At 37.3% G+C, this 57,671-nt stretch carries 50 protein-coding genes and 1 pseudogene (1 of these 51 running past the window's edge); 21 read left to right on the top strand and 30 right to left on the bottom strand.

All coding sequences use genetic code 11. From position 1 onward, the window contains the following. Positions 1-2,285, bottom strand: the 5' portion of a protein-coding gene (locus tag ON073_RS07830) for a tetratricopeptide repeat-containing hybrid sensor histidine kinase/response regulator (RefSeq protein WP_274761328.1). Its footprint begins 535 nt before the window's first position; the window shows 2,285 of its 2,820 coding nt (coding positions 1-2,285); it begins with the start codon at positions 2,283-2,285; its stop codon lies beyond the left edge, outside the window. Positions 2,286-2,493: 208 nt separating this feature from the next. Here ON073_RS07830 and ON073_RS07825 point away from each other — a divergent pair, with 208 nt between their 5' ends. Next, positions 2,494-4,707 carry a carbohydrate binding family 9 domain-containing protein gene (locus tag ON073_RS07825; protein WP_274761327.1) on the top strand — a complete coding sequence of 738 codons (2,214 nt, stop codon included), beginning with the start codon at positions 2,494-2,496 and terminating at the stop codon, positions 4,705-4,707. 50 nt (positions 4,708-4,757) lie between these two features. Here ON073_RS07825 and ON073_RS07820 read toward each other — a convergent pair whose 3' ends face one another. Beyond that, complete coding sequence (locus ON073_RS07820; protein WP_274761326.1) at positions 4,758-6,251, bottom strand: leucyl aminopeptidase; 1,494 nt, start codon at positions 6,249-6,251, stop codon at positions 4,758-4,760. Between the two features lie 330 nt (positions 6,252-6,581). On the opposite strand from ON073_RS07820, the gene ON073_RS07815 reads away from it, so the two are divergent. After that, a complete protein-coding gene (locus ON073_RS07815; protein ID WP_274761324.1) occupies positions 6,582-7,181 on the top strand; it encodes a hypothetical protein in 600 nt (199 codons plus the stop codon). A 30-nt stretch (positions 7,182-7,211) separates the two neighbouring features. On the opposite strand, the gene ON073_RS07810 is transcribed toward ON073_RS07815, so the two are convergent. Further along, entirely contained in the window at positions 7,212-8,429 is a 1,218-nt protein-coding gene (locus tag ON073_RS07810; protein ID WP_274761323.1) for a M24 family metallopeptidase, read from the bottom strand. 142 nt (positions 8,430-8,571) lie between these two features. Between ON073_RS07810 and ON073_RS07805 the strand changes: the two genes are divergently transcribed. Next, the gene (locus tag ON073_RS07805; protein ID WP_274761322.1) at positions 8,572-9,459 is read left to right on the top strand and encodes a cation diffusion facilitator family transporter; all 888 of its coding nucleotides are present in this window, start codon (positions 8,572-8,574) and stop codon (positions 9,457-9,459) included. Here ON073_RS07805 and ON073_RS07800 read toward each other — a convergent pair. Next, entirely contained in the window at positions 9,456-9,680 is a 225-nt protein-coding gene (locus ON073_RS07800; protein WP_274761321.1) for a hypothetical protein, read from the bottom strand. The genes ON073_RS07805 and ON073_RS07800 overlap by 4 nt on opposite strands. Before the next feature lie 645 nt (positions 9,681-10,325). Between ON073_RS07800 and ON073_RS07795 the strand changes: the two genes are divergently transcribed. Next, positions 10,326-12,056 (top strand): amidohydrolase, encoded by a 1,731-nt coding sequence (locus ON073_RS07795; protein WP_274761320.1) that lies wholly within the window; start codon positions 10,326-10,328, stop codon positions 12,054-12,056. A gap of 106 nt (positions 12,057-12,162) precedes the next feature. Here the strand turns inward: ON073_RS07795 and ON073_RS07790 are convergent, their stop codons facing one another. The 5 genes from ON073_RS07790 to ON073_RS07770 all read right to left on the bottom strand — a co-directional run bounded on the left by ON073_RS07790 (position 12,163) and on the right by ON073_RS07770 (position 17,611). Then, positions 12,163-12,864, bottom strand: a complete 702-nt coding sequence (locus ON073_RS07790) for a hypothetical protein (RefSeq protein ID WP_274761319.1) — start codon at positions 12,862-12,864, stop codon at positions 12,163-12,165. Between the two features lie 80 nt (positions 12,865-12,944). Beyond that, a complete protein-coding gene (locus ON073_RS07785; protein WP_274761318.1) occupies positions 12,945-14,756 on the bottom strand; it encodes a sensor histidine kinase in 1,812 nt (603 codons plus the stop codon). Between the two features lie 116 nt (positions 14,757-14,872). Beyond that, positions 14,873-15,751, bottom strand: a complete 879-nt coding sequence (locus ON073_RS07780) for an HDOD domain-containing protein (protein ID WP_274761317.1) — start codon at positions 15,749-15,751, stop codon at positions 14,873-14,875. Positions 15,752-15,831: 80 nt separating this feature from the next. Next, the gene (locus ON073_RS07775; RefSeq protein WP_274761316.1) at positions 15,832-16,455 is read right to left on the bottom strand and encodes a peroxiredoxin-like family protein; all 624 of its coding nucleotides are present in this window, start codon (positions 16,453-16,455) and stop codon (positions 15,832-15,834) included. 112 nt (positions 16,456-16,567) lie between these two features. Next, a complete protein-coding gene (locus ON073_RS07770) occupies positions 16,568-17,611 on the bottom strand; it encodes an alkene reductase (protein ID WP_274761315.1) in 1,044 nt (347 codons plus the stop codon). Positions 17,612-17,738: 127 nt separating this feature from the next. Between ON073_RS07770 and ON073_RS07765 the strand changes: the two genes are divergently transcribed. Further along, positions 17,739-18,320 carry a TetR/AcrR family transcriptional regulator gene (locus ON073_RS07765; RefSeq protein WP_274761314.1) on the top strand — a complete coding sequence of 194 codons (582 nt, stop codon included), beginning with the start codon at positions 17,739-17,741 and terminating at the stop codon, positions 18,318-18,320. A 2-nt stretch (positions 18,321-18,322) separates the two neighbouring features. Further along, the gene (locus ON073_RS07760) at positions 18,323-18,646 is read left to right on the top strand and encodes a cupin domain-containing protein (RefSeq protein WP_274761313.1); all 324 of its coding nucleotides are present in this window, start codon (positions 18,323-18,325) and stop codon (positions 18,644-18,646) included. 52 nt (positions 18,647-18,698) lie between these two features. Here ON073_RS07760 and cspE read toward each other — a convergent pair whose 3' ends face one another. Then, positions 18,699-18,911, bottom strand: a complete 213-nt coding sequence (gene cspE / locus ON073_RS07755) for a transcription antiterminator/RNA stability regulator CspE (RefSeq protein ID WP_274761311.1) — start codon at positions 18,909-18,911, stop codon at positions 18,699-18,701. 423 nt (positions 18,912-19,334) lie between these two features. Here cspE and kynA point away from each other — a divergent pair, with 423 nt between their 5' ends. From kynA to ON073_RS07740, 3 genes are all read left to right on the top strand, one after another. Continuing rightward, complete coding sequence (gene kynA / locus ON073_RS07750; RefSeq protein ID WP_274761310.1) at positions 19,335-20,180, top strand: tryptophan 2,3-dioxygenase; 846 nt, start codon at positions 19,335-19,337, stop codon at positions 20,178-20,180. Between the two features lie 11 nt (positions 20,181-20,191). Next, the gene (locus ON073_RS07745) at positions 20,192-21,367 is read left to right on the top strand and encodes a kynureninase (protein WP_274761308.1); all 1,176 of its coding nucleotides are present in this window, start codon (positions 20,192-20,194) and stop codon (positions 21,365-21,367) included. A 299-nt stretch (positions 21,368-21,666) separates the two neighbouring features. Continuing rightward, positions 21,667-23,151, top strand: coding sequence for a DUF3360 family protein (locus ON073_RS07740; protein WP_274761307.1), 1,485 nt, complete (start codon positions 21,667-21,669; stop codon positions 23,149-23,151). A gap of 15 nt (positions 23,152-23,166) precedes the next feature. Here ON073_RS07740 and ON073_RS07735 read toward each other — a convergent pair whose 3' ends face one another. Both ON073_RS07735 and ON073_RS07730 read right to left on the bottom strand, forming a co-directional pair. Then, positions 23,167-24,180, bottom strand: coding sequence for an AraC family transcriptional regulator (locus tag ON073_RS07735; RefSeq protein ID WP_274761306.1), 1,014 nt, complete (start codon positions 24,178-24,180; stop codon positions 23,167-23,169). Next, a complete protein-coding gene (locus ON073_RS07730) occupies positions 24,180-25,082 on the bottom strand; it encodes a GGDEF domain-containing protein (protein WP_274761305.1) in 903 nt (300 codons plus the stop codon). The genes ON073_RS07735 and ON073_RS07730 overlap by 1 nt, the downstream gene beginning before the upstream one ends. Before the next feature lie 324 nt (positions 25,083-25,406). Between ON073_RS07730 and ON073_RS07725 the strand changes: the two genes are divergently transcribed. Together ON073_RS07725 and ON073_RS07720 are read left to right on the top strand one after the other, a co-directional pair. Then, positions 25,407-28,190 carry a TonB-dependent receptor gene (locus ON073_RS07725; RefSeq protein WP_274761304.1) on the top strand — a complete coding sequence of 928 codons (2,784 nt, stop codon included), beginning with the start codon at positions 25,407-25,409 and terminating at the stop codon, positions 28,188-28,190. 38 nt (positions 28,191-28,228) lie between these two features. Continuing rightward, complete coding sequence (locus ON073_RS07720; RefSeq protein ID WP_274761303.1) at positions 28,229-29,500, top strand: metallophosphoesterase; 1,272 nt, start codon at positions 28,229-28,231, stop codon at positions 29,498-29,500. Positions 29,501-29,594: 94 nt separating this feature from the next. Here ON073_RS07720 and ON073_RS07715 read toward each other — a convergent pair whose 3' ends face one another. The 3 genes from ON073_RS07715 to ON073_RS07705 all read right to left on the bottom strand — a co-directional run bounded on the left by ON073_RS07715 (position 29,595) and on the right by ON073_RS07705 (position 32,683). After that, the gene (locus ON073_RS07715; protein WP_274761302.1) at positions 29,595-30,422 is read right to left on the bottom strand and encodes a hypothetical protein; all 828 of its coding nucleotides are present in this window, start codon (positions 30,420-30,422) and stop codon (positions 29,595-29,597) included. 251 nt (positions 30,423-30,673) lie between these two features. Then, positions 30,674-31,483 (bottom strand): posphoenolpyruvate synthetase regulatory kinase/phosphorylase PpsR, encoded by an 810-nt coding sequence (gene ppsR / locus ON073_RS07710; RefSeq protein WP_274761301.1) that lies wholly within the window; start codon positions 31,481-31,483, stop codon positions 30,674-30,676. A 132-nt stretch (positions 31,484-31,615) separates the two neighbouring features. After that, on the bottom strand, positions 31,616-32,683 hold the full coding sequence (locus ON073_RS07705) for a hypothetical protein (protein WP_274761300.1): 1,068 nt from the start codon (positions 32,681-32,683) through the stop codon (positions 31,616-31,618). A 513-nt stretch (positions 32,684-33,196) separates the two neighbouring features. Here ON073_RS07705 and ppsA point away from each other — a divergent pair. Then, positions 33,197-35,566, top strand: a complete 2,370-nt coding sequence (ppsA, locus tag ON073_RS07700; RefSeq protein WP_274761299.1) for a phosphoenolpyruvate synthase — start codon at positions 33,197-33,199, stop codon at positions 35,564-35,566. Between the two features lie 84 nt (positions 35,567-35,650). Here ppsA and ON073_RS07695 read toward each other — a convergent pair whose 3' ends face one another. Next, a complete protein-coding gene (locus ON073_RS07695; protein WP_274761298.1) occupies positions 35,651-36,064 on the bottom strand; it encodes a pilin in 414 nt (137 codons plus the stop codon). A 322-nt stretch (positions 36,065-36,386) separates the two neighbouring features. On the opposite strand from ON073_RS07695, the pseudogene tnpA reads away from it, so the two are divergent. After that, positions 36,387-36,779, top strand: a pseudogene (gene tnpA, locus ON073_RS07690) (IS200/IS605 family transposase). A 76-nt stretch (positions 36,780-36,855) separates the two neighbouring features. Here tnpA and ykgO read toward each other — a convergent pair. Both ykgO and ON073_RS07680 read right to left on the bottom strand, forming a co-directional pair. After that, the gene (gene ykgO, locus ON073_RS07685; protein ID WP_274761297.1) at positions 36,856-36,999 is read right to left on the bottom strand and encodes a type B 50S ribosomal protein L36; all 144 of its coding nucleotides are present in this window, start codon (positions 36,997-36,999) and stop codon (positions 36,856-36,858) included. Further along, positions 36,999-37,250, bottom strand: coding sequence for a type B 50S ribosomal protein L31 (locus ON073_RS07680; RefSeq protein WP_274761296.1), 252 nt, complete (start codon positions 37,248-37,250; stop codon positions 36,999-37,001). Before ON073_RS07680 ends, ykgO begins: the two co-directional genes overlap by 1 nt. Before the next feature lie 102 nt (positions 37,251-37,352). On the opposite strand from ON073_RS07680, the gene ON073_RS07675 reads away from it, so the two are divergent. Then, entirely contained in the window at positions 37,353-37,997 is a 645-nt protein-coding gene (locus ON073_RS07675; RefSeq protein ID WP_274761295.1) for an HAD family hydrolase, read from the top strand. Here the strand turns inward: ON073_RS07675 and ON073_RS07670 are convergent. Beyond that, positions 37,994-38,206, bottom strand: a complete 213-nt coding sequence (locus ON073_RS07670) for a PGPGW domain-containing protein (protein WP_274761294.1) — start codon at positions 38,204-38,206, stop codon at positions 37,994-37,996. The two genes, ON073_RS07675 and ON073_RS07670, sit on opposite strands and share 4 nt — an antisense overlap. Before the next feature lie 169 nt (positions 38,207-38,375). Between ON073_RS07670 and ydiJ the strand changes: the two genes are divergently transcribed. The 4 genes from ydiJ (at position 38,376) to ON073_RS07650 (ending at position 45,432) form a co-directional block, all read left to right on the top strand. Continuing rightward, positions 38,376-41,417 carry a D-2-hydroxyglutarate dehydrogenase YdiJ gene (gene ydiJ, locus ON073_RS07665; protein WP_274761293.1) on the top strand — a complete coding sequence of 1,014 codons (3,042 nt, stop codon included), beginning with the start codon at positions 38,376-38,378 and terminating at the stop codon, positions 41,415-41,417. 53 nt (positions 41,418-41,470) lie between these two features. Next, positions 41,471-42,082, top strand: a complete 612-nt coding sequence (locus ON073_RS07660) for an arylesterase (RefSeq protein ID WP_274761292.1) — start codon at positions 41,471-41,473, stop codon at positions 42,080-42,082. A gap of 120 nt (positions 42,083-42,202) precedes the next feature. Then, the gene (locus tag ON073_RS07655; RefSeq protein WP_274761291.1) at positions 42,203-43,171 is read left to right on the top strand and encodes an acetoacetate decarboxylase; all 969 of its coding nucleotides are present in this window, start codon (positions 42,203-42,205) and stop codon (positions 43,169-43,171) included. A 14-nt stretch (positions 43,172-43,185) separates the two neighbouring features. Then, positions 43,186-45,432 (top strand): NAD(P)-binding protein, encoded by a 2,247-nt coding sequence (locus tag ON073_RS07650; RefSeq protein ID WP_274761290.1) that lies wholly within the window; start codon positions 43,186-43,188, stop codon positions 45,430-45,432. 18 nt (positions 45,433-45,450) lie between these two features. Here ON073_RS07650 and ON073_RS07645 read toward each other — a convergent pair whose 3' ends face one another. The 4 genes from ON073_RS07645 to ON073_RS07630 form a co-directional block, all read right to left on the bottom strand. After that, positions 45,451-46,053, bottom strand: coding sequence for a response regulator transcription factor (locus ON073_RS07645; protein ID WP_274761289.1), 603 nt, complete (start codon positions 46,051-46,053; stop codon positions 45,451-45,453). Beyond that, positions 46,050-47,129, bottom strand: coding sequence for a sensor histidine kinase (locus ON073_RS07640; RefSeq protein ID WP_274761288.1), 1,080 nt, complete (start codon positions 47,127-47,129; stop codon positions 46,050-46,052). The genes ON073_RS07645 and ON073_RS07640 overlap by 4 nt, the downstream gene beginning before the upstream one ends. Continuing rightward, positions 47,122-47,706 carry a DUF7010 family protein gene (locus ON073_RS07635; protein ID WP_274761287.1) on the bottom strand — a complete coding sequence of 195 codons (585 nt, stop codon included), beginning with the start codon at positions 47,704-47,706 and terminating at the stop codon, positions 47,122-47,124. The genes ON073_RS07640 and ON073_RS07635 overlap by 8 nt, the downstream gene beginning before the upstream one ends. A 78-nt stretch (positions 47,707-47,784) precedes the next feature. Beyond that, entirely contained in the window at positions 47,785-48,489 is a 705-nt protein-coding gene (locus ON073_RS07630; RefSeq protein ID WP_274761286.1) for a tetratricopeptide repeat protein, read from the bottom strand. 256 nt (positions 48,490-48,745) lie between these two features. On the opposite strand from ON073_RS07630, the gene ON073_RS07625 reads away from it, so the two are divergent. From ON073_RS07625 to ON073_RS07615, 3 genes are all read left to right on the top strand, one after another. Further along, a complete protein-coding gene (locus tag ON073_RS07625; RefSeq protein WP_274761285.1) occupies positions 48,746-49,630 on the top strand; it encodes a GGDEF domain-containing protein in 885 nt (294 codons plus the stop codon). A gap of 69 nt (positions 49,631-49,699) precedes the next feature. After that, entirely contained in the window at positions 49,700-50,074 is a 375-nt protein-coding gene (locus ON073_RS07620; RefSeq protein ID WP_274761284.1) for a hypothetical protein, read from the top strand. Between the two features lie 3 nt (positions 50,075-50,077). Continuing rightward, positions 50,078-51,457: a class II fumarate hydratase gene (locus ON073_RS07615; protein ID WP_274761283.1), complete on the top strand. Its 1,380-nt coding sequence runs from the start codon at positions 50,078-50,080 to the stop codon at positions 51,455-51,457. Between the two features lie 191 nt (positions 51,458-51,648). Here ON073_RS07615 and ON073_RS07610 read toward each other — a convergent pair whose 3' ends face one another. From ON073_RS07610 to ON073_RS07580, 7 genes are all read right to left on the bottom strand, one after another. Continuing rightward, on the bottom strand, positions 51,649-52,446 hold the full coding sequence (locus ON073_RS07610) for a hypothetical protein (protein ID WP_274761282.1): 798 nt from the start codon (positions 52,444-52,446) through the stop codon (positions 51,649-51,651). 3 nt (positions 52,447-52,449) lie between these two features. Further along, positions 52,450-53,619 carry a hypothetical protein gene (locus ON073_RS07605; RefSeq protein ID WP_274761281.1) on the bottom strand — a complete coding sequence of 390 codons (1,170 nt, stop codon included), beginning with the start codon at positions 53,617-53,619 and terminating at the stop codon, positions 52,450-52,452. Between the two features lie 378 nt (positions 53,620-53,997). Further along, positions 53,998-54,600, bottom strand: a complete 603-nt coding sequence (locus tag ON073_RS07600; RefSeq protein ID WP_274761280.1) for a hypothetical protein — start codon at positions 54,598-54,600, stop codon at positions 53,998-54,000. Positions 54,601-54,733: 133 nt separating this feature from the next. Then, entirely contained in the window at positions 54,734-55,279 is a 546-nt protein-coding gene (locus tag ON073_RS07595; protein ID WP_274761279.1) for a 2OG-Fe(II) oxygenase, read from the bottom strand. 114 nt (positions 55,280-55,393) lie between these two features. Continuing rightward, positions 55,394-55,786: a hypothetical protein gene (locus ON073_RS07590; protein ID WP_274761278.1), complete on the bottom strand. Its 393-nt coding sequence runs from the start codon at positions 55,784-55,786 to the stop codon at positions 55,394-55,396. A 406-nt stretch (positions 55,787-56,192) separates the two neighbouring features. Further along, complete coding sequence (locus ON073_RS07585) at positions 56,193-56,639, bottom strand: hypothetical protein (protein WP_274761277.1); 447 nt, start codon at positions 56,637-56,639, stop codon at positions 56,193-56,195. 189 nt (positions 56,640-56,828) lie between these two features. Further along, positions 56,829-57,167: a TonB family protein gene (locus ON073_RS07580; RefSeq protein WP_274761276.1), complete on the bottom strand. Its 339-nt coding sequence runs from the start codon at positions 57,165-57,167 to the stop codon at positions 56,829-56,831. Positions 57,168-57,671: the final 504 nt, after the last annotated feature.

The following is a 57,671-nucleotide window of genomic DNA, read 5'->3' as shown; positions in this document are numbered from 1 at the left end:
TTTTTGCAGGCTTCAACGGCTTCTTTACCATTAGCAACAGCAAATACGTTGAGACCTAAATGGGTTAATAACCTTGAGATTAGTTCTCGATTATCTTCATGATCTTCAGCAATTAATACATTACCTTCAAAAATAGCCTTGTCATCACGTTTTAATTGATTGGTTGGTTTGGCCAGTGTACTTTTCTCAACGTTTAGATGAAGAGTGAACTCGCTACCTTTATTTACTTCGCTTGTTACTGAAATAGAACCACTCATTAAATTAGCTAATTGTTCAGATAGGCAAAGACCAAGTCCTGAGCCACCAAATCGACGTGTGATGCTGCTATCACCTTGGGTAAAGCTGTCAAAAATTTCTTCTAGCTGCTTTTCTTCCATTCCGATACCGGTATCAATCACGTTAAAGCGAACGCCGGTGAAGGTTTCACGAATTGATAATGTAACACTGCCTTTATCAGTAAATTTAACTGCGTTAGAACATAAATTTAAAAGGATCTGCTTTAAACGGAATTGGTCTGCTTTAATAGCGAAATCTTCATCTAGGCTATTAATAATTTGAAATTGAATATGTTTTTTCTCAGCTAATGTTGTAAACATAGCATTGATTTCTTCAATTAAACAATTGAGGTTAAAGGTAGTGATATCAAGTTCTAACTTGTTCTCTTCAATCCGGCTAATATCCAAAATATCATTAATTAAATCAAGTAGATGTTTGCCATTATTATTGATTATACGAAGGTCTTTATTAAAATTACGCATATCGTAATGGCTATTACTCATAGCTTCTGAATGGCCAATAATTGCGGTTAGCGGCGTACGAATTTCATGGCTCATATTGGCTAGAAACTTTGATTTAACTAAACTGGCTTGTCTTAAATGCTCACTGGTTTGCTGTAATTCAGCGGTACGTTTATCAACAATTATTTCTAATTGTTTTTTTGCTTTACGCTCATGAGCACGGCGCTGAGCTGCAACAATAAGTAAAACAGTTAAAAGTCCTGCAACGATGAAAAAAATTCGCTGTTGTTTGGATTTTTCAATTGCCAGCCTCTGGACCTGGTTACCCTTTTCAAGCTCAGAAACACGGTCAGCTAAATCAACGCGATCTTTCTTTGATTGCTCTTTACTGAGCAACTCTTTCATTTTTTGCTCTTTAATCTCATTGTTTAAAAGCAGTTGATTTTCACGAATGGCATATGCCTTTTCAATTAGACCATTTGCTCCATAAACAATTAATGCGTGGCTATACGCCCTTTGTAATTCATGTTTATAGTTAAATTTTTTCGCAAGCTCAATTGCTTTATTTATTTGTTCTAATGCGATATTTGGCTCGTTTAATGCCACAGCAATTCGCGAACGATGGTATGCAACACTAAAACTGATTGTTGGGTTGTTAAGTTGTTCATTTAATTTAGCCGCATCAACTATATGGACTCTTGCTTGTTGAAAATTATTAAGCCAAATATGGCTATCTGCTAAATTAAGTTCGACAGATGCAAGTTGATAGGTGTCTTGGTTTGACTCAAGTAGTGTTTTTGCCTGCTCTAAATGGTAAACAGCTTTTTTTGCTTCGCCAACAGCTGTTAGTGAAACGGCAATATTACTATGTGCCAATATAAGGGAGACTTGGTCTAATTCTTTTGAATGTTCTTCTAATAGCGATTGATAAAGTGATATAGCATCGTAATTATGACCAAGCTTTGAAAGCAAGCCTGCGCGATTAAGCTGGATATCTAAAACATCTTGTTTTGTGCCAAATTGGGCATATCTAGGCTCAGCTTGTTGGTAATAATCTAGGGCTCTTGAAAATTGGTTTAGTTTTTCATAAGCAAGGGCAATATTATTTTCTAAATTTGCTACTTTGACTTGTTCGTTTTGTTCTAGCTGATAAAGAAGCGCTAAGTTGTAATACTTAATGGCGGCTTCAGGAATATTGATATAGTAATAAATTAAGCCAAGAAGCCTATGAATATCGGCAATTTTTGCTTTATTCTGTGTGAGGGTTAGTGCTTGATCAAGCGGTGTAATGGCCTCATTGAGTTTGCCTGATTGAGCTAAATTTGATGCGATAAGATGAAGCACACGAGCGTGTTGTTCATCGTTTAATGCGTTATTTTGTGTGAGTAAATAAAAGGCGTCAATTTGTTGACCAAGATCAACTTGTTTTTGGATATTGGTTATTTTGGCCGACAGAGAGTTATCAGTAATTGCAAAAACCACAGAAGAGCAACAAATACCAACTAGCAATAGTAAATGAAGAATTCCTTTTTTAACTGTACGGTCCATGCTTTTATCTATCTATTTTTTATCCACCAGCTACTTTAAGCAGAAGCATGCTTAAGTTCAAGAAAATTCGACGAAATAATGAGATGCATTAAATCATCAACGTTATAAAAATCATTATAAATTATGAGTTTACATCAATAGGTATTTGGCACTAGAATTGCTTAATTGGAAAAGTTAACAAAATTTTAAACTTTAGTAAGGATACGGTGTGAAAAAATTGTCTTGGATGTTAGCAATTTTTTTCTTGTTGGTAAGCTCTCCGTTGTTGGCAAAACAAAACTATCAACTCCAAAGAATTAATTCGTCAATTACGTTAGATGGTGTGTTAGATGAACCACATTGGCAGCAGGCAACATTTATCGACTTACCCTGGGAAGTAGAACCTGTAGAGGGTATTGCTGCAAAAGTAAAAACCCATGCTTGGATTTATGAAGATGGGGATCAGCTATATGTTGCGTTTAAAGCGTTTGATCCAAATCCAGAAAAAATACGTGCTTCAATTCGAGACCGGGATGATCTTTGGTCTGATGACAATGTTATTTTAATGATTGACACCTTTAACGATGAACGCACAGGTTATCAATTCTATGTTAATGCGTTAGGTGCGCAAGCCGATGCTCGTATGACCGATTATGGTACTTGGATGGAAGACCCATCTTGGGATGCTATTTGGGACGCTAAAACACAGATAAGCGATGACGGTTATACTGTTGAAATGATTATTCCATTTACAGCTATTCGTTTCCCCCTTGTTGAAGGTAAACAAACATGGGGTTTATCTCTTTATCGCAACATGCCAAGGGAAGTACGCAATCAATATTCAAACATTAAATTTGATTACGATATTAAATGTAGTTTCTGTCAATTCGATAAACTTACGGGTTTAGAAAACGCAAAACCAAGTAAGAATTTACAATTAACCCCCACATTGACTGCATCGCGTAATGATAAACGAGATACAGGTGATGCTTGGGAAAATGGTGACGCCGAATTTGAACCTGGCCTTGATATTCGTTATGGCTTAACTTCTGATGCTATTTTAAATGCCACCATTAATCCAGACTTCTCGCAGATTGAAGCCGATGCCGGACAATTAGATGTAAACACCACATTTGCCTTATTTTATGAAGAAAAGCGTCCATTCTTTTTGGACGGGGCAGATTCGTTCGAAACTGAATTATTAAACTTAGTACACACACGCAATATTGCTGACCCTGATGTAGGCGCGAAAATTACCGGTAAATCTGGCGTGCATTCATATGGCGTGCTCTATGCCGATGATCAACAAAGTGCGGTTATTTTACCTGGTTCACAGGGCTCTGATTTTGCTGTTATTAAAGAAAAAGCCCATGCAGGTATTGCCAGATATCAACTTGATTACGGCGCACGAGATAATATCGGTTTGTTAGTAACCAGTCGCCAAAGTGAAAATTATTTCAACAATTTAGCGTCTTTTGACGGTGCGACTTATTTGTCAGAGCAAGATCAAATCAGTTATCAAGTGGCGTATTCAGATACCGAAAACTCAGATGAGTTAGTATCCGATTTTGATTTAGCTAAAAACCAATCGGGTCATGCGTTATCGGTAAAATTCGAACGCGACACTAAAGCGTATGATCTAGTTGCATCTTACCAGCAAATTGATGAGGACTTCCGCAGTGATCTAGGGTTTATTACTAAAGCAGGGTATAACAAAAGTTTGTTTGGTGGCGGTTATCATTGGTATATGCCAAAGGGCGATGCAATCACAGATTATTGGGTTAGCGGTGATTTTGATATAACTTACGAACAGCATGGCGATCGTTTAGAGAAAGAATTTGAAATTTATCTAGGGATCGAAGCGGTTTATAATATAAACAGTGAGCTTGTTTTTTTAACTCGAGAATCTAAGTACATTTCACGTTATTACGATGAAAACTTGCTCGACTTATGGTTTACAGTTAAACCATATGGTGATTTGAAGTTCACATTTTATGGCCGAGTAGGCGATAAAATTGATTTTCGCAATGCAGAGCTTGGCGATTCGTTGTATTTAAATCCGGGGATGACTTGGGATTATAACGATTATTTACAATTCAAGCTTGAACATACCTACAGTGAAATGAAGCTAGATGACTCATTATCGTTTAGAGTGAACTTAACGGATTTTCGCATCAATATGAAATTTAATATGCAGAGTATGTTAAAACTTGTGGTGCAGTATGAAATGGGTAGATATGGTGACTCACCTTTAGATGAAATTAACCCAATCAGTAAAGAGCGCGATTTTGCAACGCAACTAATTTATTCTTACAAGATAAACCCACAAACGCTGTTTTACTTAGGCTATTCAGATAATGGCTATGCCGAAGATGATGAGCAACATTTAAAAGCAAACGAGCGTACATTCTTCACAAAATTTAGTTACGCATGGCAACTCTAGTTGGCACTTCAATAAAAAAGTGGGCAATGCCCACTTTTGTTAATTAAAGCTTACTTAGATTGGTTTTCAATCCACTGCGTTAATAACCGCACACTGTAGCCGGTACCACCTTTTGGTACTTCATTTTTATCTGATGATGCAAGTGCATTGCCTGCTATATCAATGTGTGCCCACTTAGTATCGCCAACAAACTGTTGTAAGAATGTTGCTGCTGTTGTAGCACCAGGACCACCAGAACCAATATTTGCAAAATCTGCAATAGGGCTCTTAAGCATATCTTTATAGCCAAGCGGTAAACGCCATAAATTTTCGTTTACTTGCTTACCTGCAACAGTAAGTGATTCAACTAAAGCATCATCATCTGAGAAAATGGCAGCATAACGGTTACCTACTGCACGTACTTTTGAGCCAGTTAATGTTGCGATATCAACCATTACTTTTGGTTCAAATTCGGTGCGTGCATACCAAAGGGCATCAGATAGTACTAAACGGCCTTCAGCATCAGTATTTAAGATCTCAACAGAATGACCAGCAGCAGTACGAACAACATCACCTGGTGCAACTGACGTTTCTGAAACCATGTTAGCAGCCATACCCATTACAGCAACAACATTCACTTTTGCTTCGTTAAGCGCAAGTGCTTTTACTGTACCAAGAGCAGCAGCTGCGCCTGCCATATCCGACTTCATTCGTGCAATTGAAGAACCTGTCTTAATACTATAGCCACCTGAATCAAAGGTGATTCCTTTACCAACAAGGGCAATTGGAGCGTCATCGCTACCTTTGTAATGAGCAATAACTAAGCGAGAACCTTCACTACTACCACGACCAACAGCTTCAAGTGCGCCCATGCCAAGTTTTTTCATCTCTTTAGGTGTTAAAACTGAAACTTTAACACCAATTTTCTTCAGCTTCTTAGCTTCATTTGCAAAATCTACAGGTGTCATTTCTGTTGCAACTTCAGATGTTAAATTGCGTGCAAGAAAAACACCTTTTTCGATGTTCGCTAAATGCTGATAGTGTGATTTTGCTTCATCTGCTTGCTGTGTGATAAAGGTATATGTTTTCTCATCACGCTTTTCTTTTTGATATTTATCAAAACGGTATGCGCGAAGGTTAATACCATGAGCAAGTAGTGCAACATCGTTAGAGCCAAATGAGCCTGTATCTACTGCTATGTTTTCAATGTATTTCTTCTCAAGCATGCCTGAAAGTTGGCCGCCAAGTTTAGTCAGTTCTGCTTGTTCAAGTGTATTATCTTCACCTAACCCGATCACAATCACACGCTTATAAATGCTGTTTTGCGGTGCAATTACTTCTAATTTACTCGCGAACTTACCGCTAAAGTCGTTTGCTTTAATAGCCTCTGCTAATTGGGCTGCAAATGGGTAATTCGAAAAAACATCATTGATTTGGTTTTCATGTTTAAAAACAACCAAGGTATCTGAGTCAGATGTTGTTGTCGTATTAAAGTTAAACTGTTCTGCAGCAACAGGCATTGCAGTAGTTGCCGCTAAGGCTAATGCTAGAAAAGACTTTTTCATGTGAGATCCTTCAAGATAAATTTTCACGTTATTTACAGTAATTAACTTAAAAAGTTAATTAATAAACGACTAGTCACAAAATAGTGAGGCGAACTAACAAAAAGATTCATCTGCAGTAGTAAAAATTCACTGTTCTGTCAAATAAATGGTACAAAAAACAATTTATTTTGTATGTTAAATGCACAAAAACGCTGTGCAAACATTGAGTTAAATCAAGTTTTTCGGTAGAGTTTCTTATACTTTTTGGGGACATTTGATGTGGCGAGCCGACTACTCCTCTAAAAAAAATAAACAAAGAAAGGCTCAACCAAATTGAATAAGGCAAATGCTATGGAATTATCAAAAGAAGAACTTGAGTTTTTTTCTGGAATGTTTTCGGATAGGCAATTACCTGACGATACACTTCATTCTGGGCATGCACTCAGTGTGAAATCTGATATTCCGACAAGTTTATATCAAGTATTTGAACAATCTAAGCTAACGCTACTTGCTGAAATTAGTCACTACCAATTGTGGTTTCCACTCGAAATGACGATTGAAGATGGTGAATTTAAACCGCTTTTAGGTACACCAGAAATAGTTGACCTTCAAAATGGTGAACGCAGCTGGCGTGGTGGCGATTTCAATAATGTTTCTCTTAAAGATCAAAAGGGCAAAAATCATGATCTGTTGTCGCTCTCTAGTACCGGTATTGCTTTTAGAGTAAGCGACAGACGAAGCCTAAAACGTATTCTTAATGAAAAGTCACTTAGTATTAATTTACCAAATGACGAAGTTGTTTCTCTTGAGTTTGAAACTGTGCGCGTGGAGCGAGACTTAGTTGCAGCAAAAATTGCTAAAGTGCAACGCGGACGTGATCGTCTTCGAAAATTTTTATTTAATTTACACCGCTCGGAACATCAAAATTTATATCAAGGATTACAATCTTAAAAAAGCCGCATTGAAGCGGCTTTTTTATTGTTATTTGGCAGCAAGTGCGAATGGGTCGTCGATGCTATATGATGGTTCTGTAAACCACTTTGGCCCATCACTATCCATATAAAAATGATCTTCTAAACGAACACCAAATTTGCCTGGAATAACCAACATAGGTTCATTACTGAACACCATACCTTTTGCAAGTGGCGTTGTGTCACCTTTAACAAGATAAGGTGATTCGTGAATATCCATACCACAACCATGACCTGTACGATGTGGTAGGCCTGGTAACTGATATTCAGGACCAAAACCCGCGGCTTCAAGTACAACACGTGCGGCAGCATCGGTTACTTCACAAGGTGCTCCAATTTTAGCCGCGTTAAATGCAGCAATTTGCGCTTCTTTTTCAACTTGCCAAGCAACACGTTGCTCTTGTGTTGCTTCGCCAAACGGGTAGGTACGTGTGATATCTGAATGGTAACCTTCAACAATACAGCCTGTATCGATTAAAACCCAATCATTTTCTTGTAGTACTTGTGGGTCTTTTACACCGTGAGGAAACGAAGTTGCTAAACCAAAAAGCACAATACAAAATGAAGACCCTGATGCGCCTACCTTTTTATGTGCTTGGTTGATAAATGCTTCAACTTCTTTTGTTGTAATACCTGGCTTAAGTATGCTTGCAGCTGCTTTATGAACCTCTAAAGTCATATTTTTAGCCGTTTGCATTAAGGCGATTTCAGATGCTGATTTACACTCACGACATGGTGCAGTGACTACATCTGCATTAATGATATTAAACGCTGGATTGGCTTTAATGATGCCATCTACTAAGAAAAATCCTGCGCTAGGATCTACCGCGATTTTACCTTCAGTGATATTTAATTTATTTAAAACATCACCTAATAACTGATAAGGACTTTGATGTTCATGCCAGCCATAAAAATCACCTTGGATTTTCATATAATCATTGAGTGAGCCTTGTTCAAAATGAGGTGCAATATAACAAAGGTCGCCATTTGCAGGTAAAATAGCGCCTACTAAACGTTCGCTCTTGTACCATTTTAACCCGGTGAAATAGGTTAGGTTAGTACCAGCATCAATATACATTGCTGCAATGCCTTGTTGCTGCATTAATGTTTGTGCTTTTGCAATGCGTGAGTTTAGCTCGTCATTTGATATTGGTTTAACATGTTGCGTCATATTTTCAAGCTTGGCTAAAGCTTGTTCGATTGTGCTGCCACCGACACCGATTGTCATAGTAAAATTCTCTTTATTGTATGCAATATGCAAAATCTATCATTTTATTTTGGCTTTTAGAAGCGATTAGAGTGATTTTGTCTGAACTAAACGGTATAATTGAGACAATATAACATTTTAGTTTCTAGCTTATTTCCCTTTCATGACAGACATCACCACCCATAAAACTGCAAGGCGTCGTCTTTTAATTGCGCTTGCAATAACTAGCACATTTATGGTGATCCAATTTATTGCGTCATTTTTTGCCAATTCTATGGCTGTACTTGCGGATGCAGGGCATTTATTTGTTCATAACAGCTCGCTTGTTGTGGCGCTAATTGCATCGAGCATTGCTATTCATTTAGCTAAAAATTATAACACCGGTTATAAAAAGGCCGAATTAATCGGTGGTTTAGTAAATGGAATATTCTATTTAGCGATAGCCGCTACGATTATTTTTGCCAGTACCAGTAAATTAATAAATCATGAAAATCATAACCATGAAGTAGATACTTTTTTAATGACAGCAGTATCTGGATTAGGTTTTTTATTTCACGCAGCATCTGCATATGTGCTTTATCAAGGTCGCAAAGAAAGTGTAAACGTTTATGCTGTGTTCTTGCATAGTTTCTTAGACTTGTTATCGACGGTACTTACTTTTGCCGCAGGTATTGTAATTTATTTTACAGGTTGGGTGGATATCGATATTTTCTCTAGTATCTTTATCGCTGGCTTTGTACTAATTACTGGTTTTCGTGTAATAAAAAAATGCATTGAAGGCTTGCTTGAATCGGATAGAGAATTACCTGATGCAACTAAAATTGAATCTCGTCTGTCTAGTTTAGAGCATATTAGTAGTGTGCATAACGTAACGGTTGACAAAAAGGGCAGTAAAACCATTGTTGGTGCACATATTGTTTTAAAACCAAGTTGCACAAAAGAAATGCACCACGAACTTTGCCAATTAGCCGTCGAAAAGTGTTTATTAAAAGAATTCTTAGTTAAAGAAAGTGTACTTCAGATTGAAGCGCATAAATGTCAACATTGCTAACGAATAGGCAAGTCGTTAGCTGACTCTACTTCACCATCTTCATGTACAATCGCTATGTTGCCATCTAATGTTAATACCGCAATACTTTCATCTTGTTCTTTTCGCACAAAAGCCAAATCATATCCGTAACTGTATAAGTCCATAACAGCCACTTTTTGAAAAGGGGTTAAGCGGCTTTGATGCTCGTTGAATTTTGGCTGTTTTACCCTACGTTCTAACATTGCTAATTCCTATGTTTAATTATTGAGTTTAGTACAATGAAGCTAATCTGCGAGTATGAATTCAAGGCATAGAAAGCAGTAATGGAGGTTATATTGTTCGTATAAATTAAAGACACAATGAATAGTATCTTCAATCCTTACAATCTGTTTATCATAATTTAGATGTTTTAATAGGTATCAGAGATATCGGAATTAACACACTTATCTAAATGATCCATATGGTCCTACTTACAGCCAAAATTTTCATCATAAAAATCATTATCTTTAAGTGCAACTAGCGTAACTAAGTGGCATAAATAGGATATATAAATCGCTACTACGCTATTTATTAAATATTCTCGGTATAAATTGATAAGGGCTTTTTATTAGCTTTGAAATTTGCAGATTTATAACGTTTTCGGTTAGTTTAACGGGTGTGTTAACCCTCACCAACTCTCATTTTCCAAATCAAATGCTTAGTCATAGCGTAAATATTACAAGCTGAAGATCGTTTTTGTTAATAACGTATCAAGTCGTTCTTTTAATATGGCTTGAGTGAAATCAAATAAACGTTGAATTTTCATACTATTTGTTTATGTTAGTTACTAAAATAGAAACTGTTTTTTATTAGGTAAATTCAATACAAACCTGTCTCATGGAGGGACTATGAAAAAGTTAACGAAAGCATCGTTATTGATGCTGGGTGTATTCAATATTCCATTTCTTTATGCAGAGCCTGCAACTAAACAAACTGAACAAGTACTTTATAGTGGCGGCAAAATTATCACTATGGAAGGTCAAAAGCCACAGTATGTAGATGCTGTTTTAGTTGAAAATGACAAGATTACGCAAGTAGGCAAGCTAAATGATGTTAAAAAACATCTTCATGGCAAGGTATCTATGGTTGATTTAAAAGGCAAGACCATGATGCCTGGGTTTATTGAACCCCATCTACACCCCTCAATTGCTGCATTAATGCTACCGAATGACACTGTTGCCCCACATGCCTGGAATAAACCAAATGGTGTTACAAAAGCGGCAAAAACCCCAGAAGCATTTATTGAAGGGATAAAAGACTCAATTGCTAAGGCATCGCCTGGCCAAATGCATTTTATTTGGGGTTATCATCAACTGTGGCATGGTGAACTTAATCGAGATGTACTGAATAAATTAGCAAGTGATAAACCTGTTGGCATTATCCACCGCTCTTTTCACGAAATTTTTATTAACGATGCAGCAATAAAACTGTTCAAAATTAAGGAAGATGATTTTACTGGTAATAAACAGGTTAATTGGCAAAAAGGGCACTTTTATGAAGGTGGTTGGCTTGCGTTAGTGCCTAAAATTGCGCCTTACTTACTTAACCCAGAAAGTTATAGTGAAGGCTTAAACTTGATGTCACAGTTGATGCTTAAAAATGGCATCACAACGGTAAGCGAACCAGGTTTCCCAAGTTCTGATTTTAATATGGAATATAGCTTACTTAAAAAAGAAATGGATACTAATCCACCTTATGATGTTTTGCTTATTCCAAATGGTACGCAACTCTACACTATGGCGGGTGGCAGTAATGAAAAGGCTGAAGTTGCCATGAGCAAGCTGCCTGAAAAATACAATACCCACAATATTACTTTTGCACCAAAGCAAGTTAAGTTGTTTTCAGATGGCGCCATTTATTCTTTAGCAATGCAGATGAAAGCACCGTATTTGAGCAACAAGTTCAAAGGCGAATGGATGACTCCGCTTGATTTATTTCAAGAGCAGTTATCTTTCTATTGGAATAAAGGCTATCAAATTCATGTGCATGCAAATGGCGATAAAGGTATTCAACAGGTATTAGATTTCAATATTAAAGATCAGCAGGCGTTACCTAGAGAAGACCACCGTTTTACGCTTCATCATATGGGCTATTTTGACGCAGATTTAGCAGAGCAAATTAAAAAACTAAATATTGAAACGTCAGTTAACCCTTATTATTTATGGGCTCTTGCAACTAAATATTCTGAAGTCGGTCTTGGTAAAGAGCGTGCTGAGAACCTGGTACAAATTAAAGAACTATCAAAACGCAATATACCAGTTTCATTTCACTCTGATTTTGCTATGGCACCTGCTGAGCCACTAACATTAGCATGGACGGCGGTAAATCGAGTTGTTGCTGAAGGAAATGCATTATCGCAAGAACAACGCATTGATGTATTTACGGCTATGAAAGCAATCACATTAGATGCAGCAAGAACGCTTAATCAAGAAAAATTTATTGGCTCAATAAAAGTGGGAAAAACAGCCAACTTCACAATTTTAGAAGAAGACCCTTTTAACATCGAGCCTATTAAACTAAAAGACATTAAAGTGAATGCAGTAGTGTATAAAGGTCGTTGGGTAAATAATACCTTGTAGAACATAAACTAAAGTAGGCTGGTATTAGCTAGCACTATTTAAATAGCAACTTAATCTCGTTATGGTTGTTTTATCATAACGAGATTACGCTAACCAAATAACTCTTTTAGAATTTAATGTTTAATTTAATATCGTTGATTGAAACACCGTAATAACTCGCCAATAAAAGCGCTTTTTGCTCTATATACCCTTCACTTAATTCAAAATCATTTAATTGTTTTTGAAAGCGTGTGCGTGCTAACGTTAAGTTTTCAGAAGTAACAGGCCGTTGTGATTGCTCTATTTCAATTAGGGCCATAAATGCCGTTAGTTCGTGATCAGGCAAAACGTTTCCCTGAATATTTAAATGTAAATAACACTCAAGTGGCGTTAAGTTATTCGACTCAGTTTGTATTAATGCTTTTGGTAAAAATAAGTTACTTTCAAATAATAATAACGATCTTAAATAAGTAAATGGCACACACTCAGATGAACCTCTAGCTACAAACAGGTAATGAAGTACATTGCGCTTTTTATTATCTTGCACTGCAAAATTAGCCATTGTTTGTAATAACGGGGTAAAGAAAGAAAGGCTGTTAATATTTTTTATTTGTGAAATCAACTCTAATGGTACTCTTTTACCATCAGATAGTTTAACGCTGAGTAATTGAAAGTAATCAAAAGTATCTGTGCTTTTACTTGCTTGTAAAGCTAAAAAAAGTTGTAGCTTTGTTTGAGTCGCTTCAGGCTGTTGTTGGTAAAATATTTTCAGCGCTGCTAAATCACTTTGCTTAAGTAAATTAACAAACTGAGTTACTGATTTATCCATAGCTTAATTATGTTGTTTTCAAACAAGCTCAGCCTAACATAAAAATGACGCTTACTCAGTTAGATTTCTTTTGCTGACATTTATTCTTCAAATTTAAGACTATAATCAACCTCATCAAAATGCAGATAAATACACACACCATCGCCTTCAATACTTTGAAACTCGATTTCACCATTAAGCCTTTGTGTTACCAAATTATAAACAATGCTAAGGCCAAGTCCTGTACCTCCCTTTGCGCGTTTGGTTGTAACAAATGGCTCAAAAATTTTGTCCAGTAAATCTTCTTTAACGCCAACACCATCATCGATATACCTAAAATGCAAACTAGCGCCAACCATCTTGGCAACAATTTCAATATTTAGTTTTTCATTGTCACGAGCACCATGGCGAAGGCTATTAATGATCAAAATAGTAAATATCTGATTGAAAGCCCCTAAATAACTGCGCACCACTAAGCCGTTTGTAACATCAATTGAATAAGCAACATCGTACTTTTCAAGTTCATGTTTTAGACTTGAGAATAAATTTGTTAAAAATGTTTCTACATTAAATTCAACCAGTTCATCGTATTCTTGATGCGAAGCAACTTGCTTAAAGCTATTAATTAAACTGGCCGAGCGGTTAAGGTTTGATTCCATTAAGCTTAGGCAATTATCCGCATCCGAAATCATTTGTTGAAGGGTGTTTTTTTGTAATGTGCCTTGGTCAAATGCTTGTTTTAAATGTTCCACTTGTTCGCGCAAGTGTGATTCGCTTGTAATTGCAATACCAAGTGGGGTATTTAGTTCGTGGGCAAAACCTTTCACCATCGAACCTAAACTCGCCATTTTGGCATCTTCAATCAAACGTTTTTGTGCAAGGTTGAGACGATTTATTAATTCTTCAATATGGGTAAGTAATTTATCTATATTTTTTGCAAGGTCAGTGACTTCATCGTCACCACGTAAATTGGTACGCATCGAAAAGCTATCAGACTGGCAAATTGCCGTAATAAAACTGTTTAGTTTAAATAAGCCATAGCCAATCCGTTTATTGATAAAGAACGAGCCCGCTAAACTTAATGCTAAAAAGATAAAAGTGATGGAAAAGGTTAGAATAAGTGTTTCTTTGCTGCTATCAATAGATTGTTTGTTCAAGTAAAGCGAAAGATTGGTGTAGCGCTCGTTAATAACTTGCGATAGCAACTTGTTTTTACCAGCAAGGCCTTTTGCGGATGCTTGACCTATTTGCTCTAAAAAAGCTGTATATTGGGTAAAGTTAACATCATATTCTTTTAAATAAGTAAGCAGTTCTTCTTTTGAAGGATTATCGTGAGTTTGCAAATACACTTTTAACTCAACCAAAATTTCTTTGTGCAATTCTAAATATTTTGGTTTCCAGCGTAATAAGTAATCTTTTTCACGTCTTCTTAATTCTAAAATTAATAGCTCAAGTTTTTGGTCGTTTATTTGCTGGCTAACGTTTTGTATAGCATGAATAGAATTACGGAAATTCCCCCTGATCCCTTGGTCTTCGTCAAACCCTAATTTTTTTTGAATAGATAGCTGCAAGCGTAAGTTTTGTTCAAAATTTCTTACCGCTTCTTGTATTTGCATAAGCAAACGTTCTGCTATTTCGTTGTGCTTAACTAGTTGTAATAACTCAAAATGTATTTGAGAAAAATCGGCAAACTGTTCCGTTGACCAATCTTGCATTTGTTCGTCACGGTCAAGGGTAAACTCGTGTTGAAGGTTAATGGTATCCGATAGAATTTGCTTATAATCATTAAGAGTTTGGGTAACTTGATAGTGATTTGTAACGTTGTGATAGATAATGGCACCGGAGATTAAAACAACAAAGAAGCTAATCAAAAGGGCGATTTGTGAGCTAATAAAAGCTGTTTTTAATTTCATAAGCTACGAGAGTGAGTGTTTTATTAAAGTGTAGGACAATTTATCCTGCTGTAAACAAACGCATTTAAGCCTTCATATAAGTACTAATAAAACAGTCATAGCACATACAATTTTATTTAAATTGCTAACATTGCGTATTTTTGGTTTGCAGTATTTAGTGCGCTTGGTATAGCGTCATACAACAAATTAAAGTTGTTGTAGTGAGATTGCCAGTCAGTAAGAATCTTGCTTTTATCAATAAGAGATTGGATTTCTTGAATATTCAATTCATTACATTGGCAATAAGTTTGGGTCACTAGATCACAAAACTGTACTCTGCGAATGGTTTCAAGCAATGGCGTAAACTGTTTAAACTTTTCGGGCAAAACATCATGATGATGGAAATAAATAATTTCAGGAATAGGGCTTGGAATGTGCCAATGTTTACATACTTTTGCGCCGTTAAAAGCATGTTGACGTAGCAAATATGCTATCCGATGCTTTTGATAGGGCTTTGGTAAATACCAGCTTAAGTCGCTTAAATGCTCAAAATCTTTTACATAATGCTTATGATTTAGTGTAATTTCAATGTCGTGTAATAAACCAACTAAATAAGCCATGTCTGCCGTAATCACGTTACGAAGCAAAATCTCATAAGTTGTTTTTAATAGTTCTGCAGAAATAAGTGATTGGCGCCATAGCTCTTTTTCAAAGTTACTGGTAGGTACAAAGACTTTTGTTAATGCCACTAGGTTAATTAAGTTAAATACTTCTTTACTGCCCATTCTCACTATTGCCTCTTTGATACTGCGAATGGGTTTTACACTTGCGTGTTTGGCAGTGTTACTGAGTTGAATAATTTTGAGTGCGAGAGGCGGATCACGCTCAGCAAGTTTTTCAATTTTTGAAAAATAGTCAGCATCATCTTGTGGAATACTCATCAATTCGACAAGTATTGTTGGTAAAATTGGCAAATCGCATGCTTGATTTTGTGAGCTTGTTTGGCTGTGTGCCATTTACAATTCCATTGGATAAAAACATATCAATTTGCCAATAAGTATAGTTAAGCTTTAATTTGTAGTATTAAAATTGCTGTTTATTGATAAATTTCAGCAGCTTTAAGCAAAACTTCTTCGTGCAGCCTTACTTTAAAGTTTGGATTAACATAATTGAATTGAACTAGACCATTTTCATCGATTAAGTATATTGCAGGGACAGGTAAAACTAAACGAGCATCACCCGATCCATTTTTCTTAAGCGGGTTGGTTAAATCTAGGCGTTTAACATAGCGTTTTGTCGTTGCTTCATCGGTAAAAAATGCAAGACCAAACGCTTGGCTCAGCTCACTGTTAAAATCAGATAATAAATCATACTGTAAAGCCATTTTCGAAATGCTTTTTTGTAAATCCTGCGGGGCATCTGTAGATACACCAACTAATTTATAACCCATTGCTTTTAACTTAGGTTCTATTTTTTTGAGCTGTCCCATTTGTGTATTACAAAATGGGCACCAGCCACCGCGGTAAAAAAATAAAATAGTCATTTGATTATCCAAGTAAGCTGAGAGCGTTTGGCTACTGCCATCTAGCGTTGTAACGTTAATATTTGGTATGAGTTGTCCATTCAATAATGGCGAGACTGTATCACTTGATTCGGCAATTGATTTGGCAAAAACAAGGTTAGGTATAAGTACAAAAAGAAAGATAAGGAAATTTCGCATTTAGTAAGTCCTATTGTTAAGGTTACAAACAAGACCTATCTAGGGCGCATTAAATTTCGAAATTACGTTTAATAACTAAAAAGGCATGTAAAACATGCCTTTTTGTAAACGATTAAATCAATTCTTTTAGCATTTCATCGTTATATGCAACGACCTCGTTACCTGATTTAACTTTTGCAACATAATCAGGATTCGCAATAAATGGACGACCAATGGCCAGTAAATCAAATCGTCCTTGATTTATTGCCTCTAGGCCGGTTTCTGCAGTAAAGCCGCCAACACCAACTAATGTATGCGGGTAGTTTTTACGTACATAGTCTGATACTCGGCCATCTAAATAATCAAACTCAAGCGCATCATCAAAGATACCGATATGCAAATAAGCAAGTTCACGATCTGCCAGTTCATTTAAAAGATAATCAAATACTGACCGATCACGTGGGTCCGGAGAAATATTAAAATAGGCACCTGGAGAAACACGAAGGGCTGTGCGCTTAGCACCAATACGGTTGCTTATGGCATCAACAACAAGTAGTGCAAATCGAGACATATTTTGAGGATTACCACCAAATTGGTCATCGCGTTGGTTACTATCAAAGTGTAAAAACTGGTCAATTAAATAGCCATTTGCACCATGAATTTCTACACCATCAAACCCAGCATCAATTGCATTGCTGGCTGCTTGTGCATAGTCATTTACTAATTGCTCAATTTGGCACTCACTTAATGGGGTTGGGGTGATATATTCTAATTCACGCATGCGCGGCACCGTGCCATCAACTTTTAACGCACTTGGTGCAACAACAGTATCACCATTGAAAAAATGCGGGTGTGCTACGCGGCCTGTATGCCAAAGCTGTACAAAAATTTTTCCGCCATTGTTATGTACGGCTTGTGTAACACGTTGCCAGCCCTGAATTTGTTCAGCTGTAAAAATACCAGGAGTATTAGGGTAGCCTTGACCATCAGCACGAATAATTGTTGCTTCTGAAATAATCAGTCCCGCTTCGGCTCTTTTGGCATAATAATCTGCCATTTGCTGTGTTGGCACCAAGTTTTCATCTGCCATACAACGGGTTAAAGGTGCCATTAAAATACGATTTTCTAAGGTTATTTCGGCATTAAGCTGCACTTTGTCAAAAAGTGATTTTGTCATAATGTTCTCATGTGGTTAATTTGAATGCTTATTCAAATTAACTTTTATTGAACGTTCGTTCAAGTACTTTTTTGAACAAATGTTCAAATTAAGTTATATTGAGGCGTAATATTTTATGAGGCCATAAATGAGAAGCGCTGAATTTGACCGTGAATTTGTTTTAAGAGCTGCAATGAAAGCTTTTATGCATAAAGGCTTTAATAAAACTAGTATGCAAGATTTAAAAGCCGCAACAGGCCTCCATCCTGGTTCTATTTACTGTGCGTTTGACAACAAAAAAGGGTTACTGCTTGCAGCAATTGAGCAATATAACCTCGATATTAGTGCCTGTTTTAATACTTTTTTTGACAGTGTTGATTCGCCATTAGCTGGGTTAACACACTACTTAGATTATATTGTTGACCAGTGTATTAGTTGTGATCCGGAATCCTCTTGCTTACTGCAAAAAGCATTGAATGAACTTGCAGAGCAAGATAGAGATGTACAAACTTTAGTCACAGCGCAGCTAAGACGGTGGCAATTAGGACTAGAAAACATTATTAAAGCGGCTCAAGAGCGTGGTGAAATTAGTGGCTCTCGCGATGCAAAATGTCGAGCTCGATTTTTAGTCATGAGCATCTATGGTTTGCGAACTTATGGCTACACTCACCCTGAGGCTGAGGATTTACGTGCTTTGGCAAAACAAGTGATACACGATATTTCGGTGTAATTATGCTTGATAAAAATAACCTCTTTACTAATTTACCCAAGGACAAAACGCAAGAGCACTTTAGTGATCTCGTAAATTCTTCTTCTACTCGCATTGAACGCATTGTCAGTTTCGGACAATCTTCACCACAAAGTGGTTGGTATGATCAAGACGAAGATGAGTGGGTTTGTGTGCTAAGTGGTTACGGGGTGCTGGAATTTGAAAATGGTAGCATAGTAAAGCTAGATGTGGGTGACAACCTTTTGATCCCTGCTGGGTGCAAACACAAAGTAGTTGAAACAGATCATAACAGTGAAACGGTGTGGCTAGCCGTTTTTTATAAATAACAGGCACAAAAAAAGCGAGTTTATAAACTCGCTTTTTCTTTGTAGTGACTAATTAAAGTACTACAACGTTCGCAGCTTGAAGACCTTTTTGGCCGTCTTCAACTTCGAAAGCTACCGCTTGACCTTCAGTAAGCGTTTTGAAGCCTTCTGATTGGATTGCACGGAAATGTACGAATACGTCTTTGCCGCCATCGTTTTGTGAAATAAAGCCAAAACCTTTTGACTCGTCAAACCATTTTACTACGCCATTTACTTTGTTAGACATAATTTTTACCTTTTATAAAAGTGTTTATTGTGGTGAATATCACCGCCGAGCTTAATTTATATTTCAGCTAATATCGCATCTAGCTTCTATGTACAACTTTCAAAAAGGAGTAAACAGGAATAACGCAGTAATAGGGATTGATCTATGTTTTAAGCGTTTTGAATATTAGCGCTTTAGCTGGGTTTTGTCTAGTAAATTCACGGGATAAAAGGTCTGATTAGTTGAAATGACAAATAAAAGTATACACTTTACACAAGTGTCATTGAAATCTTACAAGTTCATTAGCTAAAGAATGTAAGCTTCACTGACAGCAAGCAAAAATAATGCTCTAATAGCTGAGTTATCTAAGTTATTCTCTTGGGTTATATAAAGTGGCGTGAGCATAACAACACGCTACACTAATAATAAATTTTGGAGCTTCTAATGACTTGCCCACATCATAACTTTCGTGAGTTAGAAAAAGACATTCACACAGATTTTAAAGACGATATGTCATACGGTGATTATTTGCAATTATCGCAGGTGTTATCCGCACAAAAACCACTTTCTGATCAGCATGATGAGATGTTGTTTATTGTTATTCACCAATCAAGTGAGCTGTGGTTAAAACTGGCAGGGCACGAACTTAGTGCCGCAATTACTAATTTAAATAATGGCGATTTTGGTCATGCATTTAAAGTAATTTCGCGTGTTAAGCAAATTTTTAATCAACTCACACAATCTTGGAATATTCTTTCTACGTTAACGCCTGTTGATTATCTTAAGTTTAGAGACGCATTAGGTCACTCTTCAGGATTTCAATCATACGGCTATCGAAAGTTAGAGTTTTTGCTAGGCAACAAAAATCACAGTTTATTAAAAGTGCATGAAAATGATGAAGTAGTGCACAGTGAATTATCAACCATTTTAAATGCGCCAAGTTTATATGATGTGACCATCAGTATTTTACAAAAACATGGCCTTAATATTGACGCTAGCCATTTAAGTCGCGATGTCAGTTTACCTTACCAAAGCAATAATTCGGTGCTTAACGCATGGCTTGAAGTATATAAAGATGCTGATAAATATTTTGAGTTATATGAACTTGCCGAAAAACTGGTAGATATAGAAGACAGTTTCCAACAATGGCGCTTCAAACATATGTATACAGTGCAGCGCATTATTGGCAATAAGGTTGGCACGGGCGGCTCATCTGGCGTTGCCTTTTTGAAAAAAGCGCTTGATATTAGTTTCTTCCCTGAGCTTTTTGAACTTAGAACCAAGCTTTAAGAGAAATAAAAATGAAAGCAGAACAACTACAACCTTATTACTCAGAATTTGATGTAAGCAACCGAATTTTATTATCTGGGCATTCCCATCAAGCATGGCCTAATGTTGCAAAAGATGGCCTTTTAGCGTGTTTTAGCGATGCTGCAAAACACATTGATGATAAATGGGGCGCAGCGTTTGAAAAAGCTGAGATCGTTCGAGATTTTTATCGTGATTTGGTGGGTGAGACAAATGCTCAGATTGCTTTAGGACAATCAACGCATGAGCTTATCCTGCGTTTTTTATCAGATTTAGCGTGTTTTAAAAGCAAAAAGAATTCACCGATTAAAATTGTTACGACCAATGGTGAATTTCATTCAATGCGAAGACAGTTAGACAGGTTGAAAGATCTCAATATTCAAATCAATGTTGTTGATACTCACCCTGCAGAGACCTTAGCAGAACGACTGATACATGAACTAGACGAAACTACCGATGCAGTAATGGTATCAGCCGTTTTTTTTGCGTCTAGTCGTATTTTTCATGGAGTAGGCGATGTGGCAATTGCGGCTAAAAGCTTAGCAATTCCGTGTTTAGTTGATGCTTATCATGCACTTAATGTAATCCCATTTAATCTTTATGATTGGCGTTTAGACAGCGCATTTATCGTCGGTGGAGGCTATAAATATTGCCAAGCAGGTGAGGGAAATTGTTTTATGCGTATTCCAACAGGGTATAATGGCAGCCCGATTATTACAGGTTGGTTTGCTGAATTTGAAAGTTTAGATCAAGCACCAGGTAAAGTTGGTTATGGTAAAGGGCAAGCAGCATTTTCCGGTTCAACATACGATCCTGTAAGCCACTATCGTGCAGCATCGGTTTTTACGTTTTTTAAAGAACATAATTTAACGGCCGAAGTTTTGTCTAACGTGAACAAAGGGCAAATTGCGCGTTTATGGCATGGCATTGAATACATGGATTTACCAGATAACGTTTTATCTGTTCCAAGTCATTCAATAAACGATAATGCTGGGTTCTTATCACTTACAACTAAACAAGCTGCGAAGTGGGTGAAAATGCTCGCAGAGCATGGCATTCAAACAGACAGTCGCGGTGATCAGCTAAGGCTTGGGCCTGCACCTTATGTAACTGACGAGCAAATTGATGAAGCGCTCAGTTGCATTAAGCTCATTGCAAAAGATTTTTAACGTTTTCTTTTACAATAAGGCCAATACGCTGAACACTTATTGGCCTTTTTTGTGCGCTATTAGACTAAAAGATAAAGAGTTAAAAACAACCAGTTTAAATAGTGAGCATCATATCTAACCCTTTAAAATAAAGGGCTATCTCATTATTGGTTATAATATTGTCTATAAACCAATCGATATTAGCTGATTTATAAATTACTACTCGACTTATTGCTTAGTCTCAAGCTGAACTGACTACGTTACCCTGTTTTCATTACCAATTTAACATCCGTAATTTAACATCCGTAGTAGGAGATGTAATGACAACAGCAAAATCCAACAAAGATGATGTAACAGCTCAAAGTTATGAATCCCTCCATAAACCAAGTAGTGAATTTAACAGCCGCGATGAGTACCTCGAACATGAGTTACAAATTATGCAGCCTAAACGCTGGCGACCTAATTTACCGTTTCGGGATTATCGCTTCGAATTAGAAGATACTATTCCAGCCATGGCAGGAACGATTGGTAAAGTGGTTATGGTTGGTGCAATTGCAGCAACATTTGCAGGGCCTCTTGGGCTAAGCGATAGCTTTATCTTGGAGAATGTGCGCTATGAATTACTTTTAGTTTCCATTTTCATTTTATTGTTTTCAGGCTTTTTCTTACCAACAGCAAATTTAGCGGGCACACATGGCCCTCTGATCCCATTAATCCCCATCGTTGTTGCTGCGGGTGGTCACCCAATGGCTTTTGGTTTATTAATTGGTGCGTTTGGTTTATTGCTGGCAATAAGTAAAGGCGGCAGTGTCTTAGCAGGATTAACCAGTCGTGGTGTATGTGGTGGTTTATTACTTTACTTAGGTTTTATAGGCACCACCTCACAGGTCAAAAAACTGTTTGCTTGGGCAGAAGGCATAAATATGGAGCATATTGCCTTTATTATCATTTTTACCACTATTTTACTTTATGCGTTATTAGAGCATTTTAAAAAGCGTTGGCTTGCAGTACCCTTAAGTTGCTTACTTGGTGGTGGTTTGGCATTTGCATTAGGTGCACCATTTGAATTCAAAACTGGCCCTGGTTTACCAAATATGGATCCGATGTATTGGTGGGGAGAAAATACGGGGTGGATGCTTGGTTTACCCACATTAGAAAGTTTTATTGTGGTATTGCCATTTGCTGTGCTCGCCGTTGCGATGTGGTCGCCGGATTTCTTAGGTCACCAAGTGTTTCAAAAAATTAGTTACCCAGAGCGCACTGAAAAAGTACAAATGAATATTGACGATACTATGTTAAGTGCCTCTGTTAGACAGACCTTTGGCTCACTAATGGGCGGTGCTAATTTTACATCATCGTGGGGTACATACATTGTGCCTGCTGCGATTGCAAAAAGGCCTATTCCGGCAGGCGCCATTTTAACAGCGGTATTTTGTATTATTGCAGGCCTTTGGGGTTACCCTATGGATTTAGCAATCTGGCAGCCAGTATTGTGTGTTGCACTAATTGTTGGTGTATTTATTCCATTGCTTGAAGCTGGTATGGAAATGACCCGTGAAGGTAAAACAACACAGTCAGCAGCTATCGTGGTATTTTCCTCAGCGCTTGTGAATCCAGCGTTTGGTTGGTCACTGACCATGCTATTAGACAACTTAGGATTAATCGGCTGTAAAGAACGTAGCAAGGAACTAACATCAATGAATCGCTGGATTATTCCAATGATCATGTTTGTTGTTTTAACCGGTGTAATGGCGCTGGTAGGTTTATTACCTGGGCTCCCAGCAATTATGCCTAGTTTCCGCTAAGTTAAGCACCTTAAGTTATTTCGCCAAACGAAGTTCGTTTGGCGTCTTTCCCGTCCATCGTTTAAACATTCTACGAAAATTAGTTAAATCACTTATTGCAAGCTTATCCGAAAGCGTTTGATTAGATGCAGATGTGTGCATTAGGTGAAATAACGTTGCATGCTTTTGAGCTAAATCTTTTTCATATTTAAAGTTAGTATTATGTTGTTTTAATTTTCTTTTGAATGTTGCTGTACTTAACGAAAAATAGTCCGAAGCCGATTCCAAAGTAGTGGTTGGCTGCTCTGTAATAAGCTTTGCAAGTTGGCTCAATAAGCTTTGCGCCTTACAAGTCTTTTTTAAATTTTGCAACGCTTGTTGGCGCATTAGTTTGCAACTACTTTGCTGATTTGCATTTAATGAATCTGATTTTAAAGTGATTAAAAACAACGGCTTTGAAAAAGCTACTGGGCATTTTATGTAGGCAAAATATTGCTCATAATGCGCGGGTTTGGTAAACGGTAATTCTATGGTGATTTCACAATCCGGAAAGCGCCAATTAAGGTAACTACTTAATTTACTGATCAATATTTCTATGAAAAATCGTTCGCTAAACTCAGAGCTGTGTTTTACACCATGACTAATAACAAAATGGGTTTTATCGCCAACAACAAACTTATCAAACTTACAGTAAGGGAAAAAAGACACAGCGTAGAGCGATATAATACGAATAGCCTGATTTAAACTACTGGCATTGATAAGCGCTGTTTTGATCGGAGTGTGATTTTGATAAAAGAAATTTTTGCCAATTTGAAAACTAAACTCATTGTAAGGCAGTAGTGAAAACACATTTTCAACGGTTGTATCTATCTGATCAAAGCTCACGGTTAAATGGTTATTTAAAAGGTCCTCGTAGCTTAACCCTGTTCCTTTTAATATTTTACTCGGCAAAACACCTTGTAATTGTGCCATAGATACTAATGGAAGTAGCACGCCAGTACAGGGAATAACAGCGTTATTACACTCAAAAAAAGCCTTATTGCGCTCCATTAGGCCGCCTTCTTTTGTACTTCTAAACAACGATTTAGGCGCTGTAGTAAGTTGTCGACATTATCCCCTTGTTCAACTTGTATTGTTGTGTGATTGATATCACTGTAAGTTGACGAAGAGTTTAAGTATAAAACGTGTTGCCTAATCATATTGGCGATATGTTGATTGATAAGATGACTTTGGCATAGTTGTGTATTTGGCATTAACACAATAAATAAGTCGCCAGCGTAGCGACAAACTAAGTCCGATTTACGAATGTTAACTTGTATCAAGCTCCCAATATCACTGAGAAGCGAGTTAGCAGCTTCTACACCATGCTCTCTAAGGTAAACATCAAACGCTTTTATATCGATTAAACTAAGGCAAAAAGGAGTGTTGTCATTGTTGAAATGATAAAGCTCAGATTGAATTTGTTTTTTCATATAACTAGCTGAGTAGAGACCAGTTACAAAATCATAAAAGCTGTGTTCACGATAGAATCTTTCACTTTTAATAAGTCGATTATTAATGATGTGTTGTTCACGGTGCCAATAAACTAATGCAAAACTCATAATAATCAAACCAAGTACAGCAGGTATTGCTTCTATCCGTGACATCCATTGGAAATCGGATTTATAGCGATAAAATTCATCAAGTACATCCAGTAACATTGAAAAGTGCACCATCATAATGCCGATAAATAACAGCAAGGTAAGTTTGCCTTTCGGACGGGTATGCAGTGTCACAAGTAACCAACAAAGCGTAATTAACGCAATACCACCTTCACCGATAACATCTAACCACTTTATATCATCAAATGGCTTAAGATTGCTCAATAAAGCAACCGTCAAAATAATCACCGTAAAGCTTGTAATAAATAAGGCAAAAAGGGTGCGATGGAGTTTGATAATGTTGGATTTCATAGTTACTAATAAGGTTTTTCTATTTATTGTTGATGAATTTTTCTGTTCTTCACAGGGTTAAAATAGCTCATCAAACTCATCATTTTTATGACAATTAAACTTCAATAGGCATTTGTTTGGGTTTTTAATACTACCATTCGGGGTTAAAACAGCTCATCTCGGTCCTTATATCTCATATAACTCAATGTTTAAGCTAAGTTACTAGAACCATTGAAATATTTTTTTCATATAAGGCTTGTAGGGTGACGCAGTCAATTTAGTGCCGGGTAGAGATCGCGCCACTAAAAACTGGCTTTAAATCTTAACCCCTGAAAGAGAATTAAAATGGAAAGCAATAAACCGTCAGTATTTAAACGCAGTCAACTTGCGTTTGCAGTCATTGCCGCTTGTTTATCGAATCAAGTGATGGCAAACACCCTCTCTGGTCTCATCAGTGACGTAAACCAAAAAGTTTACTTTGAAGGTGCTAAAGTTGAATTAAAAGAACTAAATAAAGGTGTTGTGTCATCACGCGATGGCAGTTATTCATTTAATAATGTCCCAGCAGGCGAATATACGTTAGTTGTTTCTTATGTGGGTGCTCAACCACAAGCTCTAATGGTCAAAATAGATGCTGATTTAGAGCAGAATATTAAGCTTGCGTCTGCAAATAATTTAATTGAAGACATGATAGTGGTTGGTACACGCGCAGGACAAGCAGGCGCGATTAACCGTCAGAAAAATGCACTCAGTATTAAGTCAATTGTTAGCAGTGATTCAATTGGGCAATTACCTGACCAAAATGCAGCAGAGGCATTACAGCGTTTACCCGGTATGTTTATTCAGCGGGATCAGGGTGAAGGACGTTTTGTAGGTATTCGAGGCATCGACCCTAACTTAAATAATGTGACGATTAATGGCGCAAATGTACCGTCTCCTGAGGCGGGCGTGCGCAGCGTGGCTATGGATGTTATTCCAAGTGAACTGGTGCAAAGTTTAGAAGTAAGTAAAAGTGTAACGCCAGATATGGACGCAAGTGCTGTGGGTGGTTCGATTGATGTTAAAAGTTTAAGTGCATTTGATAGAGAAGGGCGAAGCTATAGTGCAACATTTCAAGGTTCATACAATGAGCAAGTAAGTGAAGCGAGTCCTAAGTTATCGGCAAGTTTTACTGATGTTTATGAATTTGAAAATGGCAGTGAACTTGGCTTAGCAACGGCATTTAGTTGGTTTGAAAGAAAGTTCGGCTCTCATAATTCGGAAGTAGATGGCGGCTTTGGAGAAATCTCGGTAGAAGGGCAAAACTCGGGAGATGATGTTGACTTTTTCGGTGCGGAAGAAATTGAACAACGCCATTATTTAATTACGCGTGAAAGACTCGGTGCGGCCTTAAATTTAGACTTTAGAACAAATGCACATTCTGAATATTACCTACGCACACTTTGGAGTGAATTTTCAGATGATGAATTTAGACTGCGCAATGAATACAAGTTTGCTAAAGGCCAAGTGCTTGAAGACAGTATTACAAGTTCATCAGCAACTTTTATAAATGCGGATATGGACCGAGACACCAAAGACAGATTTGAGCAACAACAAATCTTATCGGTAGTGTTAGGCGGTAAAAATCAACTTAATGATTGGTTATTAGAGTACGATTTAGGCTATTCCAAATCGAATGAAAAAGAGCCTAACCGTATCGATGCTGACTTTAAAGGTGAAGGGTTTGCGCTTGGTTATAACAGTACAGCAAATGCACCTGATTTGGCTCACTCTGAAGCTGCGCATGATCTCACAAATTTTGAATTAGATGAGATTGTTAATGAGAATAACCTATCGGAAGACAGTGCTACCAGCTTCAAAGTTGACGTTAGTAAAGATTTTGTTTGGCAAAATCACAATGGCGAACTGAAATTTGGTACTAAATATCAAACACGTGAGAAAACAAATAACGTTAACTCCATTGTGTATGACGGTGGATTTGGTGATGTTTTGGCGTCTCAATTTGAAAGTGCTGAACCAGATTACAGCTTAGGCGCATTTGGACCGGGGCTTTCAAAACATGCATTGGCGCAGTTTGTAAAAACCAATAAACAGCAATTCGAAATCAACCGAATAGATACTGAGATTAACAGTTTTGGTCAAACTTACCAAAGTGAAGAAGATATCTTAGCGGCGTTTGCGATGGTAACGATGGATATTAATCAGTGGCATATTGTTGCGGGTGTAAGATACGAAGACACGTCATTTGCAACGGCAGGCAACCGTGTTGAATTGACTGTTGATGAAATAAACGATGATGAAACTGTTTCTATAGCGCCTTGGACGGTAGAACAAGACTACAACCACTTTTTGCCAAGCTTAAATATTAAATATGATTTCTCTGAAAAATTAATTACCCGTTTTGCCTACACAAATACCATTGCAAGGCCGACATTTGGCGACAGCGCAGCATATCAATTAATCGAAACTGAGATTGTAAGTGATGATGGTGAAATAACTACAGAGCGAAAAGCTGAAGTGGGAAATCCAGATTTGAAACCTTATGAGTCGATGAATTTGGATGCGTCTATTGAATATTACCCAGGCAATATCGGTGTGATGTCAGCAGGGATCTTTTTTAAAGACATTAAAAACTTTATCGTTATGGCTGAAGTGCAAGATACACCTGCATGGCAAGGCTTTGATGAAGTGATCCAGCCAATTAATGGTGGTTCAGCACAATTAACAGGGATAGAACTCGCTTGGACCAAAAACTTCAAAAACGGATTGATGTTTTCTACCAATGGTACATTTATAAATGCCGACGACAAATTGCCTAATCAGTCAGATACTGTTGCAAATATGATGTTTGGCTATGAATCTGCAAAATTCAGCGCGCGTATCAGTGCAAGCTATAAAAGTGAATCATATCAATATGAGTTAGCTGATGCTGCCGTTTTTGAAGACGCACATAACCAATTTGATTTTAGTGCCAAATATTACATAAATGAACAAAGCCAAGTGTACTTTAATGCAATCAATATAACCGATGAACCTTTTTACTTATATCACGGTAGCGAAAAGTACAGCTTACAGTATGAAACGTATGGTCGTTCATTTGAACTCGGTTTTACATTTACATCATTTTAAGAAGAGGTGCCGCTGAGTAACCTCAGCGGCTTTTTTATATGAAAACAAAGCATATTCTTTTAAATTTGGTTTTATCTGTTGTACTTACACCTTGTTTTGCCGCCGATAAAATTTCTTTTTTAGCATTTGGAGACGGTGGTTATCACCCAAATTATCCAAAGCAAAAGCATATTGATAAGCCGAAAACAAAGGCTGAATTTATTGCTGCAGAAAAAGCTGATTGGCAAGCAGAACATCGTCCAATGTCTGACTTTGGTCATGCACCTATTTATATTTATCCAGGCACTAGCATTGCAACAGAAGATACAGGCGCAACAAGTGTCGGCTTGGCTATGGCGACATTATGCAAATCGGTTAATTGTGATTTTGGTATCCAGCTAGGAGATAACATTTATCCTGATGGTGCTGACGCGAACGATGGCAAGGATGATCAAAAACGAATGAATGATTTAATTCTTGCACCGTTACAACCTTTATTTAAACAAGTTCCCAATATGGTTGTTTACTCAGCACTCGGTAATCATGACTGGAAAACCTCACGTAAAGGCGTTGCCTTACAAACTGCATGGATGGCAGAACAACCTAATTTTCATATGGATAAAAAAGGTTATTATAGCTACAAGCAAGGTACACCTGGGAACGATGTCGAGTTTTTTGTTCTCGATACTAATATGCTGCTCTCTGGCCAACATTACTATGAAATACCTTTAGCCAAAGATGGAAGCGAACAGGGGCTTGCAACAGCTCTGGCATCTGGCGAGGCAAAAATTGAAGAAATCGAAAACCATGAAGTACCTTTAAATGGTGAAGATCATAAGCAATTGGCTTGGCTTGCAAATGGTTTAAAACAATCAACAGCCAAATGGAAGATTGTCTATGGCCACCATGTTTTGTGGTCAATTGGCGGTACAAAATACGATGAAGCACATGTTTTAAGACGCTTAATCTTACCTGAGCTGTGTGAGTATGCTGATGCTTATATTGCAGGTCATGAACATGATTTAGAGCTTTTAACAGATGATTGCTCACGCGTAAGCACAGTGAAAAAACTACCCTTACCACTGATTATTAGCGGTGCAGCTTCAAAAATGCGTGGTATCCATCGTGGGTTAGCAGATTATCAAGAAAAACAATATGATGAATATGACTTACTTTGGCATAAAGCCTTTACTTGGGGTTTTGCACATATTGAAATTGATAATAAAACTGATCAATTACACGTTAATTTCTACTCAACACCGACAAATAAAAGCGGCGAGCCGATTAAAGAAACATCTTTTAGTTTTAAACATCGAAGTACAAAAAACTAGCTTGTTAAAGTGTTTTCTAAAAGTGCATTCAAGTTACCTAAGCAGAACCTAATAACCTACTTGAGTGGATATAAGATTTTAACAATTGAACTTATTAGCCTTCATTAAGAGGCATCTGGTTATCTGCATTAATGATGGTGTATTTGCTCTTATCAATAAAAAAGCCGGCTTGCGTATATGCGCGAGTAATTGCATTACTTTTACGTAACTGCGTAAGCCCTTTTTCAATTGCGATATATGCTTCTTTGCCCAGCGGATGGTTGCGGCTAATCACAAAATGACGGCTGTCTTTTAATTCAACAGCGACATTGGGTAAAGGTACTAGGTTAATTTTATCAAGTGTAAAGCGCTTATCTGGCGTAGAGTGAAAAGGCATTAGCATAAAGTCGACCCAACCAGAATTTACCATTCGCGCCATGCTGATCCACTCATGTTCTATTACTAATTCCTTTAAAGGCAATGCTGAAAGGGTATTCCAATCGGTTCGCCATTTAGGGGTAGAGACTGCACTTAACCTTTTAAAATCAGCAAGCTTATTTAATTTAAGCTTATTTTCACGGCCAGATTGGGTGTAAATCCCAGCAATATATTCTCCACGACGAATAAGCGGTTTAGAAATAAATAAGAAATTCGCTTTGGCATGTGCATCCGTTAACCAATAGGAGTCAAAACTAATGAGTAGTTTGCCGGTTTCGAGCATGCGGGTATTACGAAAATTTACTTTGCCGGGGATATAATTAAATTGATAGTTAAATCCACCTAACTTTAAGGCTTGTTGGGCGATTATCATATCGACTACATCACGGCGAATGGCTTTACCAGAAAAATCATCAATACTTGTGACATCGCGATTGTTAACAAAAGTGGTGTAATCTTTATAAACGTCATCACGAATATAGATATCAATTACGTTGGCCTGCAACGAGAAACAACTAAATAAATTGAAAATAAAAAAAACCACAAAACAGCGCATGATATCTCACTATTAACCTTAATAAAATCCTTATATATCTGAGTCCTAGATTAAATATGACACAATTTGATATAAATAGATAATTCAAAACTATCTAACTTATACGAATGTAGTCACATTAAGTTTAGTGTACTTCAGCACAAATGATGAATTGCCTAAATTGATCTTAACCATTTAGGCATTTTCAATAAGTAGTGGGATTAATACTTACGGCGCTCAAGGCCTGTTTCTGCCAAAATCTTTGCTGAGATTTCTTCCACCGAAAAATGCGTTGAGCTTAAATGTGGAATTTTATTCTTTTTATACAGCATTTCGGCTTCACGTACTTCTAGTCGACATTGTCTTAAAGAGGCATATTTACTATTGGCCATCCGCTCGTTGCGAATTGCAGCTAAGCGTTCTGGGTTAATAGTTAAACCAAATAACTTACTTTTATGATTTTGCAGAGCACTTGGCAAACGCATCATATCTAAATCGTCTTCTGTAAGCGGGTAATTTGCGGCTTTTATGCCATATTGAAGCGCTAAATATAAGCTGGTGGGTGTTTTACCACTTCGGCTAACACCAACTAGGATAATATCTGCTTCATCGTAGTCTTTTAAGTTGCTGCCATCGTCGTTGGCTAGTGCATAGTTAACCGCATCGATTCTGAAATCGTAGCTTTTTTCATGTATTGAGTGGGTTCGATGTGTACGGGGTACAGGGTTAACACCAATGGTGTCTTTTACTTGTCCGCTGTAAGCAGTTAAAAAATCAAAACACTGGCCTTGTGACGATAAAATAATATCGCTTAACTGTGGATCAACAAAGGTAAAAAACACTAACGGCTTTTCACCACTAAGTTTAAATGCTTTATCAATTTCGAGTTTGACTTCATATGCTTTTTGCTCTGTTTCAACAAACGGAATTGTGATGTGTTTAAATTCTACAGGAAATAACGACAAGGTAGCATGACCAAATACTTCGCTGGTAATTGCTGTACCGTCAGATATATAAAATGCGCTGCGCATAAATAGCACCTATTTGTGAGAGATAAGCTATCAAAACAAATATCACTCAGTAGCTCAATAAAAAGCGCTGTAATTTATGTTTTATTTGATTTAGCTAAAAGCCCAGTTGGCTTTTAGCTAATTTGAAAAGGGTTAAGAGCTCACTTCAGGCACTTGCCATGTTTGTACAACGGTTGGCGAAATTAGACGCGCAATAAGCTTTGGCAGTACTTTCACAATCACAAATAAAGCAAGTAGCGTACTTAAAATTGATTTACCAAGAAAGAACATAACACCCGCGCAAATACCTGCTAAGACTAACCAAGGTAATACCGCCATAAAACGTGATTTTTTGTTTGTGGTATGAATAAGGTGCTGCGGTAACAAAGCCTTTATTTGGTCTAAAGCATGATGTTTAACCGCTTGGTTTAAAAACTCAATACTGTGAGCAGACTCACCGACACTAATTGAAAGCAGATCGCTGTTATGTTTGCTTGTGACTTCTGTGATTTCAGCGAGGGGTATTGTAACTACCTTAGGCTTTTTGATTAAAGACACTAATTCATCAAACGTACTTTGTTTTTGATACGCATTTTGCACTTTACTCACTTCGTTTTTATCAAATTTGACAGAAATTAGTTGATTGTCCGCAAGCCAAATTAGATAAAAGTCATCAATATCTAACCAAGAGTTACTGTTGTAAAAACCCTCAGGTAATGCATTTGCGGCTTCTCTAACAAAAATAACAGACAAAATATAGTATAAGAAAAGGCATGCAGGAGTTGTGAAAATACCTACTTTCACTGCGTAACCTAAAAAATTGTTACTGGCCTTAGCTTCATCAACATTCGCTTTAAGGTCAAAGTGTTCACCACTTTGCGATACGATGACATCTATGGGATCATCAACTGCTAACGAATTATATAAAGAGTACTTAATTTCACTGATTTCTTCATATGATTCACCGTCAATATCAACACGGTATTGAACGTAATAAAGAGTTTCACTGCGTTTTCTACCTTTTCGAGTACGATATTCCTCTTCTTCGCTATTTAAACTTACTACTGTGCCTACAACTGGGTAACTGTTATTTGTCCAAGCTAATAAGCCATTGTGAATTTTGCCATAATATTGACTAGCAAAATATGTGATGATTAAAAATATAAATAGGCTGATGCCCTGCACAATCAATTTGCGCTTTTGACCAGGGGAGCGTTTCATTTGCATTCCTTGTTTTAGTTAACTTTTGCGAATGAGATTTCAACTACAGGGGAGGTAAACCACAAGGCTATTCCTTAGCCTTAAAATCCATTTCATATAAAATCATAATTTATTAAATATTTTGTTACAAGTTTCGAATTTAGAAACGGCAAATTAGATAGGTAAGCCATATTAAAAAACTTCTATCTTATACAAAAAAGTTAAAATGAATTGCTTTATGCTTATTTTCTAAATGGCACCGGTGTCACTAGCATAAAAATTCACTAAATCCGAATTTACGCACAATACATTTTAAAATTAGGCTATTTGTCCTTGATTTTGCAAGGGTTAGCTGCTTTACCTCTGTAAGTCATCTATGTAAACTTATGCTCGCTTGTTGAATAGAACTGTTAATTTCTGCTACCCGTTCAAGTTTATCGCAGGTGTAATTGGCGTTCACATTTAGCAACTTGTTGTTATCTAAACTAGGATTAGATAACACTCTCTCACAACCTTTGCTTATGGAGAATTTCCGTGCAATATATACTTTGGTATCAAGAACTTGGTATGAGCGATGTACCACGAGTTGGTGGTAAAAACGCATCTCTTGGTGAAATGATTTCTAATCTTGCAAGCGCAGGTGTTACCGTTCCTGGTGGCTTTGCAACGACGTCTGAAGCGTTTAATGAATTTCTTGACCAGTCTGGTCTTAACAACAAAATCCACGATGTGCTTGATAAGCTCGATGTAGATGATGTAAACGAATTAGCTCGCGTAGGTGCTGAAATTCGTCAATGGATCATTGATACACCATTCCAAAGTAATCTAGACACAGCAATTCGTGAAGCGTATTCACAGCTTCATGGTGATGCAAATCAAGACGTTTCATTTGCTGTACGTTCTTCAGCAACCGCAGAAGATATGCCGGATGCGTCGTTTGCAGGTCAACAGGAAACATTCTTAAATGTACGTGGCATAGACGCAGTGATGGTAGCGATTAAGCATGTATTTGCGTCATTATTTAATGACCGTGCTATCTCTTACCGTGTTCACCAAGGCTATGATCACCGTGGCGTAGCGCTTTCTGCAGGTATTCAACGCATGGTGCGTTCTGATAAAGCCTCATCAGGTGTAATGTTTAGTATTGATACCGAATCAGGCTTTGAAGATGTGGTTTTCATTACTTCAAGCTATGGTCTTGGCGAAATGGTCGTGCAAGGTGCGGTTAATCCTGATGAATTCTATGTTCATAAGCCAACACTTGCGGCGAATCGTCCAGCGGTTGTTCGCCGTACCCTTGGTTCAAAAGCAGTTGAGATGATTTACTCAAGCGATGAATCACATGGCAAGCAAGTTGAAGTTGTTGATATTGAAGAGGCGCGTTCAAACAAGTTTTCAATTACTGACGAAGAAGTGATGGAACTTGCGAAACAAGCTGTAATTATTGAAAAACATTACGGTCGTCCAATGGATATTGAATGGGCTAAAGACGGTAATGACGGTAAATTATACATAGTACAAGCACGTCCAGAGACGGTTCGTTCTAATGAAGATGCAAATGTAATGGAGCGTTTCCAGCTTAATGGTTCATCAAGCGTATTATGTGAAGGCCGTGCTATAGGTCATAAAATCGGTAAAGGTGTTGTACGCGTCCTTAACTCGATTGATGAGATGGACAAAGTACAGCAAGGCGATGTGCTGGTAACTGATATGACAGACCCAGATTGGGAACCAATCATGAAACGTGCAGCGGCAATCGTAACCAACCGTGGTGGTCGTACTTGTCATGCTGCAATTATTGCACGTGAATTAGGAATTCCGGCAGTTGTTGGTTGTGGCAATGCTACAGACACAATCGAAAACAACGCAGAAGTAACGGTATCGTGTGCTGAAGGTGACACGGGTTACATTTATCAAGGCCTTCTTGATTATGAAGTATTAACATCTCGTGTAGATGAAATGCCTGAATTACCAATGAAAATTATGATGAATGTAGGTAACCCAGACAGAGCATTTGACTTTGCCCGTTTACCGCATGCAGGTATTGGTTTAGCACGTCTTGAATTTATTATTAACCGCATGATTGGTGTTCACCCGAAAGCATTAATTAACTATGAAGCACAATCAGATGACGTTAAATCTGAAATTGATTTTATGATGGCGGGTTATAAAACGCCGGTTGAATTCTATATCAGCAAACTTGTTGAAGGTATTTCAACCCTAGGCGCTGCTTTTGCACCAGAGCGCGTGATTGTTCGTATGTCTGATTTTAAATCTAACGAATACGCTAACCTTGTTGGCGGTGAGCAGTACGAACCTGAAGAAGAGAACCCAATGATTGGTTTCCGCGGTGCTTCACGTTATATCTCTGAAGATTTCCGCGATTGTTTTGCCTTAGAGTGTGAAGCAATTAAGCGCGTTCGTAACGAAATGGGCTTAACCAATGTTGAAATTATGATCCCATTTGTTCGTACACTTGAAGAAGCAGCTCGTGTGATTGAATTACTTGAAGAGCATGGCTTAAAGCGTGGTGAGAATGGCCTTAAAGTAATTATGATGTGTGAACTACCATCTAATGCATTGCTTGCCGATGAATTCTTAGAATATTTCGACGGTTTCTCTATTGGCTCAAACGACTTAACACAGTTAACGTTAGGTCTTGACCGTGACTCTGGTTTGATTGCCCATTTATTTGATGAGCGAAACCCAGCAATCAAGAAGCTACTAGAAATGGCGATTCAAACCGCTAAAGCAAAAGGTAAGTATGTGGGCATTTGTGGTCAAGGACCATCAGATCACGAAGATTTTGCAGCTTGGTTGGTTGAACAAGGTATCGACTCAGTATCACTTAACCCTGATACCGTGCTTGAAACTTGGTTATACCTTGGCGAAAAACATGCATAAATTACTTAGAAACAGTTCCTTTAACTGATATGTCATCAGTATAAAGCTGACAAAACAAAAGGCGCTTAATGCGCCTTTTTTTCATTAAGGTTGAGAGCAACTTCCGGTTATATATTTTTTTGGTGCGTCAGTTACACACTCCCAAGTGTTGTCTGCTTGCCGATTAAGATAAATAATTTTGCCTGTTATATCAGATGGACCACCTTGAATCGTACAAGATAGCGTTCCAATTCCAGCTGTAATTGTTACAGTAGTTGCGCAATGATTACTTAGACTTGCTAAGCCGATTTCTGCTGGTTGTGTAATAGATTGTGTTCCGTCATTGGTTAGTATGTTTGTTTGAGTTTTTCCTGGAGATACTTCCGCAAGAGCAGAACTAAATTTAGCTCTAGCAAGATAATCACTGTAAGATGGTATTGCTAGGCTTGCCAATATACCAATGATAGCAATGGCAATCATTACCTCGATTAATGTGAAACCAGATTGGATAATTTTCATTAGTGCTCTACTTAAAGTTGATCAAATTATCATTTATTAACAATAATGATAAAGCTAATTTACAATAGTTTTAAACACTATTTTTGGTTATAGGCAAACTTTATGTCAATTTAAGATTAAATGATTTGGTTGATAGTGTGAATTGTACTTAAAATGGCGCTTAATGCGCCTTTTTTCATTTTTGGCCCTAAACCACCTACTTCAGTAGGTGGTTATCATCATCTAGGTCTTGCCTGAAAAAATACTCATGTTAATTTCTTACTTGATTTTTAGCGAAGTCATATAAGGAAAAAACAAGAGTTGATACGAGAAAGCATCGCATGTGTATTGGAGATGTCAATATCACATAGTTTGGACACCGAAGTACAGGTTCAGAATATTGAAGAATAAAGCAGGCAGAGATGTGTACAGGTGCATACATATTTATTGTAAATAGTTAGGGTGCAAAGTTGTAGAGCTGAATGTGCAAGTCGATCATGTTCATTTGGTAGTGAAAATACCACCGAAGCTTTCGGTCTCGAAACTAATAGGGGCTTTGAAAGGGAAGATAACATTAAAGCTATTTAGCAAATATCCATACTTAAGGTAAAATAAGCTATGGGGAAACCACTTTTGGCAGAGAGGCTATTTCATGGATACAGTAGGGATAAATGAAGAAATTATAAGGCGGTATGTAATGCATCAAGAAAAGGAAGAGATGCAAGAACAGGCATAGTTAACACTGCAGTAAACAACGCCCCCTTCAAGGGGCCTAATGCAAAGCCACCTTCTTTAGAAGGTGGATCTTTTACTTATTTCTTCTTTATACCTTTACCCTGAACGGCTTTAAAGCGCGGGTTTGATTTACAAATTACAAATAAGCGACCGCGACGTTTAACTATTTGGCAATCTGGGTGACGCTTTTTAGCGCTTTTTAATGAGCTTAGCACCTGCATTATTTGCTTCCTAACTTACCAAAACGTTTATTGAATTTTGCGATGCGACCATCAGATTGAGCAACGCGTTGCTTACCAGTATAAAAAGGGTGTGATGCACTTGAAACATCAATGGCAACATAAGGATAGGTCTTACCTTGATAATCAATGGTACGGTCAGTTTTGATTGTTGACCCAACTAAAAAGTAAGCATCTGCAGCGGTATCGTGGAAAACCACTTTTTCATAATCAGGGTGAATACCAGGTTTCATAATAACTCCAACTGTTACGTGATAATATAACAATAATATATTGTTATATTGTAACAATCAATCGTTGATGAGAATTATTCTCATAAAATTGAGATTGTCTTAATGAGTGAACCGAAATTACTGTTAGTATGTATAAAACAAGAAACTATCGATTTTTCTATGAAACATATTAAAGGCATTATTTTTGATTTAGATGGGACATTAGTTAGCTGTGATCTGTGTTTTAAAACCATGCGTGAAGCAATAGGGTGTCCGCTTGATGAAGATATTCTGGCGTTTGTAGACTCATTATCTGACGAACAACAAATAGTCGCTAACCAAACAATTCGTGATTTAGAGTTAAAAGATGCACACAGTGCTAATTGGATTAAAGGGGCAAAAGAGTTTGTTGCTTATTTAAATAGAAGTCAGCTTCCATTAGCAATTGTTACACGCAATAGTAAAGAGCCTAGCGACATCAAAATTAATAACAATAATATTGCTATCAAAACCATTATTACTCGCGATGACGCTCCAGCTAAACCCGATCCTACGGCACTTTTAAACCTGTCTAAAGAATGGCAGATTGCGCCAGACAATATTTTGTATATTGGGGATTACTTACACGATATTAATATTGCGAAAAATGCGGGGGCTTTGAGTGCGCTGTTTTGTGAGAACGAAATTCCAGATTACGCGCATCAAGCAGATTATGTTTTCACCTGTTATTTTGAATTACTAAATTTATTTAAAGAGGCCCATAGCTAACGTTTTGCCAGTTTTTTGTCTAAAAATTCGCACGATTTTTTTAACGCTGTTTGGCAATGGGCTAAATAGCGTCGTGCCCAAGGGTAGTAAAAAGCGAGTAAAAATAAGCCGGCAATAAAGAAGATAAGCGATGGTCCAGGCACAACCATAAATAGTAAACCTAATGCTAAAAATAAAACAGCAAATGTGTGATTTATCATTTTTTTCATATTGAATATTCCCGAGTGTTTTGTTGCACCAACACGATATTTATTCATAGTATAAAAAATTCGGTTTAGCATGCGAATAAATGATGTTACAAACTGTTAATATGAAACAATACTCGCCTTATTTCTTTGATATAATGGCGTTAACCCCTGTTCCCGTCACGAGCAAGTAATGATTGAAGTAATAGATCACAAAGATACCTTATCGCCTGTTGCCCAAGCGTTTTTAACAGAATTAAAAACAACAGCTTACGCAGGTGAAATTGATGTAAGCTACGCAACCCGCATTGTCACAGCTACAGATAACAGCATTTATCAAGCGCTGCCACAAGGCATTTTATTTCCAAAAAATAACAATGACATTCAGCTGATATTTACGGTGGCAAATAAGCCAGAATTTAAGCACATCAAATTCACCCCAAGGGGCGGTGGCACAGGAACAAATGGCCAATCATTAACCCATAGTATGGTGATTGATTTATCTCGCCATATGCGTGACATTCTAGAGATAAATGTCGATGAAAAGTGGGTGCGTGTTCAAACCGGCGTAATTAAAGATCAACTTAACGATTTTTTACGCCCCTATGGCTTCTTTTTTGCGCCAGATTTATCTACCAGTAACCGAGCTACCGTTGGCGGCATGATTAACACAGACGCATCAGGTCAAGGCTCGCTTGTTTATGGCAAAACATCAGATCACGTACTTGGTTTAAAAACCATGCTTGTAGATGGTACAGAGCTCGATACAGTACCTGTAAGCTTAGAAACAGCTAAAAGCTATGCGGCACAAGCCACATCGATAGGTGCAATCTATAAACAATTACTTGCAACGGGTGTAGAATTACGTGATGAAATTAAAGCAAAATTCCCGCGCCTTAATCGTTTTTTAACCGGTTATGACCTTGAAAATATTCTTGATGATGATTTAACTACGCTTGATGCCAGCCGAATAATCACAGGTTCGGAAGGATCGCTAGGCGTTGTTTGTGAAGCAAAACTAAATATTACGCCAATTGCTGAATTTAAAACGTTAATTAACATTAAATACGATAGTTTTGATTCAGCACTTCGCAACTCACCGTTTTTAGTGGCTGCCAATGCTACCTCAGTTGAAACTGTGGATAGCAGAGTACTTAATCTTGCTCGTGAAGATATTATTTGGCATTCAGTATCGAGTTTGATTGAAGACGTTCCTGGTAAAGATATGCAAGGCCTCAACATGGTTGAGTTCAACGCAACAGCACAAGCGGATATTGACGACAAGGTTAATGGTCTGCTTGCTAAACTTGATGCGTTAATGGCCAATAATGAAGCCGGTATTATTGGTTATCAGGTAACACATTCAAAAGCAGATATTCTTAAAATATATGCCATGCGTAAAAAAGCGGTTGGACTTTTAGGAAATGTAAAAGGGCGTGAAAAACCACTCGCATTCGCCGAAGATACTGCAGTGCCTCCTGAAGCGTTAGCCGATTTTATATCTGAATTCAGAGAATTACTTGATAGTCATAATCTTAATTACGGCATGTTTGGCCATGTTGATGCAGGGGTGCTTCATGTAAGGCCTGCACTTGATATGTGTGACCCCGCACAAGAAAAATTACTTCGTCACATTTCAGATGAAGTGGTAAAACTCACTGCTAAATACGGTGGTTTAATGTGGGGTGAACACGGCAAGGGCTATCGTAGTGAATATGGTCCGGAATTTTTTGGTGAAACACTTTTTACTGAACTTAGAAAGATTAAATCGGTATTTGATCCACTCAACCGTTTAAACCCAGGAAAAATTTGTACACCGCTTGAATCTAACGAGCAGCTTGTAAGTGTTGATGACACAAAGCGTGCCTATTTTGACAAACAAATTCCTATTGCAGTAAAAGAAAGTTTCGATAATGCAATGGGTTGTAATGGCAATGGTCTTTGCTATAACTATGACAGCCATTCATCTATGTGCCCTTCGTATAAAGTAACAAAAGACAGACGTTACTCGCCAAAAGGTCGCGCCAGTTTAATGCGTGAATGGCTCCGCCTACAAAGCGAGAAAAACGTTGATTTACTAGAAAGTGAAAAAGCGATTGCAAAAGGTGAAACTAAATCGTGGTGGGAAAAACGAATTTTCGCTAAACAAAAAGCAAAGGGTGCTTATGACTTTTCTCATGAAGTAAAAGAATCGATGGATGAGTGTTTGGCATGTAAAGCGTGTACTACAGCTTGCCCAATAAAAGTTGATGTACCGAACTTTAGAGCGCATTTTTTAAACCTTTATCACGCACGCTATAAACGTCCACTCAAAGATTATTTAGTTGCAAATATCGAGTCACAAGCGCCATTGCTAAGTAAAATTCACTTTATAGTTAACCCTATTCTTAAATTGGGTTTTGTTGAGCGGCTATTGAAAAATCAAGTGGGCTATGTTGATTCACCACTATTGAGCGACAATGCAATTATTAACCGTGTTTCAAAACAATATGCATTTAATTTTAACTATTTGAAAGCGTTAGATGAAACGCAAAAGCAACAAACGGTATTGATTGTACAAGACCCGTTTACCAGCTTTTATGAAGCTGAGCTTGTAGATGATTTTTGTCAGTTACTTGTTAAGCTTGGTAAAACCCCAGTGTTACTGCCGTTTAAACCAAACGGTAAACCACAACATGTAAAAGGCTTTTTAACTGAGTTTGCAAAAACAGCTAAAAATAGCGCTGCATTTTTAAATCAAGTTGCAGAACTTGATATTCCAATGGTTGGTTTAGATGCCTCTCTCGTAATGTGTTACCGCGATGAATATAAACAAGTGCTTGGTGAAAATCGAGGTGATTTCCATGTGTTACTCGCACACGAATGGTTTGAAACGCAAGAGTTTTCGCCATCAAACTTAGGCGAAAAAAATGCGTTTGTTTTACTCAACCACTGTACTGAAACAACCGCTATGCCAAATGCCAGTAAAGTATGGCAAAACGTGTTTGCTAGTTTTGGTTTAACACTCAAGGCTAAAGCAACAGGGTGTTGTGGTATGGCAGGTACTTATGGCCATGAAACGCAAAACCTTGAAAAATCGCGTGCGCTTTATGAAATGAGTTGGCAAGAAACAGTCGATAACACGCCAATTGAACAGCTTGTTGCCACTGGTTTTTCATGTCGTTCGCAAGTAAAGCGCTTTAATAACGGCAAAAAGCCAAAGCATCCTATTCAATTATTAAACGCGCTTTTGTAAAACATTGCGCTTATTGTGACTCACAATAAGCGCAGATCTCTGAGACTATTAGTATGAAGTTGTTAAATAAACTAAAGCATATCATTTTCTTGTTTTTAATATGTTTAAGTTTGTTTGGCTGTGGCAGCAAGGAAACCGTAACCATCGGGCGCGATTCTGTAATTGTTGCTTTTGGAGATAGCCTAACACAAGGCGTTGGTGTTTCTATTTCTGAAAGTTACCCATCTCAACTAGAAATATTACTCGGTGTAAAAGTGGTTAATAGTGGTATTTCTGGGCAAACGAGCCAGCAGGGCTTGGCTCGTATTAACACGGTACTGAATGAAAGCATGCCTGATGTGGTCATTATTTGTTATGGCGGAAATGATGTTCTGCAAAGAAAAAGTAAATCAGAGCTCACAAATAACTTACGGCAAATGATCCTAGCCGCTAAACAAAAAGGCATCGAGGTAATTTTGGTTGCTGTGCCTGATTTTGGTCTGCGTTTATCTCCCATGAATTTATATCGTCAATTAGCAAGTGCACACGATGTAGTTTTAATCGAAGATACGCTTGGTGACTTACTGTCAAATTCATCAATGAAATCAGATCGTGTGCATTTAAACGAGAAGGGATATAAGGCGCTTGCAACAAAGCTTGCAGAACACATCACCATCATTGAATAAATCATACCTAATTTATAAATTCATAATTCTTCATTAGTGCTTCTCGCTTTAACTTATTTATACTGCTATCAATAAGTTATTTAATTAACCTCGCTTTAGGTGCTTTCGAGAGGGAAGATAATGGCACACGATAAAGACCTACCAAATTTTATTCAATTTCCTGGCAATGTAATTGCCGAGCCGCCTTGCAGAATGCTTAATGCCAATCAATATGGCTTTTTTGTTAAAGGCAATATCGACAAAATTCAAAACTATATTGATACAACCCTTAACGCGGTTAAGTCAGACGATTTTCGTTTTAAAGCGTTAAGTGCCTACACATTGTTAACCTTCACTGATATTGAAAATATTGCATCGAAAGTGTCTCCGTTTAGTCAGCAAGGGTGGATGCAAGAAACCGATATTATATTTTGGTTACCAGTAGCCAAAATGGTTAACAAGCGTGGTAAAGAAAAAGTGGATCATATTTATTGGTATCCAGCATTTATCACAGTTAACAATATCTATGCATTAATTAATGGGCGTGAAACCTGGGGTTACAACAAGTACCTGTGTGACTACAAAATGCCAAGTATTGGTGAGATACCTGAGTATTTTGAATTAAGCCTTGATGCGTTTCAGCCATTTTCACCTAATACTAAAATGGCAAAACATAAACTGCTCGAAGTGAATTTAGTTGAGCAAGGTAGGGAACACCCTGTTAGTGATTTTGTTGAACTAGTTAAAGAAGCGTTTGAAATCCTAAAGTCCGATACTGATTTTTTTGACCTCGATTTAAATGCAATTAAACAGTTACTCGATGGTTTTGTTAATCCACAAATGGACCAAATATTATTTAAACAACTTCCTAACGGAGACGGTACTAAAGCAGTTTATCAAGGTGTTGTACATTCACCTTCGATTATTAAAAAGGTACACAGTGCCAAAATCTATAAGCATGAATTTGATGTGACAGTGTTTCAACTTGATACTTTTCCGCTTGGTGAGATGTTTGGCATTTACCCAGGCACCCATCGTGCCTTGTTACCATTTAATGTCGTGATGGATTTTGACCAAGAAAAAGCATTTGAAATTATAGCTAGGGATTAGAAAAGGACTTTAACATGGCAAAAGAAAAAATTGTGATCCTCGGTGGTGGTGTATCGGCCATGACTGCTGCGGTGTATTTAACCGACGATGAAAATTGGCAAGATAAATATGATATTACTGTTTACCAACAAGGGTGGCGCATTGGTGGTAAAGGTGCAAGCGGCCGCAACCCTTACCTTGGTCAGCGCATAGAAGAGCATGGCTTACATGTATGGTTTGGCGCTTATGTAAACTCATTTAAAACCATTCAAGCAGTTTATGAAAAATTAGGCCGTCCAGACAGTATGCCGCTTGCAACTTGGCAAGAAGCCTTTAAGCCTCACAGTTACGTGGTATTACAAGAACTTATTGATAATGAATGGCAAACTTGGCCTGTAGATTTTCCTGAAATTCCTGGCAATCCTGCCGATGGGACATTAGATCTTCATTTTTGGGAAATCGCCCGTCTATTGTATTTTTGGCTAAAAAAATTCATTAGTGATTTAGAACATAAAGCCGATTCACTTAATAAAAAGCGTGATATTCATGCACCGGAAAGTGATGAAGAGCAAAGTGTATTTGCACATTTTATTGATGAAGTTAAAGAGAAAGTCGACGATATCAAAGAAGAGTGGCAAGAATTTAAAGAAGATGCTGAGCATTCACTTGAACATTTCTCTAAACATATTCAGGTAACACTCAGTGAATTAAGTTACTTTTTTGATAAACGTGTCAGTGATAAAAACTTATCAAACCACAAACATCCAACCGCAATACAATGGCTTGTAAGGCGCTTCAAACGCTGGATAAACGAAGAGTTTGAAGATTTACTTGAAGATAATAGTGATATTCGCCGTTTATATATTTGTGCTGACTTAGCGCTTGCCATGATGGAAGGCCTAATTGAAGACAAGGTGTTTGAACGTGGTTTTGGTGCTATCAATAACTTAGATTTTAGGGCATGGTTATTAAAGCACGGAGCAAATGCAAAGTTTTCAGTTAATTCTGCGCCGGTTCGTGGATTTTACGACCTTGTGTTCGCATATGAAAATGGTGATTTTAATAAACCTAATATTGAAGCTGGCGTTGCAGCATTAGCCATGCTCAGGTTATCACTGTGTTATCACGGCGGTGTGATGTGGAAGATGCAAGCAGGTATGGGGGATACCATATTTAGCCCTATATATGAGCTGCTAATAAAACGAGGTGTTAAATTTAACTATTTTCATCAAGTGTCAGAGCTAACACCAAATAAGGATGAAGATAGCCATTATGTTGAAAGTATTAGGTTAACCCAACAAGTTAATCTAAAAACGGGTGATTACAAACCGTTAGTAGATGTAAAGGGCTTACCTTGTTGGCCATCGTTTCCACTTTATGACCAAATCGACGATGAACAAGCAGCACTTTTAAAACTACATAATATTAATTTAGAGAGCTTTTATAGCGATTGGCCAAATGTTTATCAAAACCATTTTGGTGAAGCGTTACCAGAGATAACATTAGAACAAGGTGTTGATTTTGATAAAGTCATTTATGGTATTTCAGTTGCTAGCCTGCCACACCTATGTAATAAATTACTAAGAAAAGACACGGCTCTTAAATTAACCGCCGAAAAAGTACAAGCAGTTGCTACCCAAGCATTTCAGTTATGGCTTGATAAAACACTTGATGAAACTGGCTGGGCATTTACACCAGCAAGTGGCGAACAACCCATTTTAAGTGGATTTAGTGAACCATTTGATACATGGGCATCAATGGATCAATTGATAAATAAAGAAGATTGGCAACAAGGTATAGAGCCAAAAAATGTAGCTTATTTTTGCAGTGCATTTACCCAAGAGATTTATCCTGATGAAAGCCACACACACTTTCAGCAAGAGTGTAATAATAGAGTAAAAAACAATAGTATCTTTAAATTAAAACACCAGATGCATCCGCTTTGGCCAAATATAGCCACACAAGGGGAGTTTGATTGGCAAGCACTTATGGATACAACAAATGTAGAAGGTGAGGCGCGTTTTAATAGTCAGTATTGGCGTGCAAATGTTGACCCGAGTGAGCGCTATGTGATGTCGGTGGTGAATTCAAGTCAATATCGTCTGCCAACGGACGGTACTGTATTTGATAATTTTTATATTACAGGTGATTGGATAAAAACGGGTGTAAATGCTGGTTGCGTGGAAGCCGCTACCATGTCAGGTATGGCAACTTCGCGTGCGATATGTGGTTACCCAGAAAAAATTAGTGGTGAATCTGGATTTGATCCAGACGAAGAATAAAATGTTAAAAAGGCTGGTTTATAACCAGCCTTTTTGCTGTGCAATACGCGCTGCATCGACTCTATTTACTGCATTTAGTTTACTTATTGCTTCTGAAAGGTAATTACGCACTGTGCCTTCTGATAAAAACAATTTGGCTGCAATATCATGTGTTTTAAGACCGTCACCAGCAAGTTTTAACGCTTTTCGCTCTTTGTCATTAAGAGGATCTGTGTCGGAAAGTGCGAGTAGGGCAAGTTCAGGGTCAATCACCTTTTTGCCTTGTTGCACCGATTTAATTGCATTAATAAGTTGCTCTGATGGGGCTTCTTTTAAGATAAATGCATACACACCTGCGTTCATAGCCCGTTTGATGTAACCTGCTTTGGAAAATGTAGTCATTATCATTATTTTCAAATTTGGCTGACTGTTTTGTAATGACTCAGCAAGCTCAATACCTGTCATGTTGGGCATTTCGACATCTGAAAGCACAATATCAACGTGTTGATTTTGCAATATCGCAAGCGCTGCTTTGCCATCTTCGGCTTGTGCCACAACATTAATAAAAGGGTCTAAACCAATCAGTGCACTAATCGCTTCTCTTACCATTTGCTGATCTTCAACAACAAGTACATTTATCATATTAATTCCGTTTTAAAAGTCATGGCTAATTTAAAGCCATTTTCGTGATCCACAACTAATTCACCACCAAGAGCCTCAATTCGTTGTTTTATACCATTAAGGCCATTGCCTTTAACAAAGGTGTTTACTTTGCCATTATCGCTAATTGATATTTCTTTTTCAGTAATATTTATAGTCACTTTATTACCTTTACTGTGGCGCATAATATTGGTTGTGGCTTCAGTTAAGATCATTGAAATGGTGTTTTGAATGCTAGATGACGCGCTATTTAAATGGTTATTGACGCTTACTTGAAAACCATTTTGTAATAAATCATTTTTCAACACGTTTAATTGGTCATCTAAGTGAAACTGCTTCATATTGGTAACAGCTTGACGAATATCACTTAATAGCTCACGGCTTAAATTAGCAACTTGTTGAATCTCGTTTTGCGCATTTTGAATTTGGTCATTTATAATCAATTTTTCAGCAAGTTCTGCTTTTAACGCAATGGATGACAAACTGTGACCAGCAAGATCATGTATATCCCTAGCTATACGTTCTCTTTCTGCGATCATTGCGAGTTGTTCGATTTGCTGTTGGCTTTTTGCTTCTGATAATTGATGCTGACGTTCTCGGCGTTCTGCGCGCCCCATAAAATAAAGTCCAATACTGGTAATTAAGGCGGGGGCTATGTAATAAAGATTAATTAAGTTAAATAAATAGGCCGACAGTGCAATACCAAGTAATACCCCGGTTAGTCCTTGTAACCCTTTATTTCTCTTAAAATTAAAACCACAAAAATAACATGCAAAACCAAATAAAGCTTGGCTTCCGGGTGTAATTGATGCGCCAAACGTGGCTAACACAACAATGCTAAATACTGGTAACAGCGCTTTTTCACCACGAGCATTAACCGCCTTTATGTAGCAAAAAACAAATGCTATATATATCAGGCTCATGGCAAATAATTTGAATAGTGTGAAATGTTGAAAACTAAATATTAAAGGTAAAAAATAAAAGCTAGAAAAGGCGAGTGGGCCCCACACCCAATAAGACTTTCCTTCTACCGCGAGGCTTTGTTTAAAATTATCCATTTTCACCTACGTTTTGTGCCATAGTCTTAGGTAGTTGATGTTGCTTTTGCCAACGAGTATATAATTGATAAATACTAATTAAATAAATGACTACAATAGCAAAAGGCAGTATTACAAATCTATCACCAGGAAATAAATACCACAAAATAACGAGCGAAAAAGTTCGTGTAATTGTGTGAATATAACCAACAGGGTGTTGCAAGGTCCAAGAAAGTGGGAGCCACATTAAGCCCGAAATAATGCCAACACTCAATGGGATAGTTGACTGATCTAACTGTGCCATTGGAATCACCAGCCCATAACCCATCATAGCCATAACTACGGTACTCAAAAATAAATTATCGAACGGGTTTCGTTCAGCCTTTTTAATTAATAAATTTTCATGTGTTAATTTTGATATGCCAATCCCGATATAAAATATCATTCCCGTAGCGATAAATGTAATGAGTCCCAGATACTGTGTTTCAACAACCATGCCGAGAAAGCCTAATAAAAACCACACTAAACAGCCTGAAATAGGCATAGCAAGCATCTTCTTTTGCTTAAACTCGAGTCGGTATTGTTCTAAAGTCTTCATTTCAAATCCTTTGGTTCTATTGGGCAGCAAGCTGCCCCAAAATGAATTAATCACACAATTAACTTATTTATTTAATTATTAACCCTGGTTACTATTAATAAGCATTTGAGCCCATGCATAATTGGGTTCAAGTTCGAGAGATTTATGCCAATCTTTCAAAGCGTTTTGCGTATCATTTAATGCTAAATGGGTAAGCCCTCGCCAAACATATGCTTCTGCTTGTCCCCATTGATAACCAGAATTATTGTCCATTTGAAAGTATTTAATTGAGGTATTAAGTGCATTGAGTGCTTGTTGTTTGCTGCCTCCAAATAGAGCTGGTGTATTGTATGCTGAAATGCCTTTAATAAGGTGCGCACGAGGATTGCTTTGATTAATTTCGAAAGCTGTTTTAAGTGCGTTACTTGATTTTATGCCGTAGTGAAATCCCGAAATTGGCTTAATCGCAATACGATAGCCGTATATTTGCGCTAATAATGCATTGACTTCACTTTTATCTAGGCTTTGAGCTTCGCTTGATAAAATAGATTCAGCATTATCCAATAACAACAGTGCTTCGTTAATGTTACCAGTGATGTTTTTAGCAATCGCTAAACGGTAACTAGCAAGTGCTTTGTCAAACCCTTGAGACGATTCAGTAAGTTCAGTTAATTTTTCAACATTATTGTGTTGTGAAGCAATCTCAATATTATCTACAACACTTTGGTCAGCTAGCACATAGTTTGCAGTTAACGCTGTAGCCGAGATGATTAATACGCTGAGTTTTTTAGTAATTGTGTACATAGTTTATCCTTTTATTTGAATGACTGACCGAACTATTCGGTACAGTTATAGTGTTATGTAAAAAGGAATTGTTTATAAGAGATCTTTGTCAGGAAATTCATATGACAAATGTCATGTTTATGAATTATTAGTAAACGCGGATAAAACTATTTATTTTTTTAACGTAAAAATTTTAAAATGTAAGCAAATGGAATTTAAAAAATGACTATACTTAATTTGCTTCGCAGTTTAAGTACATAGACAATTGAGCATAGAAATGTCGAATCAAAGTAAAGACAAAACGATAGAACAGCTTAAACTCGCATTGGATGCAGTACCCTCTTACGTCTATATCAAAGATGTGAACTTTCATTATATTTACGCGAATAAAGTAACACTTGAATTATTTGGTTTAACTGAAGATGAAATCGAAGGTAAAACTGACCACAATTTTTTTGATGAGAGCACTGTAAAAAAATTAAGGCAGATTGATAATTCGGTGTTGGCTGGTAACAGCAGTAAAGAAGAAATCGTTACACTAGATAAATTTAACAACACTAAGTACTACATTGAGGTCAAAACCCCGATTTATGAAAATAACAAAATCGTTGGGTTATTAGGTATTTCGACTGATATTACGCACCAAAAAGAGTTGGAAAAAAAGGTGACTTACCTTTCTATGACCGATGCACTTACGTCATTACCTAATCGGCGGCACCTAACCGAACATTTTAATCGCCTTAAAACACATGAAAATAATACTAAGTACTCAGCGTTGTTGTTTATAGATTTAGATGATTTTAAACCGATTAATGATAACCATGGTCACGACGTTGGAGACAAAACACTCAAAATTATTGCGCGCAGATTGCAGTCAGATTTACGCCAAGTAGATTATGTAGCGCGTTTAGGTGGTGATGAATTTGTTGCTCTGTTAGAGCATTTAAGTGAAGACGATTTAGCCGCAGAACAATATGCTCAAGATGTAATATCACGAATTCAAGCCCATTTAACAAAGGTTATTAAAGTGGATTCAAAGTGCTTTCAAATCTCGGCAAGCATAGGGTATGCACTTTTTAATGGGCAAGAGATACAGCTTGATGATGTATTGCATTTAGCTGACCAAAAAATGTATAAAACCAAAAAAAACAAATCTAACTAATAACCATTTGAATCTAAGAGTTAATTATACTAATCTCCAGTTATTGATAATAATTATCATTTGCTAATAATGAATGTTTGTGATCTTCATACTCAGTATTCTTTTAATTTAACTAGGTTGTCGCGTTGTTCAAGTGCTAAAGCGTTTGACGTTTTATCTAATGTTGTTGAACACGGGCTGCTACTTGCAAAGGTTTATCAAAAAGAGAATAACCCTTTGCTGCAAGAGCTATTTTTAAGACGACTATTTTTCGATTTACTTAATATTATGAGTGATCCTTTATTACATCTTTTAATAAGACGTATGAGTTTAGATTTTGTATATAAACCTTTGTTTGCACTCAAACGTTTTTATAAAAAGAACGAAGGTGATCTGGGGCACTATTATAAATTAGAGAATGAGTTACGAGTGATCAGCTTTGAATTTTTAAGCTATCAGAGATAAAAAATGACAGATATTAGAATTGAAAAAGACAGCATGGGCGAGTTACAAGTACCAGCAAAAGCCCTTTATCAAGCGCAAACACAGCGTGCTGTAAATAACTTTGATATTAGCGGCTTAACAATGCCAGCTTGGTTTATTCAAGCACTTGCTTATATTAAAGCAAGTGCTGCCAAAACAAATCAAGAGATCGGACATTTGCAGCCGCATATTTGTGAAGCGATTGTTGATGCGTGTGAAACAGTGCTCGCTGGTGGCATTGATGACCAATTCCCAATAGACGTGTTTCAAACAGGTTCTGGCACCAGTTCAAATATGAATATGAATGAAGTTGTTGCCACATTAGCTTCAAACGCACTTAAAGAGACCGTAAACCCAAATGATCATGTCAATATGGGGCAAAGTTCCAATGATGTGATACCAACAGCTATTCAGGTGAGCAGTTGTATTGGTGTTTATTATCATTTGTTACCTGCTGCAAACCATCTGATCAATGTTATAAATCAAAAAAGTGAAGAAGTAGGGCATATTTGCAAAACAGGGCGTACCCACTTAATGGATGCAATGCCAATTACATTTGCCCAAACATTAGACAGTTGGAAAAGCCAAATTGAATTTGCAATTAGCGGTATTAATAATGCCTTAGAGCGTGTTAAACCACTTGCGCAAGGGGGAACCGCAGTAGGCACAGGCATTAATGCAGATCCAAAATTTGCTACTAAATTTGCTGTTAACTTAAGCACTGCTGTTGGTATTAGTTTTAGTCCAAGTACTAATTTTTTCTATAACATTGGCTCGCAAGATGCGATTGTTGCACTCTCAGGGCAACTTAAAACATTGGCTGTTGCAATAATAAAGATTTCAAATGATTTACGTTGGATGAATTCAGGGCCATTATCTGGTTTATCAGAAATAGAATTAGAAGCACTGCAACCTGGCTCATCAATTATGCCGGGCAAAGTAAACCCAGTTATTCCTGAAGCAGCGGCAATGGTGGGTGCACAAGTGATAGGCAATGACACTACGATTACCGTTGCAGGGCAATCTGGTAATTTTGAGCTAAATGTAATGTTGCCTGTTATTGCACACAACATCTTGCAAAGCATTGATCTATTAACTAACACCTGTTATCACTTAGCGGATAAAGCAATTGCTACCTTTAAAGTGAATGAAGATAGGATCAATTTATCGCTCGATAAAAATCCCATTCTAGTCACCGCTTTAAACCCAGTAATTGGCTATTTAAAAGCCGCTGAAATTGCAAAGAAAGCGTATAAAGAAAATCGACCTGTGATTGACGTTGCTTTAGAAGAAACTGATTTAACACGTGAAGAATTATTAGTGTTACTAAATCCGTTTAAATTAACGAAGGGCGGAATCGGCTAAAAAAAGGGTCAGTATTACTGACCCTTTATTAATTTACTTCACTTTAATCACTACTGGGTGTGATTTAAAAGTGAGTAAAGTAGGGTATTCAATAGCCGTTAAGTGCCAACAACTGTCATTCGTGCTAACTCTAAACCTATTGCATTGCCAAAGGCATCGGCTAGTCTAGATAACTAGCCGATTTGAGTTAGTTAACTATCAAGCAAGTCTAAGTCACAGTCGATCTTGTAGCTTTTACTCACTGACTCAGTTCTATCTCTGTAACCATACTTCTCAATCAGTACACTAACAGCTTTATCACCTTTAATACCTAGATTTAAAATATGGCCGCCTTGAAGTTCTGAGCCCCCATCGAGGTTCAGTTTAATCAACCCCTCTTCAGCAACAGTCTCTTCATATCCAAACGGTTCATAGCTTTTCATACATGAATAGAAGCGACCTAGCTTTCCGTTTGTGACTGGTAGCGTCAAATTATCATTGCTGATATAGATTTCTTTAAAGTAAGAGCTATCATTTAGCGCTTCTATCTCACTAAGTTCGGACCGTTCGGACCAAGTATTAAGCAGATCAATATTACAATTTAATGAGTAGTATCCAACTCTTTCTCGGTTACTAGACGAGTCACCTTGCAGAATAAAAAGTGTGAAAGCGTATACTTCTCTACCACTGAGAGCAGCCTTTAATAAATATTTATTGTCAATCAAAAGCTCAATATTACTCCCTTCTTCTCCATCTGAGTTTCGCCAAGTTACTGGCTTGTAACTTTTGAGGCACTGTTGAAAACTTCCTAGATCACCAATTGGCGTTATCGAAAAGTGCTCTCCTAATTTTTCTGGAGCAAGCTTATATGAACTATTAGGTTTTAAGTCTAATAGTGCATTGATTTTATGGCTATTGTCCTCTCCGAAAAAAAGAGATACTAAAGCACTCATGACTAAAACTACACTAAAACATGAAACGATGCTGATTTGTAACTTTCTTTTTCTCATAGCCTAATTACCTAATAAACCAAATGTTGTGCCCCATCCACTTCTCATATAGATGCTGGGATCATGTTTTACATTTACTGGGGATTTAGACCAAAGGCTTTTTGTTACTTGATATCCATTAAAAGTTGCACCACGAGGTTTTACTATTGTGGTATCCCAGTTGTTATAACCAGCTCCATATACATCAAAATAACCATTCAAGGCTGTATCATGATCAAAAGATGTGTACACCGTCGCCTCCATAGACAAAAGATCTACACTGGGAAGAGGCATTTTTACAGCTCCTCCTGACTCATGGCTATAATAGAAGTTACTATTAAACTCTAAAGTGTTAAAATTCAAAGAACCCCACACTCCTAGCGCCCCAGCACCTTGTATATACTTCAGATCAAAACTCGGCGTTACACCAACAGCCAGTGTCATACCGCCATTTTGCTTCGCTTCAGAGTATATTTGAGCTATCTGCTCTCTATTTTGATATGCCGCCCCCGCGATATCCGCAGCTTGGTAACCCGCATAAGCTCTTGTTAATTGCAGAGGACGATTCCAAAGTGCAACTCCCATCAAGCCATCATTTAACCCGCGTGATACAGGCAGGTGCCAAGGGCTATTATTTGTGCCAGAAAAGTATTCCTTAGTTTTTGCTAACCGTGCTTCATACTCTAAATTAGCCCCAACCAGCTGAGGCTCGGAAGAAGATGCCATAAATCTTTCTTTAGCAAACTCATAATGAAGCTTTTCATAATGACTAAGTGAGTTGACATCAAACCCATCTTCAATGCTAAGTAATGGGTTGGAAGCATAAAAGTCTATCATATTCCTAGTATTCTCAGGCAACCCCTGAGGGTTATCAGCTGTTGAAGGCAAGAACCCTCCTAACAAATTACTACTAGGATTATCCGAGAATGGTAAGGCCTTATTTACAATTGAATCGTCGAGGTTGAAGTTTAAGTCAGTAATATCGGCAAAAAATAAGCCCAACTCTTTTCTTATTAACTCTTTATTTACCCAACCGCTTGGTTCTTCATTTTGAAGCGCGTCTGGCTGACTTTTATATTCCTCAAATGCCTTTTCAAGTGACCAAGCATTCGGATCCAATAAAGGAGATGATTTACCTGTATCAGGGTCTATTCTCGGCTTTTTGGACTTAGGCTGACTCGCCAGCCCCTGCACAATACTATTCCCCAGCGCATTGCCAAAGGCATCATACTTATAGTTATTATTTCTCTGTAAATTATTAGTATTTAAAATCAGAATGTTATATATCCATATGTGTAATAACCCAGAGACATTCTACACCTGTCATAACGATATTAAGCGCAGCGTAAAGAACCTAAAGTAGCTTACAAGATATCAATTAATTTTAAAAACCTGAATGACCGTTGACCACTCATTACTGCCGGATACATAATTAAATTCAGAGGGTTACTTCCGCTTTGTGCCAACAACTGTCATTCGTAACGCTTTGCAAATAGAAAATTACAAAGGCGAGTTTATTATGGTTATTTGCAAAAAGCGTCATCTCATTCACTCTCTATATTTAACCACTTGCTAAGTATTATCATTACAACGTTCAAATGACACTCTACGACAAAGAACTAAACTTTTTTCCTGAAAAAAGTACAAGCAACCCGATGCATTTTTTTTGTATGCTATGTTTAGATGCAGTACAAGTTTAATATGAGTTACTTTTTGTTCATTGAAAAAATTATAAATAATTAAATCGTTAGTTTCTTGATAGCCTTCACCAAATGAATCATATTCTTGATAGATTAATTCATTTTCGTCATCAACCACCTCATTCCAATAGCGGACCAGTACAGCACTTTTATCTGCGTTAACCCCTAACTTTAGATTGATTCCGCTTTCTTCCTGACCAGTCCAATTACCGACCACCTCTCTAAGAGCAATACTCTTGAATGCGGATTCAAGTTTCATTAGGTTTCCACTAAATTCATTTGGAAGTAACTCGCAGTCAATAGCGATTCTAATCGAGCTCACTATCTTCCAATAGTAAAAGTGATCTTGATATAAGTTATTAATTTCATTTGAAATAAATAAATAAGCACTAGAGTGATCTTCTTGTATTTTTAATAAGATTTTTTCAAAAATACAAGATTCAGGATAAGTTTGTGTTCTTATTTGGTTTGACATACTCACTAACTTAAAGATTATATTTAACGCCGCTATCAGTGGACAGCGAGCTGTAGTTGTAATTTATGTTAATGGAGCGGCAGCGAAGTGCATAAATTGCAACGAAGGACTGCTGTTCCGGTGAATAGCCTTGTTAACTCTGGAAGACTATATCAGTACGAAGCACATACTTACTACCGGACTCTATCTTAGAGCCCTGATGCCAAAGGTGGTGTTCAAAGATGAGTGCTTGACCCGTAACAGCATGGATCTCCACATCATCTTGCCGGAACTTGGTGCTGCCACCTTCATAGCCTTCGTTCAAGTAGACTAAAAGGGTCATCATCGTAGTATTTCCGGAAACATCCTGCCTCCCATCTTTGTGCATATTGAACTTCTGGCCAGGTGTGTAGCGGTAGAAGCGAAACCGTGGGGATAGACCAATAGCCTTTCTACCCTCGATTTCTGGAAGAAGATGATGGGGTAGTTTATTCCACCATTCCTCAGCCAGATTTTCAGAAACCCAATCTACTCGTTCATTATTTCTAATGTGAGTTAAATGAGATCGTCCATTTCCAGTGTCTACATCAGCAGAACGGAACCCATCTTTTTCCGCCTGCACGATAAATTCTTCACATTCTTTACTAGAAAGAAATGAATCAAGTGTGAAGATATTTTCGCTGACTGGAAGTAGATTCATGATTAGGAGTTAACGCCTTAATAAACGGCGAAAAATAGTAGGCTAAAATAAGCGACGAAGGAGCGCAAGCCTACTGTTTTGCGTCCAATGTTTAATTAATTTGTTATGTAACAATTACCCATTAGCTTTAACACATGATTGAAATGCATTAGCCCAGTCATCTTCAGATTTCATTGAATACATATAAATAGCACGTTCAATATTTTTTAATTCCATAGCTTTGAAAAAGTTTAGAGTTTTTTCCTCTGCCTCTTCGTATGAGATTTCTTGATGTTCTTGGGTCATTTTGATTATCTGAACAAAGTCACCTTGTAGCAATACACTCATTCCTTTCACTGATTTTATTTCTTCAAGAGAGTCCTTAAGTTTCTTTAAATCATCAAGAGGCATAGCTACATATTGCTTCAGTATATTAAATTTAGTTGTACACCATTTTTCAGCTTCTTGGTTAGCTGAGCAATTAAAAGCTAATATTAATAAGGCTAAAAAAATAATTCGTTTAGGCACGGTTTTCCTTTGTTACATAACATGTTTATAGCGAGTTAATCGCGCGTTTTTCTACCACAGCGTCGCTCGTTTTTCTGAATGACTCATTTGTAGCAAACTTCTTAACTAATTGCCATTACTACTAAAATACAATAGTTCTCGCTTTTGTTTCAGGACAAAAACGAGCGATTGGCTCGTTTTCCTAACTATGGTAGCAATATACTTTGACGAAATAGAAATGCAATTTTGAATGACCGTTTTTCGCTCATTACTGTCAGATACATAATGAAATTCAGAGGGTTACTTCCGCTTTGTGCCAACAACTGTCATTCGTAACGCCTTAATAAACGGCGAAAAAATAGTAGGCTAAGATAAGCGACGAAGGAGCGCAAGCCTACTGTTTTGCGTCCATTGTTTAATTAATTTGTTAGGTCTTGATTTTAAACCCTTTTACTAGATCTTCTGTAAAGTTAACAGATTTCTTATAAGACTGGCACCAATAATCATGGATTGAAAAAGTAACAAGTTTATTCCCTATTCGAAAGTGCTGTGTATAGATTCGAAAGCTGTTCTTTTTGTCATATGCATCAAGAGTAAAAGATTGAATATTTGAATCCAAATCTACCGTTTCTTGCATATATTTAAAATTATTCCCAGGATCTGAATGTTTAGAATCTTTAACTATTTCGATACCCCTTTGTGCCCAGCCATCTGTAGGAGTATCAACATTATATGTGGATACATAAATTGAAAATACTTCATCCTCTGAATCAACTCTGACTCCACCTTTAATAACTTCGGGCTTCCATGATTCTGGTAAAGTTAAACCCCAAGTATCAGTAGACAATTCTATATATTTTGATTCTGGTTCCACGTCAGCTCCATTAACGTTAAAAACTTGAAGGAACAGTAAAATTGAAATTATTTTTATAATCAACTGCATGAGAAATACTCTAGAGACCTAACGCCCAAATAATGGGCTAAAAATTGTTTGCTAAAATGTTGAGGAACGAAAACAGCAAACTGTTTTTAGTCCTTACTTATTAGCTTGTTATTAGGTACTTTAACGCACCAGTTTAAATTTAAAAACAACATTAAAGCATCTTTCTTCTTTGCTACTCTCCGAGAATGACCACTGCTTCATAGCTTTTTTAGCTGAGCGGTCAAATACGCGCCGAGGTTTTGTATCTACTATTTTTTGTGAAGTTACAAAGCCTGCAGAGTTTACTATTGCTTCTATTTTTACATACCCACTATCTAAGCGAAGATGATCTTCAATCAATGGCCACTTGGCGGCAACAGCATGATTAACAGAAAACTTAGACTTGTCACAAGCTGATACTTCATAGTCTGGAGTGTTAATTGATGCAAGCAATACAGTTGCGATTAATGCTGAACTCATAGTGCCTTATAACGCTTATTATCGAGAATGCCGGATATGTAATTTTCAGACATCACCTAAAATTTGATAAAAAATAATAATAAGCAATTGATTAATATTAATAAATTAAATTTTAAAGGGCGCTGACATATTTAATTTTCGAAAAGAAAGCGAGACCTGTCTTAACGAGCCCTCAGTTGTGTCCTATTAAATACGAAATAGCTTTAAAAATCTAATTATTAATCAATAAGTTGAATTTTATGGGCTAGGTAAAGCGAGAATTAATAAATTTATTTAATAGGAAGTAAAATCACATTTTTGATTGGTTAGCTATTATACCTGTGCAAATACACATACTTTTCAGGTATTCAACGAAATCAAAAGTTAACATAGGTATGATCTTTTGAAATCATAATTGTGAACGGCTGTTCCTCGCTCAATTGCGACATTGAAGGATATTGCTGAGATTACCTCCCGCTTTTATCAAACCCGAAAATGAACTTTGAATTGATAATGCGAGACAGG

Origin of the sequence: Pseudoalteromonas sp. G4 (assembly GCF_028875915.1) — a bacterium.
Taxonomy (GTDB): Bacteria; Pseudomonadota; Gammaproteobacteria; order Enterobacterales; family Alteromonadaceae; genus Pseudoalteromonas.
This window is presented reverse-complemented; position numbering and strand designations above follow the sequence as displayed.

Coding starts and splice junctions, on each gene's coding strand:
- ON073_RS07820 (WP_274761326.1), bottom strand. CDS start 6,251: ATGAAAAAGTCTTTTCTAGCATTAGCCTTAGCGGCAACTACTGCAATG.
- ON073_RS07815 (WP_274761324.1), top strand. CDS start 6,582: ATGGAATTATCAAAAGAAGAACTTGAGTTTTTTTCTGGAATGTTTTCG.
- ON073_RS07810 (WP_274761323.1), bottom strand. CDS start 8,429: ATGACAATCGGTGTCGGTGGCAGCACAATCGAACAAGCTTTAGCCAAG.
- ON073_RS07805 (WP_274761322.1), top strand. CDS start 8,572: ATGACAGACATCACCACCCATAAAACTGCAAGGCGTCGTCTTTTAATT.
- ON073_RS07800 (WP_274761321.1), bottom strand. CDS start 9,680: ATGTTAGAACGTAGGGTAAAACAGCCAAAATTCAACGAGCATCAAAGC.
- ON073_RS07795 (WP_274761320.1), top strand. CDS start 10,326: ATGAAAAAGTTAACGAAAGCATCGTTATTGATGCTGGGTGTATTCAAT.
- ON073_RS07790 (WP_274761319.1), bottom strand. CDS start 12,864: ATGGATAAATCAGTAACTCAGTTTGTTAATTTACTTAAGCAAAGTGAT.
- ON073_RS07785 (WP_274761318.1), bottom strand. CDS start 14,756: ATGAAATTAAAAACAGCTTTTATTAGCTCACAAATCGCCCTTTTGATT.
- ON073_RS07780 (WP_274761317.1), bottom strand. CDS start 15,751: ATGGCACACAGCCAAACAAGCTCACAAAATCAAGCATGCGATTTGCCA.
- ON073_RS07775 (WP_274761316.1), bottom strand. CDS start 16,455: ATGCGAAATTTCCTTATCTTTCTTTTTGTACTTATACCTAACCTTGTT.
- ON073_RS07770 (WP_274761315.1), bottom strand. CDS start 17,611: ATGACAAAATCACTTTTTGACAAAGTGCAGCTTAATGCCGAAATAACC.
- ON073_RS07765 (WP_274761314.1), top strand. CDS start 17,739: ATGAGAAGCGCTGAATTTGACCGTGAATTTGTTTTAAGAGCTGCAATG.
- ON073_RS07760 (WP_274761313.1), top strand. CDS start 18,323: ATGCTTGATAAAAATAACCTCTTTACTAATTTACCCAAGGACAAAACG.
- cspE (WP_274761311.1), bottom strand. CDS start 18,911: ATGTCTAACAAAGTAAATGGCGTAGTAAAATGGTTTGACGAGTCAAAA.
- kynA (WP_274761310.1), top strand. CDS start 19,335: ATGACTTGCCCACATCATAACTTTCGTGAGTTAGAAAAAGACATTCAC.
- ON073_RS07745 (WP_274761308.1), top strand. CDS start 20,192: ATGAAAGCAGAACAACTACAACCTTATTACTCAGAATTTGATGTAAGC.
- ON073_RS07740 (WP_274761307.1), top strand. CDS start 21,667: ATGACAACAGCAAAATCCAACAAAGATGATGTAACAGCTCAAAGTTAT.
- ON073_RS07735 (WP_274761306.1), bottom strand. CDS start 24,180: ATGGAGCGCAATAAGGCTTTTTTTGAGTGTAATAACGCTGTTATTCCC.
- ON073_RS07730 (WP_274761305.1), bottom strand. CDS start 25,082: ATGAAATCCAACATTATCAAACTCCATCGCACCCTTTTTGCCTTATTT.
- ON073_RS07725 (WP_274761304.1), top strand. CDS start 25,407: ATGGAAAGCAATAAACCGTCAGTATTTAAACGCAGTCAACTTGCGTTT.
- ON073_RS07720 (WP_274761303.1), top strand. CDS start 28,229: ATGAAAACAAAGCATATTCTTTTAAATTTGGTTTTATCTGTTGTACTT.
- ppsR (WP_274761301.1), bottom strand. CDS start 31,483: ATGCGCAGCGCATTTTATATATCTGACGGTACAGCAATTACCAGCGAA.
- ON073_RS07705 (WP_274761300.1), bottom strand. CDS start 32,683: ATGAAACGCTCCCCTGGTCAAAAGCGCAAATTGATTGTGCAGGGCATC.
- ON073_RS07695 (WP_274761298.1), bottom strand. CDS start 36,064: ATGAAAATTATCCAATCTGGTTTCACATTAATCGAGGTAATGATTGCC.
- ykgO (WP_274761297.1), bottom strand. CDS start 36,999: ATGCAGGTGCTAAGCTCATTAAAAAGCGCTAAAAAGCGTCACCCAGAT.
- ON073_RS07680 (WP_274761296.1), bottom strand. CDS start 37,250: ATGAAACCTGGTATTCACCCTGATTATGAAAAAGTGGTTTTCCACGAT.
- ON073_RS07675 (WP_274761295.1), top strand. CDS start 37,353: ATGAGTGAACCGAAATTACTGTTAGTATGTATAAAACAAGAAACTATC.
- ON073_RS07670 (WP_274761294.1), bottom strand. CDS start 38,206: ATGAAAAAAATGATAAATCACACATTTGCTGTTTTATTTTTAGCATTA.
- ydiJ (WP_274761293.1), top strand. CDS start 38,376: ATGATTGAAGTAATAGATCACAAAGATACCTTATCGCCTGTTGCCCAA.
- ON073_RS07660 (WP_274761292.1), top strand. CDS start 41,471: ATGAAGTTGTTAAATAAACTAAAGCATATCATTTTCTTGTTTTTAATA.
- ON073_RS07655 (WP_274761291.1), top strand. CDS start 42,203: ATGGCACACGATAAAGACCTACCAAATTTTATTCAATTTCCTGGCAAT.
- ON073_RS07650 (WP_274761290.1), top strand. CDS start 43,186: ATGGCAAAAGAAAAAATTGTGATCCTCGGTGGTGGTGTATCGGCCATG.
- ON073_RS07645 (WP_274761289.1), bottom strand. CDS start 46,053: ATGATAAATGTACTTGTTGTTGAAGATCAGCAAATGGTAAGAGAAGCG.
- ON073_RS07640 (WP_274761288.1), bottom strand. CDS start 47,129: ATGGATAATTTTAAACAAAGCCTCGCGGTAGAAGGAAAGTCTTATTGG.
- ON073_RS07635 (WP_274761287.1), bottom strand. CDS start 47,706: ATGAAGACTTTAGAACAATACCGACTCGAGTTTAAGCAAAAGAAGATG.
- ON073_RS07630 (WP_274761286.1), bottom strand. CDS start 48,489: ATGTACACAATTACTAAAAAACTCAGCGTATTAATCATCTCGGCTACA.
- ON073_RS07625 (WP_274761285.1), top strand. CDS start 48,746: ATGTCGAATCAAAGTAAAGACAAAACGATAGAACAGCTTAAACTCGCA.
- ON073_RS07620 (WP_274761284.1), top strand. CDS start 49,700: ATGAATGTTTGTGATCTTCATACTCAGTATTCTTTTAATTTAACTAGG.
- ON073_RS07615 (WP_274761283.1), top strand. CDS start 50,078: ATGACAGATATTAGAATTGAAAAAGACAGCATGGGCGAGTTACAAGTA.
- ON073_RS07610 (WP_274761282.1), bottom strand. CDS start 52,446: ATGAGAAAAAGAAAGTTACAAATCAGCATCGTTTCATGTTTTAGTGTA.
- ON073_RS07600 (WP_274761280.1), bottom strand. CDS start 54,600: ATGTCAAACCAAATAAGAACACAAACTTATCCTGAATCTTGTATTTTT.
- ON073_RS07595 (WP_274761279.1), bottom strand. CDS start 55,279: ATGAATCTACTTCCAGTCAGCGAAAATATCTTCACACTTGATTCATTT.
- ON073_RS07580 (WP_274761276.1), bottom strand. CDS start 57,167: ATGAGTTCAGCATTAATCGCAACTGTATTGCTTGCATCAATTAACACT.